At 72.5% G+C, this 56,215-nt stretch carries 47 protein-coding genes (1 of these 47 cut by a window edge); 20 read left to right on the top strand and 27 right to left on the bottom strand.

The genetic code is table 11. The annotated features are described in order from the left end of the window. Nucleotides 1–1,973: the 3' portion of an ABC transporter gene (locus ACIDOF_RS17435; RefSeq protein WP_409006805.1), read on the top strand. 427 nt of this gene lie to the left of the window's left edge; the window shows 1,973 of its 2,400 coding nt (coding positions 428–2,400); its start codon lies off the left edge, out of view; its stop codon occupies nucleotides 1,971–1,973. Here the strand turns inward: ACIDOF_RS17435 and ACIDOF_RS17430 are convergent. Further along, complete coding sequence (locus ACIDOF_RS17430) at nucleotides 1,925–2,563, bottom strand: YceI family protein (protein WP_409006804.1); 639 nt, start codon at nucleotides 2,561–2,563, stop codon at nucleotides 1,925–1,927. The two genes, ACIDOF_RS17435 and ACIDOF_RS17430, sit on opposite strands and share 49 nt — an antisense overlap. Nucleotides 2,564–2,694: 131 nt before the next feature. Between ACIDOF_RS17430 and ACIDOF_RS17425 the strand changes: the two genes are divergently transcribed. Continuing rightward, the gene (locus ACIDOF_RS17425; protein ID WP_409006803.1) at nucleotides 2,695–3,549 is read left to right on the top strand and encodes a helix-turn-helix domain-containing protein; all 855 of its coding nucleotides are present in this window, start codon (nucleotides 2,695–2,697) and stop codon (nucleotides 3,547–3,549) included. Between the two features lie 174 nt (nucleotides 3,550–3,723). Here ACIDOF_RS17425 and ACIDOF_RS17420 read toward each other — a convergent pair whose 3' ends face one another. The 3 genes from ACIDOF_RS17420 to ACIDOF_RS17410 are packed head-to-tail and all read right to left on the bottom strand — an operon-like array spanning nucleotide 3,724 to nucleotide 7,145. After that, the gene (locus ACIDOF_RS17420; RefSeq protein ID WP_409006802.1) at nucleotides 3,724–4,473 is read right to left on the bottom strand and encodes a succinate dehydrogenase/fumarate reductase iron-sulfur subunit; all 750 of its coding nucleotides are present in this window, start codon (nucleotides 4,471–4,473) and stop codon (nucleotides 3,724–3,726) included. After that, the gene (locus ACIDOF_RS17415) at nucleotides 4,473–6,431 is read right to left on the bottom strand and encodes a fumarate reductase/succinate dehydrogenase flavoprotein subunit (protein WP_409006801.1); all 1,959 of its coding nucleotides are present in this window, start codon (nucleotides 6,429–6,431) and stop codon (nucleotides 4,473–4,475) included. The genes ACIDOF_RS17420 and ACIDOF_RS17415 overlap by 1 nt, the downstream gene beginning before the upstream one ends. Further along, complete coding sequence (locus tag ACIDOF_RS17410) at nucleotides 6,432–7,145, bottom strand: succinate dehydrogenase (protein WP_409006800.1); 714 nt, start codon at nucleotides 7,143–7,145, stop codon at nucleotides 6,432–6,434. Nucleotides 7,146–7,241: 96 nt separating this feature from the next. Between ACIDOF_RS17410 and ACIDOF_RS17405 the strand changes: the two genes are divergently transcribed. Next, a complete protein-coding gene (locus tag ACIDOF_RS17405) occupies nucleotides 7,242–8,129 on the top strand; it encodes a LysR family transcriptional regulator (protein WP_409006799.1) in 888 nt (295 codons plus the stop codon). Nucleotides 8,130–8,561: 432 nt separating this feature from the next. Here ACIDOF_RS17405 and ACIDOF_RS17400 read toward each other — a convergent pair whose 3' ends face one another. The 3 genes from ACIDOF_RS17400 to ACIDOF_RS17390 form a co-directional block, all read right to left on the bottom strand. Continuing rightward, complete coding sequence (locus ACIDOF_RS17400) at nucleotides 8,562–10,718, bottom strand: putative bifunctional diguanylate cyclase/phosphodiesterase (protein WP_409006798.1); 2,157 nt, start codon at nucleotides 10,716–10,718, stop codon at nucleotides 8,562–8,564. Next, complete coding sequence (locus ACIDOF_RS17395) at nucleotides 10,715–11,524, bottom strand: SAM-dependent methyltransferase (protein ID WP_409006797.1); 810 nt, start codon at nucleotides 11,522–11,524, stop codon at nucleotides 10,715–10,717. Before ACIDOF_RS17395 ends, ACIDOF_RS17400 begins: the two co-directional genes overlap by 4 nt. A gap of 256 nt (nucleotides 11,525–11,780) precedes the next feature. After that, nucleotides 11,781–12,773: an SCO0930 family lipoprotein gene (locus ACIDOF_RS17390; protein WP_409006796.1), complete on the bottom strand. Its 993-nt coding sequence runs from the start codon at nucleotides 12,771–12,773 to the stop codon at nucleotides 11,781–11,783. A 303-nt stretch (nucleotides 12,774–13,076) separates the two neighbouring features. Here ACIDOF_RS17390 and ACIDOF_RS17385 point away from each other — a divergent pair, with 303 nt between their 5' ends. Beyond that, a complete protein-coding gene (locus ACIDOF_RS17385; protein WP_409006795.1) occupies nucleotides 13,077–13,310 on the top strand; it encodes a hypothetical protein in 234 nt (77 codons plus the stop codon). A gap of 192 nt (nucleotides 13,311–13,502) precedes the next feature. After that, nucleotides 13,503–14,057: a hypothetical protein gene (locus tag ACIDOF_RS17380; RefSeq protein ID WP_409006794.1), complete on the top strand. Its 555-nt coding sequence runs from the start codon at nucleotides 13,503–13,505 to the stop codon at nucleotides 14,055–14,057. A gap of 259 nt (nucleotides 14,058–14,316) precedes the next feature. On the opposite strand, the gene ACIDOF_RS17375 is transcribed toward ACIDOF_RS17380, so the two are convergent. Continuing rightward, nucleotides 14,317–14,808: a hypothetical protein gene (locus ACIDOF_RS17375; RefSeq protein ID WP_409006793.1), complete on the bottom strand. Its 492-nt coding sequence runs from the start codon at nucleotides 14,806–14,808 to the stop codon at nucleotides 14,317–14,319. 338 nt (nucleotides 14,809–15,146) lie between these two features. Here ACIDOF_RS17375 and ACIDOF_RS17370 point away from each other — a divergent pair, with 338 nt between their 5' ends. After that, nucleotides 15,147–15,809, top strand: coding sequence for a class F sortase (locus ACIDOF_RS17370; protein WP_409006792.1), 663 nt, complete (start codon nucleotides 15,147–15,149; stop codon nucleotides 15,807–15,809). Between the two features lie 85 nt (nucleotides 15,810–15,894). Here the strand turns inward: ACIDOF_RS17370 and ACIDOF_RS17365 are convergent, their stop codons facing one another. After that, nucleotides 15,895–16,740, bottom strand: a complete 846-nt coding sequence (locus tag ACIDOF_RS17365) for a polysaccharide deacetylase family protein (protein WP_409006791.1) — start codon at nucleotides 16,738–16,740, stop codon at nucleotides 15,895–15,897. Nucleotides 16,741–16,998: 258 nt separating this feature from the next. Between ACIDOF_RS17365 and ACIDOF_RS17360 the strand changes: the two genes are divergently transcribed. Next, the gene (locus ACIDOF_RS17360; protein WP_409006790.1) at nucleotides 16,999–17,421 is read left to right on the top strand and encodes a PPOX class F420-dependent oxidoreductase; all 423 of its coding nucleotides are present in this window, start codon (nucleotides 16,999–17,001) and stop codon (nucleotides 17,419–17,421) included. 18 nt (nucleotides 17,422–17,439) lie between these two features. Here ACIDOF_RS17360 and lysX read toward each other — a convergent pair whose 3' ends face one another. Then, a complete protein-coding gene (gene lysX, locus ACIDOF_RS17355; RefSeq protein ID WP_409006789.1) occupies nucleotides 17,440–20,757 on the bottom strand; it encodes a bifunctional lysylphosphatidylglycerol synthetase/lysine--tRNA ligase LysX in 3,318 nt (1,105 codons plus the stop codon). A 619-nt stretch (nucleotides 20,758–21,376) separates the two neighbouring features. On the opposite strand from lysX, the gene ACIDOF_RS17350 reads away from it, so the two are divergent. Further along, a complete protein-coding gene (locus tag ACIDOF_RS17350) occupies nucleotides 21,377–21,841 on the top strand; it encodes a universal stress protein (RefSeq protein WP_409006788.1) in 465 nt (154 codons plus the stop codon). Nucleotides 21,842–21,942: 101 nt separating this feature from the next. Continuing rightward, complete coding sequence (locus ACIDOF_RS17345; RefSeq protein WP_409006787.1) at nucleotides 21,943–23,379, top strand: amino acid permease; 1,437 nt, start codon at nucleotides 21,943–21,945, stop codon at nucleotides 23,377–23,379. Nucleotides 23,380–23,522: 143 nt separating this feature from the next. Here the strand turns inward: ACIDOF_RS17345 and ACIDOF_RS17340 are convergent, their stop codons facing one another. Further along, nucleotides 23,523–24,719 (bottom strand): CapA family protein, encoded by a 1,197-nt coding sequence (locus tag ACIDOF_RS17340; RefSeq protein ID WP_409006786.1) that lies wholly within the window; start codon nucleotides 24,717–24,719, stop codon nucleotides 23,523–23,525. A gap of 478 nt (nucleotides 24,720–25,197) precedes the next feature. Here ACIDOF_RS17340 and ACIDOF_RS17335 point away from each other — a divergent pair, with 478 nt between their 5' ends. Then, nucleotides 25,198–25,704, top strand: coding sequence for a hypothetical protein (locus ACIDOF_RS17335; protein ID WP_409006785.1), 507 nt, complete (start codon nucleotides 25,198–25,200; stop codon nucleotides 25,702–25,704). 49 nt (nucleotides 25,705–25,753) lie between these two features. Here the strand turns inward: ACIDOF_RS17335 and ACIDOF_RS17330 are convergent, their stop codons facing one another. From ACIDOF_RS17330 to ACIDOF_RS17320, 3 genes are all read right to left on the bottom strand, one after another. Next, nucleotides 25,754–26,617 (bottom strand): Fpg/Nei family DNA glycosylase, encoded by an 864-nt coding sequence (locus ACIDOF_RS17330; RefSeq protein WP_409006784.1) that lies wholly within the window; start codon nucleotides 26,615–26,617, stop codon nucleotides 25,754–25,756. 23 nt (nucleotides 26,618–26,640) lie between these two features. Beyond that, entirely contained in the window at nucleotides 26,641–28,740 is a 2,100-nt protein-coding gene (locus ACIDOF_RS17325; RefSeq protein WP_409006783.1) for a SpoIIE family protein phosphatase, read from the bottom strand. 416 nt (nucleotides 28,741–29,156) lie between these two features. Beyond that, on the bottom strand, nucleotides 29,157–30,164 hold the full coding sequence (locus tag ACIDOF_RS17320) for a DUF6777 domain-containing protein (RefSeq protein WP_409006782.1): 1,008 nt from the start codon (nucleotides 30,162–30,164) through the stop codon (nucleotides 29,157–29,159). Nucleotides 30,165–30,381: 217 nt separating this feature from the next. Here ACIDOF_RS17320 and ACIDOF_RS17315 point away from each other — a divergent pair, with 217 nt between their 5' ends. Continuing rightward, complete coding sequence (locus tag ACIDOF_RS17315) at nucleotides 30,382–31,818, top strand: lipase maturation factor family protein (protein WP_409006781.1); 1,437 nt, start codon at nucleotides 30,382–30,384, stop codon at nucleotides 31,816–31,818. Here the strand turns inward: ACIDOF_RS17315 and ACIDOF_RS17310 are convergent. The 8 genes from ACIDOF_RS17310 to ACIDOF_RS17275 form a co-directional block, all read right to left on the bottom strand. After that, nucleotides 31,806–32,669 carry an amidohydrolase family protein gene (locus ACIDOF_RS17310; protein WP_409006780.1) on the bottom strand — a complete coding sequence of 288 codons (864 nt, stop codon included), beginning with the start codon at nucleotides 32,667–32,669 and terminating at the stop codon, nucleotides 31,806–31,808. The genes ACIDOF_RS17315 and ACIDOF_RS17310 overlap by 13 nt on opposite strands. Further along, a complete protein-coding gene (locus ACIDOF_RS17305; protein WP_409006779.1) occupies nucleotides 32,654–32,968 on the bottom strand; it encodes an L-rhamnose mutarotase in 315 nt (104 codons plus the stop codon). Before ACIDOF_RS17305 ends, ACIDOF_RS17310 begins: the two co-directional genes overlap by 16 nt. Continuing rightward, nucleotides 32,965–33,963 carry an aldo/keto reductase gene (locus ACIDOF_RS17300; protein ID WP_409006778.1) on the bottom strand — a complete coding sequence of 333 codons (999 nt, stop codon included), beginning with the start codon at nucleotides 33,961–33,963 and terminating at the stop codon, nucleotides 32,965–32,967. The genes ACIDOF_RS17305 and ACIDOF_RS17300 overlap by 4 nt, the downstream gene beginning before the upstream one ends. Then, nucleotides 33,960–34,733 carry an SDR family NAD(P)-dependent oxidoreductase gene (locus tag ACIDOF_RS17295; protein WP_409006777.1) on the bottom strand — a complete coding sequence of 258 codons (774 nt, stop codon included), beginning with the start codon at nucleotides 34,731–34,733 and terminating at the stop codon, nucleotides 33,960–33,962. Before ACIDOF_RS17295 ends, ACIDOF_RS17300 begins: the two co-directional genes overlap by 4 nt. Next, nucleotides 34,730–36,082: an enolase C-terminal domain-like protein gene (locus tag ACIDOF_RS17290; protein WP_409006776.1), complete on the bottom strand. Its 1,353-nt coding sequence runs from the start codon at nucleotides 36,080–36,082 to the stop codon at nucleotides 34,730–34,732. Before ACIDOF_RS17290 ends, ACIDOF_RS17295 begins: the two co-directional genes overlap by 4 nt. A gap of 27 nt (nucleotides 36,083–36,109) precedes the next feature. Continuing rightward, nucleotides 36,110–37,069 (bottom strand): ABC transporter permease, encoded by a 960-nt coding sequence (locus tag ACIDOF_RS17285; protein ID WP_409007058.1) that lies wholly within the window; start codon nucleotides 37,067–37,069, stop codon nucleotides 36,110–36,112. 107 nt (nucleotides 37,070–37,176) lie between these two features. Further along, nucleotides 37,177–38,808, bottom strand: a complete 1,632-nt coding sequence (locus ACIDOF_RS17280; protein ID WP_409006775.1) for a sugar ABC transporter ATP-binding protein — start codon at nucleotides 38,806–38,808, stop codon at nucleotides 37,177–37,179. After that, a complete protein-coding gene (locus ACIDOF_RS17275; RefSeq protein ID WP_409006774.1) occupies nucleotides 38,805–39,851 on the bottom strand; it encodes a sugar ABC transporter substrate-binding protein in 1,047 nt (348 codons plus the stop codon). The genes ACIDOF_RS17280 and ACIDOF_RS17275 overlap by 4 nt, the downstream gene beginning before the upstream one ends. Nucleotides 39,852–40,049: 198 nt before the next feature. Here ACIDOF_RS17275 and ACIDOF_RS17270 point away from each other — a divergent pair, with 198 nt between their 5' ends. Further along, entirely contained in the window at nucleotides 40,050–40,757 is a 708-nt protein-coding gene (locus ACIDOF_RS17270; protein ID WP_409006773.1) for a FadR/GntR family transcriptional regulator, read from the top strand. Nucleotides 40,758–40,915: 158 nt separating this feature from the next. On the opposite strand, the gene ACIDOF_RS17265 is transcribed toward ACIDOF_RS17270, so the two are convergent. After that, nucleotides 40,916–41,614 (bottom strand): TetR/AcrR family transcriptional regulator, encoded by a 699-nt coding sequence (locus ACIDOF_RS17265; protein ID WP_409006772.1) that lies wholly within the window; start codon nucleotides 41,612–41,614, stop codon nucleotides 40,916–40,918. 191 nt (nucleotides 41,615–41,805) lie between these two features. Here ACIDOF_RS17265 and ACIDOF_RS17260 point away from each other — a divergent pair, with 191 nt between their 5' ends. After that, nucleotides 41,806–43,458 (top strand): amidohydrolase, encoded by a 1,653-nt coding sequence (locus tag ACIDOF_RS17260; protein ID WP_409006771.1) that lies wholly within the window; start codon nucleotides 41,806–41,808, stop codon nucleotides 43,456–43,458. Nucleotides 43,459–43,460: 2 nt separating this feature from the next. Here the strand turns inward: ACIDOF_RS17260 and ACIDOF_RS17255 are convergent, their stop codons facing one another. Then, on the bottom strand, nucleotides 43,461–45,032 hold the full coding sequence (locus tag ACIDOF_RS17255) for an alpha-L-fucosidase (RefSeq protein ID WP_409007057.1): 1,572 nt from the start codon (nucleotides 45,030–45,032) through the stop codon (nucleotides 43,461–43,463). Between the two features lie 224 nt (nucleotides 45,033–45,256). Between ACIDOF_RS17255 and ACIDOF_RS17250 the strand changes: the two genes are divergently transcribed. Next, nucleotides 45,257–46,600, top strand: coding sequence for an amidase (locus tag ACIDOF_RS17250; protein ID WP_409006770.1), 1,344 nt, complete (start codon nucleotides 45,257–45,259; stop codon nucleotides 46,598–46,600). A 95-nt stretch (nucleotides 46,601–46,695) separates the two neighbouring features. On the opposite strand, the gene ACIDOF_RS17245 is transcribed toward ACIDOF_RS17250, so the two are convergent. Together ACIDOF_RS17245 and ACIDOF_RS17240 are read right to left on the bottom strand one after the other, a co-directional pair. Next, nucleotides 46,696–46,866 (bottom strand): hypothetical protein, encoded by a 171-nt coding sequence (locus ACIDOF_RS17245; protein WP_409006769.1) that lies wholly within the window; start codon nucleotides 46,864–46,866, stop codon nucleotides 46,696–46,698. A 329-nt stretch (nucleotides 46,867–47,195) separates the two neighbouring features. Next, a complete protein-coding gene (locus tag ACIDOF_RS17240) occupies nucleotides 47,196–48,416 on the bottom strand; it encodes a hypothetical protein (RefSeq protein ID WP_409006768.1) in 1,221 nt (406 codons plus the stop codon). A 624-nt stretch (nucleotides 48,417–49,040) separates the two neighbouring features. Here ACIDOF_RS17240 and ACIDOF_RS17235 point away from each other — a divergent pair. Then, nucleotides 49,041–49,688 carry a metal-dependent phosphohydrolase gene (locus ACIDOF_RS17235; protein WP_409006767.1) on the top strand — a complete coding sequence of 216 codons (648 nt, stop codon included), beginning with the start codon at nucleotides 49,041–49,043 and terminating at the stop codon, nucleotides 49,686–49,688. A gap of 55 nt (nucleotides 49,689–49,743) precedes the next feature. On the opposite strand, the gene ACIDOF_RS17230 is transcribed toward ACIDOF_RS17235, so the two are convergent. Next, a complete protein-coding gene (locus ACIDOF_RS17230; protein ID WP_409006766.1) occupies nucleotides 49,744–51,228 on the bottom strand; it encodes an SDR family NAD(P)-dependent oxidoreductase in 1,485 nt (494 codons plus the stop codon). A gap of 399 nt (nucleotides 51,229–51,627) precedes the next feature. On the opposite strand from ACIDOF_RS17230, the gene ACIDOF_RS17225 reads away from it, so the two are divergent. The 5 genes from ACIDOF_RS17225 to ACIDOF_RS17205 all read left to right on the top strand — a co-directional run. Further along, nucleotides 51,628–51,738: a lasso RiPP family leader peptide-containing protein gene (locus ACIDOF_RS17225; RefSeq protein ID WP_409006765.1), complete on the top strand. Its 111-nt coding sequence runs from the start codon at nucleotides 51,628–51,630 to the stop codon at nucleotides 51,736–51,738. Nucleotides 51,739–52,085: 347 nt separating this feature from the next. After that, nucleotides 52,086–53,567 (top strand): asparagine synthase-related protein, encoded by a 1,482-nt coding sequence (locus ACIDOF_RS17220; protein WP_409006764.1) that lies wholly within the window; start codon nucleotides 52,086–52,088, stop codon nucleotides 53,565–53,567. A gap of 19 nt (nucleotides 53,568–53,586) precedes the next feature. Beyond that, nucleotides 53,587–53,874: a PqqD family protein gene (locus ACIDOF_RS17215; protein WP_409006763.1), complete on the top strand. Its 288-nt coding sequence runs from the start codon at nucleotides 53,587–53,589 to the stop codon at nucleotides 53,872–53,874. Continuing rightward, nucleotides 53,871–54,413, top strand: a complete 543-nt coding sequence (locus tag ACIDOF_RS17210; RefSeq protein WP_409006762.1) for a lasso peptide biosynthesis protein — start codon at nucleotides 53,871–53,873, stop codon at nucleotides 54,411–54,413. The genes ACIDOF_RS17215 and ACIDOF_RS17210 overlap by 4 nt, the downstream gene beginning before the upstream one ends. After that, nucleotides 54,410–56,215 (top strand): ABC transporter ATP-binding protein (locus ACIDOF_RS17205; protein WP_409006761.1); only part of this gene is annotated, 1,806 nt, incomplete at its 3' end. The genes ACIDOF_RS17210 and ACIDOF_RS17205, both read left to right, overlap by 4 nt.

Raw genomic sequence — 56,215 nt, 5'->3', positions numbered from 1 at the left:
CGTTCTCCCCGAACACCGCCGCGGGCGCCTGCCCGGACTGCCACGGCCTGGGCCTGGTGCACCGTACGACGGAGCAACTCCTCGTCCCCGACCCGGAGTTGTCGATCCGCGACGGGGCGATCGCCGCGTGGCCGGGCGCCTGGCAGGGCAAGAACCTGCGGGACGTCCTCGACGCGCTCGGGTACGACGTGGACCGCCCGTGGCGGGAACTGCCGCAGCGGGACCGGGACTGGATCCTGTTCACCGACGAGCAGCCGGTCGTCACCGTGCATCCGGTGCGCGACGCGGGCCGCATCCAACGCCCGTACCAGGGCACGTACATGAGCGCCCGGCGGTACGTGATGAAGACGTTCGCCGACTCCAAGAGCCAGACCCTGCGCGCCAAGGCCGAGCGGTTCCTGGAGAGCGCCCCCTGCCCGTCCTGCGAGGGGCGGCGGCTGCGGCCCGAGGCGCTCGCGGTGACGTTCGCGGGCCGCACCATCGCCGAGCTCGCCGCGCTGCCGCTGACCGCGCTGGCGGCGCTCCTTCGGGACGCGGGCGGCGACGAAACGGCCCGCGTCCTCACCGACGACCTGCTCGCCCGGATCGAGGTCATCACCGAACTCGGCCTGGGCTACCTGGGGTTGGACCGCACCACCCCCACCCTGTCGGCGGGCGAGCTGCAACGCCTGCGCCTGGCCACGCAGTTGAGGTCCGGGCTTTTCGGCGTGGTGTACGTCCTGGACGAGCCGTCGGCGGGCCTGCACCCGGCGGACACCCAGGCGCTGCTCACGGTCCTGGACCGGCTGAAGGCGGCGGGCAACTCGGTGTTCGTGGTCGAGCACCACCTGGACGTCGTCCGCCGGGCCGACTGGCTGGTCGACGTCGGCCCGCGCGCCGGCGAGCACGGCGGGCAGGTGCTGCACAGCGGACCGCCGGCGGCGCTCGCGGACGTGCCCGAGTCGGCGACCCGGCGCTTCCTGTTCGAGCCGCCGAAGGCAGGGGCGCGGACGGTGCGCGAGCCGGACGGCTGGCTGAAGCTGTCCGGGGTGACCCGGCACAACCTGCGCGACGTCGACGCCGAGTTCCCGCTCGGCACGTTCACCGCGGTCACCGGCGTGTCCGGCTCCGGCAAGTCGACCCTCGTGGGGCAGGAACTCCCCCTCGCAGCCGAGGAGTCGGCGGGGGTGCGCCGGGTGGTGCAGGTCGACCAGCGGCCCATCGGGCGTACGCCGCGCTCCAATCTGGCGACGTACACGGGCCTCTTCGACGTCGTACGGAAGGCGTTCGCGGACACGGACGAGGCGCGGGCGCGCGGGTACCGGGTCGGGCGGTTCTCGTTCAACGTGACCGGCGGGCGCTGCGAGACCTGCCAGGGCGAGGGCTTCGTCTCGGTGGAGCTGCTGTTCCTGCCCAGCACGTACGCGCCGTGCCCGGACTGCGGCGGGGCCCGCTACAACCCCGAGACACTTCAGGTCACGTACCGCGGGCGGACCATCGCCGAGGTGCTCGACCTGACGGTGGAGGCGGCGGCCGAGTTCTTCGCGGACGTGCCGGCGGCGGCGCGCAGCCTGGCCGCGCTGCTGGATGTGGGCCTCGGCTATCTGCGGCTCGGGCAGCCCGCGACGGAGCTGTCCGGCGGCGAGGCGCAGCGCATCAAGCTGGCCAGCGAGCTGCAGCGGGTGCAGCGCGGGCACACCCTGTACGTGCTCGACGAGCCGACGACGGGCCTGCACCCGGCCGACGCGGAGGTCCTGATGCGGCAGCTGCACGGCCTGGTGGACGCGGGCAACACGGTCGTGGTCGTCGAGCACGACATGGCGGTCGTGGCGGACGCGGACTGGGTGATCGACCTCGGCCCGGGCGGCGGCGACGAGGGCGGCCGGATCGTCGCCGCGGGGCCGCCCGCGCGGGTGGCACGGGCGGCCGGGAGCCGTACGGCGCCCTACTTGGCGGCGGCGCTGGCGGCGGGGTCGGAGGCGGGGTCGGCCTGAGCCTCGGCGGGCGACCGGGCGGCTGCGGGGGCGACGAACTGCACGTCGAGGACGATCTTCACGACCTCGCCGAGGAGTCCGGGCGCGAAGTCGAGACCGTACTCGCTGCGCCGCAGCTCGCCCGTGGCCTCGAACCCGGCGTGCGTGGCGCCGTCGACCGGGGACTCCACCAGGCCGCCGAACTCTACGGCGAAGCGGATGGGCCGGGTCACGTCGCCGATGGTGAGGTCGCCGGCGAGCGTCCAGTCCTCCCCGGCGCCCTCGATCCGGGTGGAGCGGAACGTCATGGTGGGCCGCTTGGCGACGTCGAGGAGGTCGGAGGCGCGGACGTGCGCGTCCCGGTCGGCGTTGCCGGTGTCGACCGAGTCGAGGGCGACGGTCGCGGAGACGGAGCTGCTCTCCAGGGTGTCGCCGACGACGAGGGAGGCGTCCAGCTGGTTGAAACGGCCGCGGACCTTGGCGATGCCGAGGTGCCGGATCGTGAAGCCGACGGCGGAGTGGAACGGGTCGAAGGCCCAGGTCCCGGCGGGCAGGGGCAGGGCCCGGTTCCGGGTCAGGTTCTGGGTCTGGGCGGTGGTGTGCGAAGTCATGTCCGTCAGCCTCGGCCGCGCCGGGCGCGGGAGGAAGGCCGGGCGCAGGCGGGCACCCGCCGGGCTGGTAGCGGCGAGGCTGGTAGCGGCAGGGCCACCCTTCGCGCGGGGCGCGACCGTACGATCGACAGGTGAGCGAGAACGAACTGGGAGCGTATCTGCGCGGCCTCCGCGAGTCCGTGACGCCCGCGGACGTGGGCCTGCCCGCGGGGCCCCGCCGCCGCACGCCCGGCCTGCGCCGCTCGGAGCTGGCGATGCTGGCCGGGATCAGCGTCGAGTACCTGGCCCGCCTGGAGCAGGGCCGCGACCGGCACCCGTCCGCGCAGGTCCTCGCCGCGCTCTGCGACGCGCTGCAGCTGCCCCTGGAGTCCCGTGCGCAGCTGCGCCACCTGCTGAAGGCCGAGGAGGGGCACTTCATGTGCGGGGCGGCGCCGATGCCGGCCCGCGAGGTCCGGCCCACGGTGCGCGCGCTCCTCGACCGCCTGGAGCCGACCCCGGCGGTCGTACGGAACCTCCTCGGCGAGGCCGTCGCGTACACGGAGGCGTACGCGCGCCTCATGGGCCCGGTCGGCGCGCTCGACGAGGACCCGCCGAGCCTCCTGCGGTACGTCTTCACGGACCCGCGGGCCCGGGACGCGTACCCGGACTGGGATCATGTCGCGGACGAGCAAGTGGCCCTGCTGCACTACGACTTGAGCCGTCGGGACCCGTATGTCGCCGAGCTGGTCAAGGAGTTGACGATCACGGCGGGCGCAGCGTTCACCGACCGCCTCGCGGCCCCGTCCCGGCTCCCCTCCCCCACGGGCGTCACCCGCTTCGTCCACCCACAGGTCGGCGAACTCCGCCTCGCCTACGAGACCCTGTCCCTCCCGGAGGCGGACGGCCAACACGTCCTGATCCACCTCCCGGCGGACGCGACGGCGGGCCGGGCGCTGGACCGCTTGCAGGGGTTGCGCCCGGGCGGGTTGCGGGCGGTGGGCGACTGACCTTCCCTCCGGGTTTCGCCCCGGACCCCGCTCCCAAGACGCCGGAGGTGCTGAATTTTCCCCGGCGCCGGAAGGGTGTTGCTTCTAGGGGCGCGGGGAACTGCGCGACCAGCCACGACGGCGCCGCAGACGAACGACGCAGCCGGGGTCGGGGCGCAGCCCCGGGGCGGGGGGCTAGCCCCGCGAGGCCTTCCTGTTGGCTCGGAGCCACTCCCTGTTCATCGCCGTGATCGAAGGCAGCGGAATGCCCTTCGGGCAGGCCGTCGCGCACTCACCGGTGAGGGTGCAGCCGCCGAAGCCTTCCTCGTCCATCTGGCCGACCATGTCCAGGACACGGGTCTCGCGCTCGGGAGCGCCCTGCGGGAGGACGTTCAGATGGTTGACCTTGGCCGACGTGAACAGCATCGCCGAGCCGTTCGGGCAGGCCGCGACGCACGCGCCGCAGCCGATGCACTCGGCGTGCTCGAAGGCGTAGTCGGCGTCCGGCTTCGGCACCGGGGTGGCGTGCGCCTCGGGGGCGGAGCCGGTGGGCGCGGAGACGTAGCCGCCGGCCTGGATGATGCGGTCGAAGGCGGAGCGGTCCACGACCAGGTCCTTGACGACCGGGAACGCCGCGGCCCGCCACGGCTCGATGTCGATCGTGTCGCCGTCCCGGAAGGACCGCATGTGGAGCTGGCAGGTGGTGGTGCGCTCGGGCCCGTGGGCGTCGCCGTTGATCACCAACGAGCAGGCGCCGCAGATGCCTTCGCGGCAGTCGTGGTCGAAGGCGACGGGGTCCTCACCGCGCAGGATGAGGTCCTCGTTGAGCGTGTCGAGCATTTCGAGGAACGACATGTCCTGCGAGATGCCGTCGACCTCGTACGTGGACATGGCGCCGTCGGCATCGGCGTTGCGCTGCCGCCAGACGCGCAGGGTCAGCTTCATCAGGCGTAGCTCCGTTGCGTGGGGTGGACGTACTCGAAGACCAGGTCTTCCTTGTGCAGAGTCGGGGCCGTGCCCGTGCCCGTGAACTCCCAGGCGGCGGCGTACGAGAACTCCTCGTCGCGGCGTTCGGCCTCGCCGTCCGGGGTCTGGGACTCCTCGCGGAAGTGGCCGCCGCAGGACTCGGCGCGGTGCAGGGCGTCGAGGCACATGAGCTCGGCGAGCTCCAGGTAGTCGACGATGCGGTTGGCCTTCTCCAGGGACTGGTTGAACTCCTCGCCGGTGCCGGGGACCTTGATGCGGCGCCAGAATTCGTCGCGGATCTGCGGGATGCGGTCGAGCGCCTTGCGCAGGCCCTCCTCGGTGCGGGCCATGCCGCAGAACTCCCACATGACCTCGCCGAGTTCACGGTGGAAGGAGTCCGGGGTGCGGTCGCCGTCGACCGCGAGGAGGCGGGCGAGCCGGTCCTCGGTCTCCGTCAACACCTCGCGTACGACGGGGTGTCGGGCGTCCACCTCGTCCTTGTGCGGGTTGCGCGCGAGGTAGTCGTTGATGGTGGAGGGGAGGACGAAGTATCCGTCGGCCAGGCCCTGCATCAACGCGCTGGCCCCCAGTCGGTTCGCGCCGTGGTCGGAGAAGTTGGCCTCGCCGATCGCGAACAGGCCGGGCACGGTGGTCTGCAGGTCGTAGTCGACCCACAGGCCGCCCATCGTGTAGTGCACGGCCGGGTAGATCCGCATCGGGACGGTGTACGGGTCCTCGTCGGTGATCCGGGCGTACATGTCGAAGAGGTTGCCGTACTTCGCCTCGACCGCCTTGCGGCCCATCCGCGCGATGGCGTCCGCGAAGTCCAGGTAGACGCCCTGGCCGCCGGGGCCCACTCCCCTGCCCTCGTCGCACACGTTCTTCGCGGCGCGGGACGCGATGTCGCGGGGGACGAGGTTGCCGAAGGACGGGTAGATGCGCTCCAGGTAGTAGTCGCGCTCGTCCTCGGGGATCTTGTTCGGCGGCCGGTCGTCGCCCTTGGCCTTGGGCACCCAGATACGGCCGTCGTTGCGCAGCGACTCGCTCATCAGTGTCAGCTTCGACTGGTGGTCGCCGGTGCGCGGGATGCACGTGGGGTGGATCTGCGTGAAGCAGGGGTTGGCGAAGTACGCGCCGCGCCGGTGCGCCCGCCACACGGCCGTGGCGTTGCTGTTCATGGCGTTGGTCGACAGATAGAAGACGTTGCCGTAGCCGCCGCTCGCGAGGACCACCGCGTCAGCGAAGTACGTGGAGATCTTCCCGGTGACCAGGTCCCGGGCGACGATGCCGCGGGCCCGCCCGTCGATCACGATGACGTCCAGCATCTCCGTACGCGGATGCAGCTCCACGTTGCCGGCGGCGATCTGCCGGGACAGCGCCTGGTACGCGCCGAGGAGCAGCTGCTGGCCGGTCTGGCCGCGGGCGTAGAACGTACGGGAGACCTGGACGCCGCCGAAGGAGCGGGTGTCGAGGAGGCCGCCGTACTCGCGGGCGAACGGCACGCCCTGGGCGACGCACTGGTCGATGATCTCGACGGAGATCTGCGCGAGCCGGTGCACGTTGGACTCGCGGGCGCGGAAGTCGCCGCCCTTCACGGTGTCGTAGAAGAGGCGGTGGATCGAGTCGCCGTCGTTGCGGTAGTTCTTCGCGGCGTTGATGCCGCCCTGCGCGGCGATGGAGTGGGCGCGGCGCGGGGAGTCCTGGTAGCAGAACTGGACGACGTGGTAGCCCTGTTCGGCGAGGGTCGCGCCCGCGGAGCCGCCCGCGAGGCCGGTGCCGACGACGATCACGGTGTGCTTGCGCCGGTTGGCGGGGTTGACCAGCTTCGCCTCGAAGCGGCGGGTGTCCCAGCGCTCCGCGATCGGCCCGGCGGGCGCCTTGGCGTCGACGACCGGCTCGCCGGTGGTGTAGTCGGCGTAGGAATTCGGGGTGCTCATTCAGCTCACCACTCCGGTCATGACGGCGACGGGTACGGAGACGAAGCCCACGGTCAGGAGCAGCGCGAGCCCGTTCGCGGCGGTCTTCAGGGCGCGGTCGCGGGCGGCGCTGCCGACGCCGAGGGTCTGGGCGGCGCTCCAGAACCCGTGCCGGACGTGGAAGCCGAGGGCGACCATGGCGACGATGTAGATGACGTTGCCGTACCAGGTGGAGAAGGTCGCGACGACGTTCTGGTAGGCCTCGCCGTGCACCGCGTGCTCGTTGACGGTGAGGGTGGTCAGGTCGAGCAGGTGCCAGACGATGAACAGGCCGAGGATGATGCCGCCCCAGCGCATGGTCCGGGTGGCGTAGCTCGCGCGCTTCCGCTTGTGCACGTACTTCGTGGGCCGCGCCCTGATGTCCCGCCGGCTCAGCTGGTACGCGGACACGGCGTGCGCCACGACCGCGACGACGAGGACGACGCGGACGAGCCACAGCGTCCACTCGTAGTGCATGAAGGGCTCGCCTACGGTGCGCAGCCAGTGCGCGTAGCCGTTGAACTCGTCCGTCCCGAAGAAGATCTTGAGGTTGCCCAGCATGTGGACGACCAGGTACAGGAGCATGACGAGGCCGCTCACGGCCATCACCGTCTTCTTGCCGACGGTCGAGTCCCAGAAGCCGGGTGTCTTCGACGGCCGTCGGTCCGTCCGCGTTGCCCGCGTTGCCAGAGCCATGACTCAAGACGCTAAAGGCCGAAGGTCCCAGAGGTCCAAGATCTGGTCCGGCTCATTTCCATAGCTGTTTCCTATCGTGCGTCTACGCTGGACCTCATGCAGTTGCAGCAGCTCCAATACTTCGTCGCGGTGGCCGAGACCCGGCACTTCACCCGCGCCGCCGAGCAGGTGCACGTGGCGCAGCCCTCGCTGTCGCAGCAGATCCGGGCCCTGGAACGGGAGTTGGGCGCGGAACTGTTCAGCCGGGCACGCGGCAACATCGCGCTCACGGACGCCGGGGAGACGCTCCTTCCGCTGGCCCGGCGGATCCTCGCGGACGCGGACACGGCCAGGCAGGAGGTGCAGGAGCTGGGCCGTCTGGAGCGCGGCCGGGTCCGGCTCGGCGCGACGCCGTCGCTGTGCACGGGGCTCCTTCCGGACGTGCTGCGCCAGTTCCACGACCGCTACCCCGGCATCCGGCTGCTGATCGAGGAGGGCGGCTCCCACGATCTCGTACGCGAACTCGCCCGCGGCGCGCTCGACCTGGCGCTCGTGGTGCTGCCGCTGCCCAGCCCCTCCCCCGCACTGACGACGGTGGAGCTGCTGCGCGAGGACCTGGTGGTGGTCTCCTCACCGGAGGCGAAGGCGCCGGGGGCGCGGGGGCGGTCGGTGCGGATCGCGGACCTGCAGCGGGAGCGGCTCGTGATGTTCCGGCACGGCTACGACCTGCGGGAACTCACGGTCGCCGCGTGCCGGGCAGAGGGGTTCGAGCCGGACTTCGCGGTGGAGGGCGGGGAGATGGACGCGGTGCTCGGGTTCGTGCGGGCGGGGCTGGGGGTTGCGGTGGTGCCGCGGATGGTCGCTACGCGGGCGGGGCGGGGTCTACGGGTCACCCCTCTGACCCGCCCCGGCCTGCACCGCACGATCGCCCTGGCCCACAGAAGCGACGTGGCTCCGCCGAGGGCGGCCCGAGAGCTGCAACGAATGCTGGTCGAGCCCCGCTAGGGGCGCGCCTCCAGGGGCGCGGGGAACTGCGCGACCAGCCACGACGCACGCGCGGTCGGCAGCGCAACAACACCCGGCAGACGGTGCCCCGACAGGGGCGCGGGGAACTGCGCGGCGAACCCCCACCGGCGTGCACCCGAATGCCCGACCGATTCGCACCCGGCACGTGGGGCTGTGCCCACCCGTTCCGCCCCTGGCGGACCAGCTGCCCACAGCGGGGCGGGGGGGGGAGAGACGAGGCGCAGCAGGGAGGCACCGGGAAGGGAGGGCCCCGCCTCGCGGTGCACCTGCCCGCAGCGGGGCGGGAGGAAGGGACGAGGCGCAGCAGGGAGGCACCCCGCCCTTCGGAGCGACTGCCCACAGCGAGGTGAGGGATGAGGGGGCGCGCCGGAAGGTGCGGGGGTGGCAGGGGGCTTCGCCCCTCCTGCACCGTTACCCCGTCGCGTCGACCATCGCCAGCGCATGCAACCGATCCGGCGGCCCGGGCCGGGCGTAGTACCAGCCCTGGGCCGTATCGCAGCCCAGCTCCCGCAGCTGCTCCGCCTGCGCCCCCGTCTCCACGCCTTCCACGGTGACCGCCAGGTCGAGGCTGTGGGCGAGGGAGACGACTCCCTCGACGATCTTCAGGTCCACGGGATCGACCGGATACCGCTGCATGCCCTGCGTGAAGGACCGGTCCAGCTTCAGCACGCTCACCGGCAGCCGCCGCAGATTCGCCAGGTTCGAGTACCCCGTACCGAAGTCGTCGAGCGCGATGTCGACGCCCATCTCGGCGAGCCGCCGCAGCGGTTTCAGCAGGTCGTCGTCGGCGCCGATCAGCGCGGACTCGGTGACCTCCAGGCACAGCGCCTCGGGTTCGAGCCCGACCCGCTCCAGGATCTCGACGGTGTCGGACACCAGGTGCGGATGGTGCAGCTGGACGGGCGACAGGTTGACGTTGATCCGCAGCGGCCCGGCGTCCGCGTGCCGCTGCTTCCAGTCGCGGGCCTGCCGTACGGCCTCCTCCAGGACCCACCGGCCGAGCGGCACGATGAGCCCGGTGTGCTCGGCGAGCGGGATGAACCGGTCCGGGCCGAGCACCCCGTGCTGCGGATGCGTCCACCGCACCAGCGCCTCGGCCCCGCTGACCGACCCGTCCGCGAGGTGCACGAGCGGCTGGTACTCGATGAAGAACTCGCCGCGCGCGAGGGCCGCCGGGAGGGCGGTGGTCAGGCCGTGCCGGGTGATCGTACGGGCGTCGACCTCCGGGTCGGCGAGCTCGAAGCGGTTGCCGCCCGCGGACTTGGCCCGGTACATGGTGATGTCGGCGCTGCGCAGCACCTCGGCGGGGCTGCGTTCCCCGGCCGGGCCCTCGACGATGCCGATGGAGCCGCGCACGGTGATCTCGCGGCCCTCGATCCGTACGGGAATGGCGAGCATCGACAGGATGCGCCCGGCCAGCTCGTCCACCTCCCGTTCGGTGTCGGGCCCGGTGGTGAGCGCCACGAACTCGTCGCCGCCGAGCCGCGCCACCATCTCGCCGGGCGCGGTCGCGCAGGACTGCAGCCGGTCGGCGACCTCGACGAGCAGCCGGTCGCCGGCGGCGTGCCCGAGGCTGTCGTTGATGGCCTTGAAGCCGTCGAGGTCGAGGTAGCAGAGGCCGAAGCGGTTGCCGTCGCCCGCGGCGAGCGCCTTCTCCAGGCGTTCGAAGAACAGCGTGCGGTTGGGCAGCCCGGTGAGCGCGTCGTGCGTCGCCTCGTATCGCAGGCGGAGGTTGAGGAGCCGCCGCTCGGTGGTGTCCTCCATCAGCGCCAGCTGGTACTGCGGCCGGCCCTCGGCGTCGCGGAGCAGGGAGACGGTGAGGTTGGTCCACAGGACGGTGCCGTCGTGCCGGTAGTACGGCTTCTCGACGCGGTACTCCTCGCGTTCGCCGCGGACCAGTTCCTCGTAGAGCCGCCAGACCTGCGGGGCGTCGTCGGGGTGGGTCCAGTCGCTGATGTTGCGGCCGCGGATCTGGTGTTCCAGGCCGCCGCCGAACATTCGCGTGAGGGTGTCGTTGACCTGGAGGACGGTGCCGTCGAGGTCGGCGATGCCGATGCCGATCGCGGCGCGCTCGAACACGGCGCGGAAGCGGGCCTCGCTCGCGTGCAGGGCCTCGGCGACCGCGTGCCGGGCGTCGAGCGCGGCCCGCGAGATGGCCTCCTGCTCGGCGAGGGTGCGCTCCCTGAGGGCCTGCGCGAAGCCCGCGGCGACGGCGTGCTGGAGCCGTGAACAGCGCGACCGCAGCTCGTCCTTGCCGCGCTCGTCGTCCTCGTCGGCGCAGTACAGGACGAGGTACGCGTCGATCACGTCGAGGGTGCGGCTCAGCGCCTCCGGGTCCGTGCAGTGCGTGCCGACGAGGGCCGCGCCGACCGCCTGCCCCTCGGCGGCGTCGAGGGCCCGCGCGGACAGGGCGTCCCGCAACCGGCGGGCGAGCGGCACGAGTTGCTGCTCCAGCTCGGCGCGGCTGAGCGACGTGGCCGTGGCGGGGAAGACCGCACGGCTCCAGATCGTGGCGAATCTGCGCAGTCTTCCCTCGGGGCCGTCCGGAGCCGCGCTGTTCTCGGTCACGCGGTGCGCCCCACGCCCGCGTACCCGGAGAACGTGATGGGGTCCTCCTGCTCCGGGGGCGTCTCGGGCCGCCAGTGCGGCATCTGCACGAGCCCTGGCTCGACCATCTCGTACCCCTCGAAGAAGCGCGCGATCTCGTCGCGCGTGCGCATGACCAGCGGATTGCGGGTCTTTTCGTAGACACCGACCGTGCCCGCGCCCTGCTCGGGCGCCGGCATCCCCTCGTACGAGGCGTGTGTGACGACGAGGAGGCTGCCGGGTGCGAGCGCGTCGCGGAGTTCGGCGACCGCGGCGTACGGCTCGTCCGCGTCCTGGACGAAGTGCAGGATCGCGACGAGGAGCAGGGCCACCGGCTGCTCCAGGTCCAACAGGCCCTTGACCTCGGGGCTGTTGAGGATCTCCTGCGGGTTGCGCAGATCGGCGGCGACGACCGTCGCCCCTTCGTTGCCGGCCAGCACGGCCCTGCTGTGCTCGACCGCGACCGGGTCGTGGTCCACGTATACGACCTTTGCCCGGGGATTTGCCGCCTGCACCACTTCGTGAACGTTTCCGAACGTGGGAATGCCGGAGCCGATATCGAGGAACTGCGTGATTCCCGATTCGGCCGCAAATCGCACCGCTCGCCGCATGAAGGCCCGATTCGCCTGCATGACCTTGGGAAGTCCCGGCATGAACTCCATGGCCTTGCGGGCCGCTTCGCGGTCCACCTCGAAATTGTGCGATCCGCCCAGGTAGAAGTCGTACATACGGGACACGCTGGGCTTCGAGATGTCGATGCCCGGCGGGGCCCAGGCGGGTCGATCCATCGTGTCTCCAAGGCGTAGGCGAGCCGGTGTTCGAGCCGAGGCTACTGATCGCTCGCCAACGGGTCGAGCAGAACCGGAAATTGCTCATCCGTTATCGGTCACAGCCTGCGGTGAGTGCATCTGCAGCTGCACGTGCACTTGGCCGATTGCAGTTGCACACGGCGTGAGCGACGACGAGGCCCCCGCTCCGCCGAACACGGAGCGGGGGCCTGCCGGCCGGGGCGCCCGGACGCCTGCCGTCGAGGCGGTCCGAGGGCTACTTCGGCGCCCCGACGAGCTTCCCCTCGGGTGAGACCACGTACCAAGTGCCGCCCACGCCCTGCCCGTTGACGTCGCCGGGCTTCTTGTCGCCGGAGAAGGTGTAGAGCGGCCAGCAGTCGATGGTCTGCTGGCGGATTCCGTCGGGCCGGTCGAAGACGGTGAAGCCCTTCTTGAGGACGCCCTCGGTGTCGTTCTTGTCGACCGGTTCCACGACGGGCCAGTTGTCCAGACACGCCCCGGTGCAGGCGGACTTCATGGGCCAGGCGGAGTCCTTCTTGAAGCGGTAGACGGTCATGCCGTTCTTGTCGACGACGATCTCGCCGAGCTCGGGGTCCTGGCGGGTGGACATCGCGGGGAGGTCCGCGCCCGCCCCTTCTGCGGCGTCCTCTGCGGCGCCTCCCTCGGCCTCCTCCGCGGCACTGCCCTCCTCGGGTTCGGCGGCCGTCGCCTTCGTGCCGTCGGGGGCCGCCGCGTGCCAGGTGCCGCCGACGCCCTGCCCCTTCGCGTCGCCGGGCTTGCGGTCGGCGGCGTAGCGGTACAGGGGCCGGCCCGCGACGGTCAGTTGCTCGGTGCCGCCCTCGCGGGTGACCGAGCCGAGCAGGGCCGGGTCGACGCCGGGTGCGGCCTTCGCGCCGTCGGCGGGGACCGCGGGCCAGGCGTCGGCGCACTCCCCCGCGCAGTTCGACTTCGGCGGGTCGGCGGTGTCCTTGTCGAAGCGGTAGAGCGTGAACCCGGCACTGTCGGTGAGGACTTGGCCGAGCTTCTTGCTCTTCCACACGGCGAGCTGCCCGGCCGGTTCCGCCTCGCTGCCGCCGCCCGAGCCGAGGCCCGCCCCGTAGCCGTCGCCGTAACTCCCCTTCGCGGGGGCCGCGTTGCCCACGGACTGCCCGTCGGCGTCCCCGCCCGCACGCTCCTGGCCGCACGCCGCCGTCAGCGCCAACAGCGCCGCGGCCGCCACGGCGGCCGACGCGCTCCGCCAGCTCTTCATTCGTGGTCAACTCCCGTACTAGTAGAGGCAGTTGCTACGCGTGCGGCACTTCGCACACGCCCCTGCATACGGAAACCCCGACCGTCCGCGTTCAACCCCCGGCAAGATTCTTTTCGCGTACGGTGATCTTCACGGCCACGCGGAAGCCGTTCCGGGACGCTTCACCCCGCCTTTCGCACCCACATTTCTCGGAATGGCCGATTCTCGCCCGTACATCTCGGGACAGAACCCAGCGAGCCGGGAATAGCGCCTCGCGGACGGTTCCGAGCTGCGCCCACCCTGCGCCTGGCGCACCCTGAGGACATGCCCTGGCAACCCCCGATCGTCGTGCATCCGTTCACCTCCGAGGGCGAACGGCCCATCAGCGTGCGCGGCTCCCACATCGGCCACGCACGCAGCGACCACGAGCTCCTGGAAGTCCTGCGCGCCGCGGGCCTCGACGAGGCGGACGCCGCGCTCGACGACCCGCACCTGGTGGAGTGGCGCGGCCCGGGCCCGCACGTCTGGACTCCGCCGGAGACGGACGGCGGGGCTTGAGCGGGTACGTACGGCGGCGGTTCCCAAACCCGCCCGGCCGGTGTTCCCCCGCGTGGCCCACGCCCGTGCCCCATTCGCCCGACACGGATCGCGACTCGCCGGGCGCATACCTAGCGTTTCGGGCATCGAGGTGCATCACGGCTGCAGCGGAACAGGTCCGCGCCCGCTCCTCGGGGAACCTAAGGAATGCTCATGCGCGCGATATCCCTCGCCTCTGCGACCGTCCTCGCGGCGGGCGCCCTCACCCTCACCGCCTGCGGCCACTCGGCGGCAGCCGGAGACAACAACATCACGTCGTTCGGGTTCAGCGTGAACCCGAAGACGGTCGCCGCGGGAGGCCAGGTCACCCTGAAGGTGGACGGCTGCAACGCGGACGCGCACGTCACTTCGGGCGTCTTCGACAAGGTCACGATCCCCAAGCACCGGGGCTCGGCCACCACCCACGTCGACTGGGACGCCAAGCCGGGGGCCATGTACACCGTCACCTTCGAGTGCAAGGGCGAGACGGGCACCACGGACCTGACCATCGCCACCGGCGGAGGACAGCACACCGGCGGCCAGCACACCGGCGGTCAGCACACCGGGGGCCAGCACCACAACATGCACCGCGGCGTGAAGGCCGGCATCGGCGGCACGCTCGCCGACCTGAACTTCGGCGAACTCGCCCTGGGCGCCGCCCTGATCGCGGGCGCGCTCGGCACCGCGTACCACTGGACGAGGCGCACCGCGGACGAGGACGGCGCCTGAGCCGCAGGGCACGGACCCGGCCATGCGCACCCGACTCCCGTACGCGGAGCACCCCGGCGGCCCGAGCCGAGAAGCATGCTCGGCCCGGCTCCGGTACGCGCCTCGTTCGGGGCAACTCCCGTACGTACCGCGCTCGGCGCAACTCCGCTGCGTACCGAGCTCGGTTCAACTCCCGCACGTACAACGGCACTTCGCCCCGGGATCCGCACCGGTCCCGGGACGAAGTGCCGCCTGGTGCGCCCGTGGGCGCGGGGGTGGATCAGGCGCGGCCGTGCTTGGCCTCGCCGCGGCGGCGCAGCCAGAAGACACCGCCGCCGGCGAGCGCGGCGGCCACGAGGGAACCGCCGATGGCGACGTCGGTCGGGGTCGCGCCGGTGCTGCTGCTGCCGCCGAGACCGCCGCGGACACCGCCGTGGATGACGGTGAGGGCGGCGTCCTTGGTCACGCTGCTGCCGCCGCAGGTGGCGGTGACGTTGTGGGAGCCGATGTGGGCGTTGTGGTTGATCTTCACGTTGGCGGTGGCGACGCCGCCGTTCCACCGGAGCGGGGTGTTCGGGAAGGCCGACGAGGAGACGTGACCGTTGGTGCGGCACTCGTGGGCGTTGACCATCACCGAGACCGAGCCGCCGCGGTGGGTGGTGGTCGGTGAGACGGTGATGGCGCTTCCGTCCCAGGCGCTCGCGGACGGTGCGGCGAGCCCGATGAACGCACCAGCGGCGACAGTGACCGCCAGGGCACGAGAAGTACGCATGAGAACCTCCGCGGGAGAGCGCCCCGAGGAACCGTCCCCGGGCAGGAATTGGCGAGATCGCCCTCCCAGAAAGACCCTCAGGTGCCGTGCGCAAGGCCGCATTTCGGGGCTGGTCCGTCCTGGTGAGGCGACACGCCGGGGCGGCGTCCCGCAAATCCGAGTACCCCCAGGTCACAGACCGTCAGAAAATTACTGGGGCAACAGACTCGGATGGCGCACGGACCGTTCGGCCGCCACCCGTTCGCCCTCCCGCTGTCGCCCCTTTTCCGTCCTGCGCTTAGCGTTCTGCTCATGCGCAACGGACGCGGCAGGGCTGTCGCGTTGAGAGGGGATAGAGAATGCCTTCGTCCCAGTCCGCCGCCGAGGAGGAGCCGCAGAAGAAGCGCGCCCCGTGGGGGGTGATAGCGCTTGTTCTGCTCACCGGGCTCGCCCTGATGAGAAATGGATCCGGCGAATTCGCCGTGGGGCCGCCGCAGCCGGCGTCGGCCGCGGCGGCCGACAGTCGTGTGCACGGCCAGACCCGCCTCGACGGGCCCGAGCCGCTGCCGTTCTCCCTCGCCGAGCGGGTCAGGATCCCGGCGATCCAGGTGGACGCCCCGATCCAGCCGGTCGGCCTGGACGCGGAGGGCTGGGTGGACGCGCCGCCGCCCGAGGACCCCAACCTGGCGGGCTGGTTCAACGGGGCCGTGTCGCCGGGCGAGAAGGGCACGTCCGTGGTCGTCGGCCATGTCGACAACAACGCGGGCCCCGCGGTCTTCTACGGCCTGGGTTCGCTCACCAAGGGAAATCACGTCGAGATCCAGCGCAAGGACGGCCGCACCGCCGTATTCGAGGTGTACGGGATCGAAGTGTTCGACAAGAACAACTTCCCCGGCACCAAGGTGTACGGCGACAACGGAAGCCCCGAACTGCGCGTCATCACCTGCGGCGGCGGATTCACGAAGGAGAACGGCTACGACGGAAACGTCGTGGCGTTCGCCCGCATGGTGAAGACGATCTGAGCAAACAGAGAGAGCAACGGAAACAACCGCCGGGCGGACTCGGGTGATTCGAGTCCGCCCGGCGGTTTTCTCCGGCTTCGATGTCTCACATCAGCATGCGCTGCGGCACCCCGATCCGGTATCCGTCGTCGAGGAGTTGCGGCAGATAGTTCCGCAGGGCCTTCACGGTCTGGGAGCGGTTGCCGCCCGCGTCGTGCGAGAGCACCACGACGCCGGGGCCCGCGCCTTGGAGGACGCGGCGGACGATGGTGCCGGAGCCGGGTTCGCGCCAGTCGAGGGTGTCGACGGTCCAGGCGAGGGGCTCCATGCCGAGCTCGGCGCCGATCTCGAACGCCGAGCGGTTCCACGCCCCGTACGGCGCACGGAACCAGAGGGGCGGGCGGCCCACCGCGTCGAGCACGGCGGCGGAGGTGCGCTCGATCTCGTCGCGGATGCCGGTGCGCCGCATCAGGGTCAACTGGGGGTGCGTGAAGGTGTGGTTGCCGATGGTGTGGCCCTCGTCGACCATCCGCCGCAGCAGGTCGGGGTTGGCCTCGGCCATCTCGCCGCAGACGAAGAACATCGCACGGACGTCGTGCTTGCGCAGGGTGTCCAGGATGTCCGGGGTGTAGAGCGGGTCGGGGCCGTCGTCGAAGGTGAGGACCATGCGACGGTCGCGGTCGGCCATGCGCAGAATCGGCTTGCTGCGCACGGGAGTTCGACCGACGGCGGCACGCTGCGGGCCGTAGCCGGTCATGGGCTGCAGCCGGTACGCGGAGGGCTTCTGGGGCCGGACCGCCTGGGCGCCGGCGGCGGGGCCGGGCGAGGCGGACGGGCGGGGTGCGGTGCCGGACCGCTCGGTGCCGGCACAGCCGGCGGTGGCCGCGAGGGCGAACAGGGCGGCGCCGCGCAGCAGCACACGACGCCCCGGAAGCGATTCATCCGTTTTCATGACTTATGCGTCGCACGCCCGCCCCCGCCCACCGCCCATCAACACGGCCCCCACCCGGAAAGCACCTGATGGGACCGGCCCGGGGTGCGCGAAGGCCGCCGCGGGGTTAGGGGGAAGGAGGTGGCGTACGGTCAAGTGCTGCCCGACAGCCCATAGTTCACCGCCCGCCGGGACCCCCGTTCCGGGCTGCCGCGCCTCGCCCCGTAACGTGATCGCGCGTACGACGAGCACCACCCAGCACGGGGAAAGAGGAGAGCAATGGCCCAGCTCACGCAGGATGTTCGGGAGCGGATCGCCGGGACCGGGATCTGGTTCGTGGCGTCGACCAATCCGGACGGCTCGCCGCACGTGAGCCCGATGTGGGTGGACCTGGACGGCGACCACCTCTGGTTCAACACCTCGATCGGGCGGGTCAAGGAGCGCAACCTCCGCAACGACCCGCGGATCTGCCTGTCCAACGCGGACACGGCCAACCCCTTCGACCGGGTGCAGCTGCACGGCCGCGTCGTCCGGTTCGTGGAGGGCGAGCAGGCCAAGGCCGACATGGACCGGCTCGCACACAAGTACCTGGGCACGCCCTACGAGTGGCTGCTCCCCGACGAGCAGCGGATCACGGTCGTCGTCGAGCTGGAGCGGGTGCGGCGCATCGTCGGCGTGGAGCCGTTCGGTCCGGCGAAGTAGCCCCGCCCCGAGAGCCCTTCAGCGGCGCCGTACCAGCGGGAACGGCAGGGTCTCGCGGATGGTGAGGCCGGTGAGGAACATGACGAGGCGGTCGACGCCGATGCCGAGGCCGCCGGTCGGGGGCATCGCGTACTCCAGGGCGTCCAGGAAGTCCTCGTCGAGCTCCATCGCCTCCGGGTCGCCGCCCGCCGCGAGCAGGGACTGCGCGGTGAGGCGGCGGCGCTGCTCGACGGGGTCGGTCAACTCCGAGTACGCGGTGCCGAGTTCGGTGCCGAACGCGACCAGGTCCCAGCGTTCCGCGAGCCGCGGGTCGGTGCGGTGGGGGCGGGTCAGCGGGGACACGTCGGTCGGGAAGTCCTTGTAGAACGTGGGGAGTTGGGTTCGCTCCTCCACCAGCCGCTCGTACATCTCCAGGACCACGTCGCCGCGCCCGTCGTCCGGGGTGTACGGGACGCCGGCGCGGTCGCAGAGCCGCCGCAGCGCGGGCAGTTCCGTGTCGGCGGTGACCTCTTCGCCGAGGGCCTCCGAGATCGCGCCGTACACCGTCTTCACCGGCCACTCCCCCGAGATGTCGTGCTCGGCCAACGTGCCGTCCGCGTTCGTCCGGTGGGCCACCTCGCGGCCGAAGGCGGCCCGGGCGGCGCTCTGGATCAGCTCGCGGGTCAGGTCGAGCATCACGTCGTAGTCGGCGAACGCCTGGTAGGCCTCCAGCATCGTGAACTCGGGGTTGTGCTTGTACGAGACGCCCTCGTTGCGGAACGTGCGGCCCAGCTCGAAGACCTTCTCCAGGCCGCCCACGCACAGCCGCTTCAGATACAGCTCGGGCGCGATCCGCAGATACAGGTCCAGGTCGTAGGCGTTGATGTGGGTGGTGAACGGGCGGGCGTTGGCGCCGCCGTGGATCTGCTGCAGCATCGGCGTCTCGACCTCGAGGTAGCCGCGCTCCAACAGGCCCTGGCGCAGCGCCTGTACGGCGGTGGAGCGGCGCCGTACGACATCCCGGGCGTCGGGGTCGGCGACGAGGTCCACGTACCGGCGGCGGACCTTCGCCTCCGGGTCGGCGAGGCCGCGGCGCTTGTCGGGCAGCGGGCGCAGGCACTTGCCGGTCAGCTGCCAGCCGGTGACGAACACCGACAGCTCGCCCTTGTCCGAGCTGCCGACCTCCCCGGTGGCCGTGATGTGGTCGCCGATGTCGATGCGGGTGGTGAACTCCCTGAGCGCCGTGGGATGTTCGCGGGTGAGGGCGAGCTGCAGATCGCCCGACCAGTCCCGCAGCACCGCGAAGACGACGCCTCCGAAGTCCCGTACGAGCATGACGCGGCCCGCGACCGTGACCTGCTCGCCCGTGCGCGTGCCCGGGGGCAGGCCGGCGTGGGCGGTGCGGATCTCGGCGAGGGTGTGGGTGCGCCGGGCGACGCCGACGGGGTACGGGTCGACGCCCTCGTCCTGGAGGCGGCGCAGCTTGCGGTGCCGGACGCGGACCTGTTCCGGGAGCCGTTCCGTCGGCGTCGACTCCCCTGCGGTCAGGCCGAGTTGGTCGATCGGCGGCAGGCCCTCCGTGGTGGCGGGCTGCACGAGCGCCGCCGGGCGGTGCCCCTTGCCCCACAGGGTGCGCAGGCTGGGCACGGAGACGAAGCCCTCGGCGATGCCGGAGGCCAGGGAGATCCGGGCGAGGGAGCCCGCGTCGCCGTAGCAGATGTAGCGCGGGTACCACTCGGGGTCGTACTTGGCGTTGGAGCGGTACAGGGCCTCCAGCTGCCACCACTTGGAGAAGAACAGCAGCAGCCGGCGCCACAGCCGGAGCACGGGCCCTGCGCCGATCCGCGCGCCCTCCTCGAAGACGGAACGGAACACGGCGAAGTTCAGCGAGACCCGGCGTACGCCCGACTTCCCCACGGTGGCGCAGAGTTCGGCGACCATGAACTCCATGACCCCGTTGGGCGCCGTGCGGTCGCGGCGCATCAGGTCGAGGGAGATGCCGTCCCTGCCCCACGGCACGAACGAGAGCAGGGCGAGCAGGCGGCCGTTCGCGTCGTGGCACTCGACGAGCAGGCAGTCGCCGTCCTGCGGGTCGCCGAGGCGGTCCAGGGCCATGGAGAAGCCGCGCTCGGTCTCGGTGTCGCGCCAGGCGTCGGCCTTGTCGACGATCTCCTCCATCTCCGCGTCGGACAGGGCGGAGTGGCGGCGGATACGGCAGGTCGCGCCGGTGCGCCGGACCCGGTTGACGGCCTGCCGGGTGACGCGCATGTCCCGCCCGTCGAGGTCGAACCGCGGCACGTGCAGGATCGCCTCGTCGCCGAGCTGCAGCGCGCCGAGGCCGTGCCGCGCGTAGGCCTTGGCGCCCTCCTCGGACGCGCCCATCACGGCGGGCGCCCACGCGTACCGGCGGGCGACGGCCAGCCACTGCTCGACGGCCTGGTCCCAGGCGCCGGTGTCCCCCACCGGGTCGCCGCTGGCCAGGCACACACCGGCCTCGACGCGGTAGGTGACGGCCGCCTTGCCGCTCGGCGAGAACACGACGGCCTTGTCGCGGCGGGTGGCGAAGTAACCGAGCGAGTCCTGTTCGCCGTACGCGCCGAGGAGGGCGCGGATGCGGGGCTCCTCGTCGCCGTGCAGGGCGGCGTCCATGCGCTGCGAGCGGAACAGCACGTACACCGCGTACAGCAGCGACAGGGCGCCGAACAGGCCGAGGAGGAAGTGGACGGGGCGCGGCGGGGTGCCGTCGAAGTGGCTGGCCTCGACGGTGCCGCCGCAGACCCGGGTCACCGCCCACAGCAGCCGCTGCCCCCGCTCCAGGCTGCCGGGGAACAGCTCGACCAGGCCCCAGCCGACGAGCGTGGAGACGGCGAGGCACACGACGAGCGCGCCGAGGGCCCGCAGGAACGCGCCGCGCCGGGCGTCGGCGTAGAACTCCCGGTGGGCGAGGACGAGGAGGAGCAGCGCGAGTCCGCACACGATCGCCGAGGGCAGCGCCGCCGCGACCTCGCCGAGGGCGATGGCGACGCCGTCCACGATGATCAGCAGCGAGAGGTACGCGACCACGAGCCGCCAGGCGATCGTCTTGCGGGACGCGCAGGCCGCGGCGAGCAGGAACAGGAACACCGCGTACGCGAGGTTCGCGCTGACCGGCACCGTCGCCGTGTCCAGGGCGCGGGACACCGGGCGGAGCAGCCGACGCAGCGGCGGGATCACGGCGATCAGCACGCAGTAGCCGCCGAGCAGTGCGAAGAACGCGGCGAACCCGTCGGGCACACGCCCCAGGAACCCCGCCCGCCGCGACACCGCCCCACCACTACCGGCTATCGCGGCCCCGGACTCCTCCACGCTGGCACTCATGCCCCGACTCTAAAAACGCCCCGGCCACCCTGCCCGTCGAGCTGATCTCTTGGGGGGCATGCCGGGGCGGGGCAGGCGGGCGCGGGGACGGGCCGGAGGAGGGCGTGGCGCGGCACCCGGGGGTGTGGGCGGCGCAGGCGGGCGGCGTCACCGGCCGGGGCTCGGGCGGGCGTCACCTGGACGGGGTCGGCGGCAGGCGCTGCCAGGCCGGGGCGCGCTCGGGCAGGCGGCTGGGTCGAGAGGTGGCCCGGCCGGAGCAGGCGGGCCGGGGCCGGTGGCGGCGGGCAGACGGCCGGGTTGCTGGGCCGGGCCGTGGGCTCGCGCGAGCCCGGCAGGCCCTGCCGGGGCCAGAGTTGACGCCTGCCGGGCCGGGCACGGGGCGCAGGGCCACCCGACGGGTCGCTCCTGCGGCTCCGCCCGGCGGGCGGACCTGCGGCCCGTGGAGGTCGGACAGCGCTTGCCCCCACGCCCTCGCCGAGGTCCGCACCGCCCAGCCCGGCCTGCCAGGCTGGGCCGGGTACGGGCCGGACGGGCCGCCGTGGAGACACACCGCAGGCCCGAGTCTCCGGGCAAGGGGACGGGGCAGTCGTCCGGGGAGGGCTGGGGCTAGCCTTTGGGGGTGACGGAACACCAGTCCCACCAGTTCGAGCGGGGCACCGACGGCCCCAAGGTGATCGTCGTCGGCTGCGACGGCTCCGACTCGTCGCTGCGTGCGGCCGCGTACGCCGCGGGGCTCGCTCGGCGGCAGCGGGCGCTGCTCGCGGTGGTCTACGTGCAGCCGGTGATGACGGCGGGCGCCGCGCTCGGCGCACCGGTCGCGGGCACCACGGACGAGGTCGCCGAGTCGCTGATCCGGGAGATCCGGGAGGCGGCCGAGCGGGTGCGGCACATATACGACAACGTCCGCTGGGAGTTCCACACCTTCCGCGGCGACCCGTACAACGGCCTGGTCGAGGCGGCCGACCAGCTCAAGGCCGACGCGGTCGTGGTCGGCGCGTCCGAGCAGGCCGGGCACCGGCTCGTCGGCTCGGTGGCGGTGCGTCTGGTCAAGGCGGGCCGCTGGCCCGTCACAGTGGTGCCGTGACTCCAACGCAGGCGTGAGGCGCTCCCCGTCTTCCGCAAAGGGCGCATCTCGGCCATCATGATCGCCCATCACCCACTGCCGTCCACGACGAGGTGAGGCACATGGCTGGGCTACGCACGGGACAGGGCATTCTGCGCCGCAAGCCGATCGAGCAGATCGAGGAGGGCGCGCCCACAGAGCAGCTGAGCAAGACGCTGGGCCTGTGGCAGCTCACCGCGATCGGCGTCGGCGGCATCATCGGCGCGGGCATCTTCAGCCTCGCCGGCGCCGTCGCCAACGGCACCGCCGGCCCCGCCGTCCTCGTCTCGTTCCTGATCGCCGGCATCGCAAGCGCCGCCGCGGCGTTCTCGTACGCCGAGTTCGCGGGCATGATCCCGAAGGCGGGCTCCGCCTACACGTACGGGTACGCGGTGCTCGGCGAGCTGGCCGGCTGGTTCATCGGCTGGGACCTGCTCCTGGAGTACACGGCGATCGTGGCGGTGGTCGCGATCGGCATCTCCGGCTACTTCGGCTTCCTCGTCGAGGCGTTGGGCGCCGAGCTGCCCGCCTGGATGCTGGGGGCGCCGGGGACGGGCGAGGGGCACAAGGTCGACCTGTTCGCGGTGGTGCTGTGCCTGTTCATCGCGTACCTGCTGACGCTCGGCATCAAGAACGCGGCGCGCTTCGAGACCGTCGTCGTGGTCCTGAAGGTGCTCGTGGTGCTCCTGGTGATCGCGGTCGGCGTCTTCCACATCGACACCGCCAACTACAACCCGTTCTTCCCGTACGGCATCGGCGGCGCGTTCACGGGTGCGGCGACGGTGTTCTTCGCGGTGTTCGGGTACGACGCGATGTCGACGGCGGCCGAGGAGTCCAAGGACTCGCAGAAGCACATGCCGAAGGCGATCGTCTACTCGCTGGCCATCTCGATGGTGCTGTACGTGCTCGCCTGCCTGGTCCTGACCGGCATGCAGAACTACAAGGAGGTCGACAAGGAGAGCGGCTTCTCCACGGCCTTCGAGTCGGTGGGCCTCGGCGGGCTCGCCAACGTGATCGCGATCGGCGCGATCATCGGCATCCTCACCGTGATGTTCACGTTCATGCTGGGCGTGACCCGCGTCTGGTTCTCGATGAGCCGGGACGGGCTGCTGCCGCACTGGTTCGCCAAGACCCACCCGACGCGGCACGTGCCGACCCGCGTCACCTGGATCGTCGGCGTGCTCTCGGCGGCGATCGCCGGGTTCATGCCGATCGGCGAGGCGGCCGAACTCACCAACATCGGGATCCTGTTGGCGTTCGTCGTGGTGTGCGTCGCGGTCATCGTGCTCCGCTACCGGCAGCCGGACCTGCCGCGCTCCTTCAAGTGCCCGGGGATGCCGGTGGTGCCCGCGATCGGCGTGATCTTCTCGCTCTGGCTGATCACGTTCCTGCAGTGGCAGACGTGGGCGCGGTTCGCGGTGTGGTTCGGGATCGGCCTGGTCGTGTACTTCGCGTACTCGTACCGGAAGTCGAACCTGGCGCGCGAGGGGTCCGGGGACCTCCCGGCGGACAAGGGCTGATCTCTCCCCTCTCCTCCCCTCTCCTCCCCTCCCCGCCCCTCCCCGACAGACCTGCGGCGCCGCGTTTCGTCTGCGGCGCCGCGCCGGCTTGTCGCGCCCCGCGGCGGAGCCGCTGATGTCACAGCCCCGCGCCCCTTCGGGGGCTACTCCGCCTCCCTCAAGCCCTGCTTGCCCGCGCCCCGGCTGAGGGCGACCCGCCGGATGCGGTCCCGCGTCTCCTCGTGCTCGTCGAGGTCCGCCCCGCGCGCCGTGTCCGGGTCGAAGTACTGCGGCACGAACTCGGCGCGCGCCACCTGCCACCGCCCGCCGGCCTTCTTCGGCGGCACGAAGGTGAAACGGCCGATCGTCGACTGGTTGCCGCGCGGGTCCCGCTCGCCCTCGTGGTTGACCATCTCCCCGGCGAGCTGGTCGCCCAGGCCGTACACCACCCAGGTCCCGTTGACCTTCTCGTACGCCTGCGGGACGTGCGCGTGGGTGCCGATGACGAGGTCGATGTCGGGGCGGCCCGCGGTGCGCGAGGCGGTCAACTCCCTTGCCAGGCGCAGCTGTCGGGCGTCCGGCGCGTCCTGCCACTCGGTGCCCCAGTGCGGGGAGAGCACGACGACGTCGGCGCCCGCCCTGCGCGCCGCGCGGGCCTTCGCGATCACCTTGTCGGTGTCGAGCAGGTCGACCGCCCACGGCCTGCCCGCGGGGAGCGGGTAGCCGTTGGTGCCGTAGGTGGCGGCGATGTGGGCGACCTTCGCGCCGCCCGCCCGCAGCATCACCGGCGTCCGCGCCTCCTTCGCCGTACGGGCCGAACCGGCGTGCTTCAGGCCCGCCTCGTCCATGGCGTCGAGGGTGCGCTCGATGCCGTCGGCGCCGTCGTCGAGGGTGTGGTTGGAGGCCGTGGAGCAGCCGTCGTAGCCGGTGTCGGCGAGGGCGCGGGCGACCTGGGGCGGGGACTTGAAGGCGGGGTAGCCGCTGTAGTCGCCCTTCTCGCCGTAGACGGTCTCCATGTGGCAGAGGGCCAGGTCGGCCTTGGAGATCACGGGGCGGGCCGCGGCGAACATCTTGCGGAAGTCGTAGCCGTCGCCGTCCGCGTCGGCGGCGGCCTGCCGGATGATCGAGTCGTGCGGGAGGACGTCGCCGCTCGCGGCGAGCGTGAAGCCGCGCGCTCGCGCCCCTCCCCCGGCGGGCCCGGACTTCGGGGTCACGGACGGGGTCGGCGTGCCGGTGGGCTTCCGGGTGCCGAGTGCGGTGGTCGGGTGCGGCTGCTCGGCGGTGCAGGCGGTGGCGGCGAGGAGGAGGGCGGCGAGGGCGGCGGCTCTTCTGCGGACGGGGTGGCGCATGGGGTGGTGCATGGGGTGGGCTCCCGGGTCGGTGGGGTGTGACCCTCCCGAATCCACATTCGACGCATATCGCAATTCAAGCCGCAATACCGGCGTACGCCCTGACGGCCCCTCAAGTCCCCTCAGCTGCGCGGCACCTGGCGGCGCGTCAGGCGCCGGTACGGGACGCACGGCCGGTGTCCACTCCGCACCGCGCGCCTGTCGTAGACGAAGCGGTCCGGGGGCGCCGGACCCGCGCGGGCCCGGTACCGTGTGGTGCCGTGCGCGCGGACCGGTGCGCGCACGGCAGCGAAGCGGGCACCGCGTGACCCTTTCGGGCGGCCCACGACCAGCGGCGAAACCGGCGGCCCGGTCAAGCCTCCGTAAAACCCCTTGCTCGCTGCCGCGTCGAGTAATCGGCTGTTCCCGTCCGTACAGCGGTGCAAGGGCGGGAGGTCTCGCCCGCGCACGGTCCGGAGACACCGGAGGAGACCTGAGGAAGGCGATCAGGATGCCGCACAGAAGCACCAACGGCGCCGACGGCCAGGGCGAGTTGACCGTGCCGATGGCCTGGCTCTACGCCGAGTACATCGCCGACGAACTGCTGCGCACCGGCGACCTGATGCCGCCCACGTCCTTCGAGTACCGGGCGGGCCGGGACGCCCTCGCACTGACGATCTTCCTCTCGGACGTGGACCGCGAGCTGTCCCGCATCCGGGTCGTCTCCCAGCTGGAGAACTGGCTCTCCCTCACCGCGTACGACCGGGCCTGGGAGGAGTGGGTGCGGGCGCGCATGGCCGCGCTCCGGGCCGAGGCGCGCGCGTCCGGCGGCGCGGACGCCGACCTGGACCTGGCGCGGGCGGCCTGGCGCTGGCTGGAGGAGACCGAGCTGCTCGCGCCCGACCTGGACGCGGCGCTCCTGGAGGGCGGCGGGCGCGAGGAGGAGGGCCCGCAGGTGTGGACCCCGGCCTGGCAACTCGGCTTACCCCTCGGCCACTTGGCGATCCACCTGTTCTGACGGGCGGGCCACCGGGCGCCGCCGGGCGTCGCCGGGCATCGCCGGGTGCTCACTTCAGGAGGCGGGACATCCGGCGGTCCGCGAGCGGCTTGCCACCCGTCTGGCAGGTCGGGCAGTACTGCAGCGACGAGTCGCTGAACGACACCTCGCGGATCGTGTCCCCGCACACCGGGCACGGCTCGCCGGTCCGGCCGTGCACGCGCAGGCCGCTCTTCTTCTCCGCCTTGAGCCGCCCGGCCGCCACCCCGTGCGAGCGCTCCACGGCCTCGGTCAGGGTGGCGCGCAGCGCCTCGTACAGGCCGGTCAGCTCCGCCTCGCTCAGGCTCCCGGCCGGTTTGTACGGGGACATCTTCGCGGCGTGCAGGATCTCGTCGCTGTACGCGTTGCCGATGCCGGCGATCAGGCTCTGGTCGCGCAACGCGCCCTTGATCCTTCGGCGTTCACCGTCGAGCAGGGCCGCGAGCGCCGCCCGGTCGAAGTCGGGGGCGAGCGGGTCGGGGCCGAGGCGGGCGACGCCGGGGACGTCGTCCGGGTCGCCGACGACGTACACGGCGAGGCGTTTCTGCGTGCCCGCCTCCGTCAGGTCGAAGCCCGAGCCGTCCTCCAGGGCGACGCGCAGCGCGAGCGGGCCCTTGCCGGGGCGGGGCGGGCCGTCGGGGAGCCGGTCCTTCCACTGCAGCCAGCCCGCGCGGGCCAGATGCGTGACCAGGTACGGGCCGCCGTCGGTGGCCACGGCGAGGAACTTGCCGTACCGGGCGACCGCGGTGACCTCCTTGCCCTCCAGCGCGGTCAGCGGCGGCTCGTACGTCTTGAGGACGCTGACCGCGACGGGCAGGACGCGCACGATCGCGCGGCCCACCAGGTGCTCGTCGAGGAAGTCCCGCAGGGCCTCCACCTCGGGCAGTTCCGGCATGACCGTCCACCTCCGCGGCAGTGTCAGTCCCGCTCGGGGACGATGAACTCGCACCAGACGCACTTGCCGCTGCCCCGCGGCTCCACGCCCCACACGTCGGCGAGCCGGTCCACGAGCAGCAGTCCGCGCCCGGACACCCCGGAGTCCCCGGCCTCGCGGCGGCGCGGCAGGGCGCTGGAGGTGTCCTCGACCTCGACGCGCAGCCGCCGGTCGGCCGCGGACAGCACGCGGAGCGTGACGACGGCGGCTCCGTCGGTGTGCATCAGGGCGTTGGTGATCAGCTCGTCGGCGACCAGCTCGATCTCGTCGGCCCGCTCCCCCGCACCCCAGGCGCGGACGGCGGCACGGATCATGTGGCGGGCGCCGGCGAGGGCGTCCGGGTCGTTCGGGGCGACGTGCTCCTTGAGGCGGCCGCCGGAGCGGGGCGCGTCGCTGAGGCGGCGGCGGAGCAGCAGCAGCGCCACGTCGTCGACGCCCTCCCGGTCCTCGACGGCCTCGCACAGCCGGTCCGCCAGGTCGCCCAGGTCGAGGGGGCCCGCCCAGATCTGCCGGGACAGGCGCCGCATGCCGTCGTCCAGGTCGGCGCCGGGCTCCTCGACCAGGCCGTCGGTGCACATCAACAGCGTGTAGCCGGCGTCGAGTTCGACGGTCGTGACCGGGTACTCCATCCGCCCGAACTCGGCGGACAGACCGAGCGGCAGACCGCCCTCGACGGGGACACGGCGTGCGGTGCCGTCGATGCGCCGGATCAGCGGGTCGATGTGCCCGGCCCGGACGAACTGCACGACTCCGGTCGTCGGGTCGACCTGCGCGTACAGGCAGGTCGCGAAGCGGTCGGTGTCCAGCTCGTGCAGGAACACCGAGGCGCGGGCCATCACCGTCGCGGGCGTGTGCCCCTCGGCGGCGTACGCGCGCAGCACGATCCGCAGCTGGCCCATGACGGACGCGGCGTGCGTGTCGTGCCCCTGCACGTCGCCGATGACCGCGCCGATCAGGCCGCCGGGCAGCTGGATCAGGTCGTACCAGTCGCCGCCGATGTCCCGGCCGCGCTTCGCCGAGCGGTAGCGCACCGCGGTGTCCATGCCGGGCACGGCGGGGATGGAGCGCGGCAGCATCGCCTGCTGGAGACCCTGGGCGAGGTCCTTGTCCTGCTCGTACAGCATCGCGCGGGCCAGGTTCTGGGCGATGCCGCTGGCCAGGGCGACGAGCAGATTGCGGTCCTCGGCGGTGAAGCCGATCTTGTCGCGGTAGAGCAGCCCGAGCGCGCCGATCGGGCGGGCCTGCGCGATCAGCGGCAGATAGACCGCCGAGGTGACCTGCAGATGCCGGATGTGCGGCCACAGGATCGGGTACGACTCGGCGAACTCGTCGCGGGTCTCGATGAACAGCGGGCTGAGCGTGCGCACGACCTCGCTCATCGGGTACGGCTCGTCGATGCGGGTGAAGCGGGTGCCGGGCACGTACGCGCCGGGGGCGCCCTCCGCGACCAGGTGGATCCGGCCGCCCTCGACCAGGCCCATGACGAGGCTGGCGGCGCCGAGGCGGGTGAGGCCCTCGTTGTCCTTCAGGACGTCGATGACGTCGTCGACGGTACGGGCGTACGAGAGCGCCGCCGTCGCGCCCTCCACGACGCTGGTCAGCCGCCGCGTCTCCGCGTCCCGCAGCATCCGTACGCGGGTGTCGCTGAGCTCCTGCGTGGCGTCCCGGACGACGCCGATGATGCGGCGCGGGCGGCCCGTCTCGTCGCGGCGGATGTAGCCCTGGGTGTGCGTCCACAGCAGGCTGCCGTCGCGGCGGCGGACCCGGAAGTACGTGCCGTAGTTCTCGCTGCCGTCCTTCAGGGCCTGCGCGACGATCGCGTCAAGGCGCTGCCCCTCGGCGGACGGGACGCGGCTCGCGAGGGTCTCGGGGTGGTCGTCGTACTCGTCCTGCCCGATGTCGAAGACCTCGTGCGCCCTCGCGTCCATGTGCATCAGGCCGGTGTCCAGGTCCCAGTCGAAGGTGCCGAGCTGGTTGAGGGCGAGGATCGGGTCGGGGCGGGCAGGCCAGTCCGCGGGCGGCGACAGGGCAGTGCGGTCGGCCTGCCGGTCGCCTCCGGCGTGGGCGGCACCCTGATCGACCATGGGCCCACTTTGTCATTAGTCGGGGGTTTTCTCATGTCTCGGGGGTGTTCCTCCCGGAGAGGGTGGGGCTTGGGGCGCGGGGCTCGTCTCGCCCTTCGAGCTCGGTCGAGTCCCCTCCCCGCCCCTGCCCGAAAGCCTCCGGCGGTGTACGACCGGCTGCTGCGCCGCCGGCCTCCGGCGGGGGGGGTCGTTCGTCTGCGGCGCCGTCGTGGTTGCGCGCGCAGTTCCCCGCGCCCCTTTCAGGGCACGCTGCCCCGCTGTGGGCAGGGGCGGAGCCCCTGATCAGGGGCGCGGGGAACTGCGCGAGCGACGAGCGACCACGACGGCGGGAAAGCCGGACGACGGCCCCCGGGAGCCGCTCCGGCGACTGAGGAGCCGGGGGTCCCGGGGGCGGAGCCCCCGCGGGGGTCAGCCGGTCAGCCGTTGACGGCCTGGTCCGGAGCGTCCTGCTGCTCCTGGTCCGGCATCTGCTCCGGCGTCGACTCCCCCGGCACGGACTCCGTCGGCCCCTCCGGGCTCGGCTCCTGAGGGCTCGGCTCCGCCGGACTGCTCTCGGGCGGCGCCGGGCACCCCGGCGGGACGTCCGCGTCGGGCGCCGGGTCCGTCGGGCACGACTCGCTCGGGCTGGGCGAGGGCGAGGTCGGAGACGGGGACGTCGGCGACGGGGACGTGGGGGACGGCGAGGTCGGCGACGGGGACGTGGGGGAGGGCGACGTCGGACTGGGCTTCGGACGCGGCACGACCTTGTCCTTGCCGTCGTGCCCGGTGGGCCGCTCGATCCACGTGTTGTTGGTGATGTTGATGATCGTGATGTTGGTGATCACCGTCGGCGCGGGCTTGACCACGACGACCTTCGTGGGCTGGTAGCCGGGCCACGGCTTCCCGCGCTGCTTGGCGTTCGACTTGAGCGCCGCCGGCGGGGTCAGCGGGTTGCCGCAGGAGCAACGCACCCTCGGCACACCCCTGTTGTCGACCATGACGGCCGTACCGGCCTGCAGCACCGACTGGTACGCGTTGGCGCGCCCGTCCTTGAAGCCGTGGTTGGTGACGCGGGTGTCGGCGCGCAGCTGTACGGCGGTGAGCCCGCGCAGATAGCGGGGCACGCCGTCCGGGGCGACGCCCACGGTGTCGGCGAACGCCCGCTCCTTGTCGCGGTTGGCCGTGAGGAAGTCGATCTGCTTCTCGACGTCGCAGCTGGCCGCGTCCTTCGTACCGCCGTACAGGCCCGGCGTGCCGCCGGAGACCGTGCGGGCGCCGTCCTGTTCGTCGTCCTGGCCGCCGGTCGGCACCGGTTCCGGCGAACGGGTGACGGGCGGCGGGGTCTCGGTCGCCTTCGAGGTGGACTCGGTGAAGGGGTCGGGGCCCTCCGCGGCGACGGGCTGGAGGAAGACCTCCTCCTCGGGTTCGGCCGCCGTGGTTCTCATCTCGCCGCTGCTGGAACAGCCTGCGACCAGGAGGGCCGCGGATATCGCGAAGGCCGTTGCATAGCGCCTGGTCGTTCGGTACACGCCAGTTACTCCCGCCTGTTTCCGGGCATTTCGTCCCTCATTGTCTGCGGGCGGCGGCAAGTCCCCGCAAGCCGAGCACCGGCCTCAGGCGCCGGCCGAGCCGTACGCGGCGGTACGGGGCCACAATGGGGGCGTGGAATGGTTCACGGAGCCCGGCTACTGGCTCGCCCGCCTGGTGTTCCAGCGGGCCCTGGCCGCCGTGTACCTGGTCGCGTTCCTCACGGCGGCGCTGCAGTTCCGGGCGCTGATCGGGGAGCGCGGCATGCTGCCGGTGCCGCGGTTCGTGGCGCGGGTGCCGTGGAAGCGGGCGCCGAGCCTGTTCCAACTGCGGTACTCCGACCGCCTGTTCGCGCTCACCGCGTGGACCGGTGTGCTCTGGTCGGCGGCGCTGCTCGCGGGCGCGGACGGGCTGCTGCCGCTGTGGGCGGCGATGGCGGCGTGGCTGGTGCCGTGGGCGCTGTATCTGTCGATCGTGAACGTCGGGCAGACCTGGTACGGCTTCGGCTGGGAGTCGCTGCTCCTGGAGGTCGGCTTCCTCGCGGTGTTCCTCGGCAACGACGAGGTGGGCCCGCCGGTGCTGGTGCTGTTCCTGCTGCGCTGGGTGCTGTTCCGGGTGGAGTTCGGGGCCGGGCTCATCAAGATGCGCGGCGACCGCTGCTGGCGCGATCTGACCTGCCTCTACTACCACCACGAGACGCAGCCGATGCCGGGCCCGCTGAGCTGGTTCTTCCACCACCTGCCGCGGCCGCTGCACCGGGTGGAGGTGGCGGCCAACCATGTCACCCAACTCGTCGTCCCGTTCCTGCTGTTCACGCCGCAGCCGGTGGCGGGCGTCGGCGCGGGGCTGATGGTGCTGACGCAGTTGTGGCTGATTCTGTCGGGCAACTTCTCGTGGCTGAACTGGCTGACGGTGACGCTCGCCCTGTCCGCGATCGACTGGGCGGCGCTGTCCGACGGCCCGCCGCCCGCGTTCCCGGACACCCCGCTCTGGTACGTGGTCGTGGTCGTCGCGGTGACGTGTCTGGTGGCCGCGCTCAGCTACCACCCGGTGCGCAACCTGCTGTCCCGAGGGCAGGTCATGAACACCTCGTTCGACCCGCTGCACCTGGTCAATACGTACGGCGCCTTCGGCAGCATCGGCCGGGTGCGGACCGAGGTGGTCGTCGAGGGGACGACGGAGCGGGTGCCGTCGGTGGACGGCTCGGCCTGGCGGGAGTACGGCTTCAAGGGCAAGCCGGGTGAACTGCGGCGGCTGCCACGGCAGTTCGCGCCGTACCATCTGCGGCTCGACTGGCTGATGTGGTTCGCCGGGCTCTCCCCCGCGTACGCCCGCTCGTGGTTCGGGCCGTTCCTGGAGCGGCTGCTCGTCAACGACCCGGACACGCTGCGGCTGCTGCGCCACAACCCGTTCCCGGACGAGCCGCCGACGTACGTCCGGGCCCGGCTGTACCGCTACCGCTACACCACGTGGCGCGAGCTGCGCGAGACCGGGGCGTGGTGGCACCGGACATATGTGCGCGAGTTCTGGCCGCCGACCCGGCTCGACACGCCCGCCGATCAGAGCCGGTAGACACGGGCGGCGGTGCCGGAGAAGATCCGGGTTTGCTCGTCACCGCTCAGCTCGGCGGTCAACTCCCGTGCCATGTCGACGACTTGACCGTACGTGGCGGCCAGCGTGCACACCGGCCAGTCCGAGCCGAACATCAGCCGGTGCGGGCCGAAGGCGGTGAGCGCGGCGTCGGTGTACGGGCGCAGCGCCTGCGGGGTCCAGTCCGTCCAGTCGGCCTCGGTGACCAGTCCGGACAGCTTCGCCACGGTGTTGGGCAGCGCGGCGAGCGCGGCGAACCGCACGGCCCACGGCTCGTACCCGCCGGAGGCGATCGGGGGCTTGCCCAAGTGGTCGAGCACGAAGGTGAGTCGGGGGTGCGCGGCGGCGGCGCGTACGCAGGCGTCGAGCTGGTGCGGCAGGACGACGAGGTCGTACGCGAGGCCCGCCGCGGCCACCGCTTCGAGGCCGCGGTGGACATCGGGCCGCAGCAGCCACTCCGGGTCGGGTTCGCCCTGCACCTGGTGGCGGATGCCCACGAGCCGCTGCCCGCCGGGGAGTTGGCGCAGCCGGGCCAGCTCGTCGACGACGTCGGGGGCCGTCAGGTCGGTCCAGCCGACGACGCCCGCGACCAGCTCGGAGCGGTCGGCCAGGGCGAGGAGTTCCGGGGTCTCCTCGGCGACGGTGACGGTCTGCACGACCACGGTCGACGCCACCCCGGCCGCGCGGGCCTCGGGCGCGAGGTCGTCGAGCGTGAAGTCTCTTCGTATGGGGGCGAGTTCGGGGCCAGTGATCCAGTCCTGGTCGCGGACTGCGAGGTCCCAGACGTGGTGGTGGGCGTCGATCGCACCGGGCGCGCTCACGGCAGCTCCCATACGACGGGGAGGCCGGCCGCGGCGCCCTCGGCGGAGTAGTCGTGGGTGACGTCGAGGAGTTCGGCCATGCGGGCCTGCCAGGCCATGTTGACGGGGAGGGTTTCGAGCTCGGCGAGCAGGCGGGCGTAGTCCTCGCAGTCGATCAGGTGGAAGAGGTCGGTGCCGCTGCGCCAGATCGTCCACTGTCGCGCCCCGGCGGCGCGAATGGCGCGGACGAGTTCGGGCGGCACCTCGCGGTGTGCGGCGTCGTACTCCGCGACGCGGTCGGCGCGGACCTTGGTGTGCAGGGCGACTCTCATGACGGCTCCCCTGTGGGTACGGGCACGCCCTCCGGGAGCAGGCCCTCGGCGCGTGCCTCCTTCCAGTAGTCGTCGGGTACGCGGCTGCTCGCCTGCGCCACCGCGTCCCGGACCTCCTCGGGTGTGCGGGCGCCGACTAGCACGGTCGTCACGGCCGGGTGGGCGCGCGGGAAGGCGAGCGCGGCGGCCCGAAGCGTGAGCCCGTACCGCCCGGCCAGTTCACTCAACTTCCGTGCCCTGGCGAGGAGTTCGGGCGGCGCCTGCGCGTAGTCGTACGTGGCGTCCGGGCCGGGGTCGGCGAGCAGGCCGGAGTTGAAGACGCCGCCGAGGACGACGGACGTGCCGCGGGCGTGGGCGGCGGGCAGGAGGTCGGCGGCGGCGCTCTGGTCGAGGAGGGTGTAGCGGCCCGCGCACAGCACCTCGTCGACGTCGGTGTCCCGGACGAACCGGGCGAGCATCGCGGACTGGTTCATGCCCGCGCCGATCCGCGCCACCGTGCCCTCGGCGCGCAGCCGTTCGAGCGCCGGGTAGCCCTCGCGGAAGGCCTGTTCGGCGTGGTCGTCGGGGTCGTGCAGGTAGACGGTGTCGACGCGGTCGAGGCCGAGGCGCTCCAGGCTCTCCTCCAGGGAGCGGCGGACGCCGTCGGCACTGAAGTCCCAGACCCGGCGATGGGTGGCGGGCACGGCGAACCCGTCCGCGAGGTCGTCCCCGGGACGCGGGTCGGGGAGCAGCAGCCGGCCGACCTTGGTGGACAGGGTGTACGCGGCGCGGGGCCGGTCCCGGAGGGCGGCCCCCAGCCGACGCTCGGACAGACCGAGCCCGTAGTGCGGCGCGGTGTCGAACCTGCGGACACCGAGCCCCCAGGCCGCGTCGACGGTCGCGCGGGCGACCTCGTCGGAGGCGCCCCGGAAGAGATTCCCGAGCGCGGCACCACCCAGAGCGAGCCGGTCCAGCCCGGAGACGGGGCCGGGGGCGTCGAGTTCCCGGCCGGTCACCGCTTCTGCTCCGGGCGTAGGCGTAGGCCCTGCATGCCGCCGTCCACGGCCAGTGCCGTGCCTGTGGTGGCTCCTGCGGCCGGGCCGGCCAAGTAGCAGATGGCGGTGGCCACTTCGTCGGCCGTGACCAGTCTGCCGGTGGGCTGGCGGGCCTCCAGGGCGGCGCGTTCCGCCGCCGGGTCGGGGGCCGCGTCGAGGAGGCGGCCGATCCAGGGGGTGTCGACGGTGCCGGGGTTGACGCAGTTGACCCGTACCCCTTCCCGTACGTGATCGGCGGCCATCGCGAGGGTGAGGGAGAGCACCGCGCCCTTGGACGCGCTGTACAGGGCGCGCTGCGGCAGGCCCGCGGTGGCGGCGATGGAGCAGGTGTTGACGATCGCCCCGCCACGGGAGCGCCGCAGATGGGGCAGGGCGGCGCGGCTGGTGCGGACGATGCCGAGGACGTTGACGTCGAGGACGCGCTGCCACTGGGCGTCGTCGTGGTCCTCGACGGTGCCCTGTGCGCCGATGCCCGCGTTGTTGACCAGGACGTCGAGCCCGCCCATCTCCTCCACGGCGGCGGCCACGGCGGCCCGTACGGACGTGTCGTCGGTGACGTCGGCGCGTACGGCGTGCAGCTTGCCCGTGACGCTCGAAGGGTCGAGGTCGAGGACCGTGACGCGGGCGCCGCGCGCGGCGAGGAGTTCGGCGGTGGCCCGGCCGATGCCGGAGGCGCCGCCGGTGACGAGGGCCTTGCGGCCCGCGAAGTCGGCGAGAGTCGGGTGGGTCATGCGGCTGCTCCCTTCTCGTGCGGGTCGGGTGCCGACGGCGCGTCGGACCAGTAACTGCCGTCGGGATAGCGGTACTTGGCGAGGGACTCGGGGCGGATGGCGGCCGAGAAGCCGGGTTCGGCGGGCGCGGCGTAGTGGCCGTCGCGGACGGTGACGGGGGTGACGAAGTGTTCGTGGAGGTGGTCGACGTACTCGATGACGCGGTTCTCGGTGGTGCCGGTGAGGGCCACGTAGTCGAACATCGAGAGGTGCTGGACGAGTTCGCAGAGGCCGACGCCGCCGGCGTGCGGGCAGACCGGCACGTCGAAGTGGGCGGCGAGCAGCAGGATCGCGAGGTTCTCGTTGACGCCGCCGACGCGCGCGGCGTCGATCTGCAGCACGTCGACCGCCCCGGCCTGCAGGAGCTGCTTGAACACGATGCGGTTCTGCACATGTTCGCCGGTGGCGACGCGTACGGGGGCGACGCGCTCGCGGATCGCGGCGTGCCCGAGGACGTCGTCGGGGCTGGTGGGCTCCTCGATCCAGTACGGGTCGAAGGGTGCGAGGGCGCGGGTCCAGGCGACGGCCTCGTCGACGTTCCAGCGTTGGTTGGCGTCGACGGCGATGCGGATGCCGGGGCCGACGGCGGCGCGGGCGGCGCGAAGGCGGCGCAGGTCGTCGTCCAGGTCGGCGCCGACCTTGAGTTTGATCTGCGTGAACCCGTCGGCGACGGCCTGGCGGGCGAGCCGGGTCAGCTTGGCGTCGTCGTAGCCGAGCCAGCCGGGCGAGGTGGTGTAGCCGGGGTAGCCGCGTGCGCGCAGGCGGGCCGCGCGTTCCGGTGCGCCCGCGCGGCCGTCCCGGAGCAGGGCGAGGGCGCGTTCGGGGGTGAGGGCGTCGGCGATGTAGCGGAAGTCGACCTGGGAGACGAGCCATTCCGGGTCGGCGTCGGCGAGGTGCTGCCAGAGGGGTTTGCGGGCGCGTTTGGCGGCGAGGTCCCAGACGGCGTTGACGACGGCGCCGATCGCCATGTGCATCACGCCCTTCTCCGGCCCCAGCCAGCGGAGTTGGCTGTCCCCGACGAGGTCGCGGTTGAGGGTGCCGGGGTCGGCGCAGAGCGCGTCGACGGGGCGGCCGACGACGTACGGCCGCAGCGCGGCGATCGCGGCGACCTGCACGTCGTTGCCGCGGCCGATGGTGAACGTGAAGCCGTGCCCCTCGTGCCCGTCGTCGGCGTCGGTGCGCAGCACCAGGTACGCGGCCGAGTAGTCCGGGTCGGGGTTCATGGCGTCGGATCCGTCGAGCTCGCGGGAGGTGGGGAAGCGGATGTCGTACGTGTCAACCGCCGTGATACGAGGCGCAGTTGCTGCCACAGGGTGCCTCTCGGAGTGGGGCGCAGGTCAGTCCTGCGCACGGCCGGTGGTGACGCGGGCGATCATCAGGGCGACGAGGATGATGCCGCCGTAGATCGCCTGGATCCAGAACGACGGCACCTGCGCGAGCGTGAGCAGGTTCTGCACGACGCCGAGGAGCAGGACGCCGGTGAGCGCGCCGAACATGGTGCCCTTGCCGCCGTCGAGGCTGATGCCGCCGATGACCGCCGCAGCGAACACCGTGAAGATCATGTTCTGGCCCTGGTTGGCGTTGATGGCGCCGACGTACCCGGTCTGCATGAGCCCGCCGAGCGCCGCGAGCACCCCGGCGACGACGAACACGCCGAGCATGACGCGTTCGACCCGGATCCCGGCCGCCCTGGCCGCCTCGGGGTTGCCGCCGATCGCGTACAGGGCGCGGCCCCAGCGGTGGTGCCGGAGGACGAGTCCGGCGAGCCCGAACGCGCCCGCGGCGACCCACACCGACAGCGGGATGCCGAGGAACGTGCTGGTGGCGAGGGTGTGGAAGGACTCGGGCAGGCCGAAGAGGGTCTTGCCCTCGGTGGCGCCGACGAGCAGTCCGCGCAGCACGATCAGCATGGCCAGGGTCACGATGAACGCGTTGAGCCGGAACTTCACGACGAGCACCCCGTTGAACGCGCCGAGCACCGCGCCCGCCCCGAGGACGGCGAGCAGGGCGAGCGCGGCGGGCCACTCGGTGCCGAACCCGGCCTGCGCGACGGGCAGCACGAGCAGCGCGCCGAACGCGGGCGCGATGCCGACGACCGACTCCAGGGACAGGTCGAACTTCCCGGTGATCAGGACGAGGGACTCGGCGAGCACCACCATCGCGAGCGCGGCGGACGCACCGAGCACGGAGATCAGGTTGCGCTCGGTGAGGAACGAGTCGTTGACGACCGCGCCGAGCAGCAGAAGCAGCAACAGGGCCGGTACGAGGGCGAGTTCGCGGGCGCGCCGCCACAGCACGCCGTGCGCGGCCGAGCGGCGGCCGGGGGTGTGGGGTGGGCTCTTCGCGCCGTCGGCGGGGGTGGTGGTCGTGGCGGCGGATGCGGCCTTGGTCAGGGGTGTGTCGGTCACGGGCGGGCCACTCCTTCGATGGCGGCGATCAGCTCGTGGTCGTGCCAGCCCGCCGGGTGCTCGGCGACGACCCGGCCGTGGTACAGGACCAGGACGCGGTCGCAGCGCCGCAGGTCGTCCAGCTCGTCGGAGACGACGAGGACCGCGGTGCCGTCGTCGCGGGCGGTGTCGACGCGGGCGAGCAGCGACTCCTTGGACTTCACGTCGACGCCCGCGGTCGGGTTGACGAGCACGAGCAGCCGCGGCTCCGAGGCGAGCGCGCGGGCCATGACGACCTTCTGCGCGTTGCCCCCGGACAGCTCGGAGACCGGCTGCCCGGTGCCCTCGGCGTGGATGTCGAGGCGGCGTACGAGGTCGGCGGCGAAGGTCCGGCGGCGCTCGGCGGAGACGAAGCCGAGGCGGCGTGCGAGGGGACTGCCGGCGAGCCGGTCGAGCACGCCGAGGGTGGCGTTGTCGCCGATGGACAGGGCGGGCACGAGTCCCTGGTCGTGGCGGTCGCGCGGCACCCAGCCGACTCCGGCCCGCAGGGTCGCGGTGACGTCCCCGAACGGCAGCGCTGCGCCTGCGAGTCGGGCGGTTCCGGAGTGCGGCCGGTGCATTCCGGCGAGGGTCTCGGCGAGCTGGATCTTGCCGCTGCCGCCGGCCCCGGCGAGCCCTACGACCTCGCCCTCGCGGACGGCCAGGTCCACGTTCTCGTACGCGTCGCCGGTGAGGGCGCGTACGTCGAGGAGGACGGGGGCGTCGTCGGGGACGGGCGTGCGGGGCGTGTCGGCGCGGTGGGCGACGGACTCGCCCGCCATGGCCTCGACGAGGGCGGTACGCGGCAGTTCGGCGACCGGGGCGGTGGTGATCCAGCGGGCGTCGCGCAGCACGGTCACGGTCTGGCACACCTCGTACACCTCCTGGAGGTGGTGGGAGATGAACAGGAAGGTGACGCCGGACTCCTGCAGGGCCCGCATGCGGGTGAAGAGCCGCTCGATCTCGCGGTTGTCGAGCTGCGCGGTCGGCTCGTCGAGGATGATGAAACGCGCGCCGAAGCTCAACGCCCTTGCGATCTCGACCATTTGGCGGTCTTCGACGGTCAGGTCGGCGGTGCGGGCGTCCGGGTCGACGTGCACGTCCCAGGTGTCGAGCAGCTCGGCGGCCTCGCGGCGCAGCCGCCGCCAGTCGATGAGCCCACCGCGCCCGTTCGGCTGACGGTTGATGCTGCTTGCTCCCGGGGGACAACCCCGGGACCCCCGGCCGGAGGTCGTCCGAAGCGGCCTGGACCGACCGGCGCCGTGGATCGCCGGCAGGAACAGGTTCTCGGCGACGGTGAGTTGGGGGACGACGGTCGGCTTCTGGTACACGCAGGCGACCTTCGCGCGCCAGGCGTCGCGGTCGCCGAGTGCGGGGGCGGGCGCGCCGTCGAAGCGGACGGTGCCGGAGTCCGGGGCCTGGAGGCCGGTGAGGATCTGGACGAGGGTGGACTTGCCGGCGCCGTTGCGGCCGACGAGGGCGTGCGACTCGCCCTGGTGGACGGCGAGTCGGCCGTCGAGGAGGGCGGTGGTGGGCCCGTACCGCTTGGTGACGGCGCGGGCCTCGACGAGGGGCGGGCGCTGCTGATGTTTCGTCAAAGGGGCGCTCATTCGACCGTGTTGCCCCACAGCTCGGGGTCGTCGACGTTCTCCTTGGTGACCAGCGGCGCGGGCAGCTGGTCCTCCAGGTTGCCGCTCGGCAGCTTCACGATGGTCGAGCCGTGGTCGGTGGGGCCCGGCTCGAAGGTCTTCCCGGCCATCGCGGCCTTGATGTAGTACATGCCGTACTTGGCGTAGGCGTCGGCGGGCTGCGAGACCGTCGCGTCGATGTGGCCCTTGCGGATCGCGTCGAACTCCTGCGGGATGCCGTCGTTCGACACGATCGCGATGTGGTCCTCGTGCCCCGCCTTCTTCAACAGGCCCTTCGACTTGAGGGTCTGCAGGGTCGGCGCGAGATACACGCCGCCCGCCTGCAGGTAGATGCCCTTCACGTCCGGGTTGGCGTTCAGCAGCGTGTCCAGCTTGGACGCCGCCGCGTCCGACTCCCACTTCGCGGGGATCTCCAGGACCTTCAGCTTCGGGAACCTCTTCTTCACGCAGGACCGGAACGCCGCGGAGCGCTCCCGCCCGTTCACCGACGCCAGGTCGCCCATGATCTGCACGACCTTGCCGCGGTCCACCCGCTTCCCGAGGTACGCGCAGGCCTTCTCCCCGTACGCGACGTTGTCCGCGCGCACCACCATCGCGACCTTGCCCTTCGTGGGGGCCACGTCGACGGCGACGACCGGGACGCCCTTGCGCTCCGCCTGGTCGAGCCCCGCGGAGACGGCGGCGCTGTCGAGCGGGGCGACGACCAGGCCGCCGACACCCTGGTTCAGCTGGTTGTTGATGTCGGTGATCTGCTGCGCCGGGTCACTGTTGGAGTTGACGGTCTTGCGCGCGTCCACCCCTTCGGCCTTCGCCATCTTCGGCACGTAGTCGTTGTACGACTGCCAGAACGGCGAGGTGAGCAGCGGCACGATCACACCGACCTCGGCGGCCCCTCCCCCGGCCGCCGCGCCGCCGGTGTCCTTGGTGCTGCCGCAGGCGGCGAGCAGCAGCGCCGCACAACTCGCCACGACCATGCGCTTCGTACGTGTGGGGCTTGGGCTCATCCGACGGCTCCTCAAGGGGGAAGCGTGTCTGCGAGGTCGGCGAATATTTATCAGACCACTTCGGCTCGTCGACACCCTTGTGCCGCAACTTTTCCGGGAGTTGGGGCAGGTTCCGGCCGTAGTGGTCTGACCACTCGGCTGGTTAGACTGCGCGGCACCCGGCTCCGGCGAGAGGGCGGGCGAGCGGGAGGGGTGTCCGTGGAGCAGCAGGTGTCCGCGCAGAAGAGCACGGTGACGCAGCGCGCCATCGAGCAGATCAAGGCGATGATCGCCGAAGGTCTCCTGGAGCCGGGCGGCCGGCTGCCGACCGAACGCGACCTGGCCGCGCAGCTCGGCATCTCCCGCAGCTCCATGCGGGAGGCGATCCGCGCGCTCACCGTCCTCGGCGTCCTGGAGGCCCGGCACGGCTCGGGCATCTACGTGACGCAACTGGAGGCGGGCGACCTCCTGGAGACGTTCGGGGTGGTCGCGGACCTGTCGCGCGGCCCGCGGCTGCTCGAACTCCTGGAGGTGCGGCGGGTGTTGGAGTCCACGGCGACGGCGCTGGCGGCGGCCCGCATCACGGACGAGCAACTCGCCGTGGTCGAGGGGCACTTGCGGGCGATGGAGGCCACGGACGACCCGGAGGAGATCCTCCTCCACGACCTGGCGTTCCACCGGGAGATCGCGGCGGCCGCGGGCAACGGGACGATGGCGGCGATCCTGGAGGGGCTGTCCTCGCGGACGTTCCGGGCGCGGGTGTGGCGCGGGTACGAGCAGGAGGACGCGTTCGCGCGCACGCGGCGGGAACACGCACGCATTCACCGGGCGTTGGCCGCCCGGGACCCCGAGGCGGCGCGGTGCGCTGCGGCGGCGCACGTGGGCGAGGTCGAGCAGTGGTTGCGGGGGCAGGTGGAGGGGCCGTGAGTCCGCCGTACCCCGCCTGCATCGCCCTGCGGGCTCGCGTCCTCAATCGCCGGACGGGCTCGATTCCTTCGCCACCCCGCCCCTTCCCGAAAGCCTGCGGCACTGTCGTGGCCGGTCGCGCCCCGCGGCGAAGCCGCTGATGTCACAGCCCCGCGCCCCTATCGGGGCACGTCGACCCGCCCCGCCAACCCCTCCAGCAGCAGCTCCACCGCCTCCGCGAACGCGCCCTCCGCCATTCGGCCCAACTCTCCGCTCGCCCAGGCGAGTTGGGGGTACTCCGCCTCCGGGACCGACTGGTACACCGACGTCCACGCCTCCTCGTCCCCCTCCCTCCGCTCCCGCGGAAGCGCCGCCTGCGCCGCGTCCAGGGCCGCATGCCCGAGGACCGTGTCGACGAACGCCGCGTAGTGCCGTACCGCCGCCGCCTCGTCGAAGCCCGCGCGGCGCAGCAGCCCGATGCCGGTGTCCACGGCGCGGAACTCGTGCGGGCGCCGGGTCACCCGGTACGCGGCGAGCGCCGCGACGCGCGGATGGGCGCGGTAGCTGCCGTGGATGCGGTGGGCCATCTCGCGCAGGCCCGCCACCCAGTCGTCCCCGGGCTCGAACCCGTCGAGGGCTTCCCCGATGAGCCGGTCGGCGATCGCGAGCAGCAGGTCGTCCGTGTTGTGGAAGTACCGGTAGAGCGCGCTCGGGTCGCAGCCGAGGGCCGCCCCGAGCCGGCGCACGCTCAGCGCCTCCGGCCCCTGCTGCGCGACCAGCGTGAGCGCCCGGTCGACGATCAGCTCCTGCGACAGCACCACCCCTGACCTGGCCGGTCTGCGCCGCCGCCGCTCGGCCGGGACGCGCCCTTCAGCCATGACAGCCCTCCCTCTCCCGGGCCCGCCCGTACGCCGCGGCGCCTTATGTCAACACCATTGACGCAACGTGGCAAGGCCGCTTGGATCGAGGATCACGGATCAAGGGACCAAGGGATCAAGAGACCCGGAGATCCGCGGATTCCCGGCATCCAAGGGATCAGCGATCCAGAGACAGGGACAAGGAGCCCCACGTGTCCGACAGCACCCCCGCCGACCTCGTCCTCACCGACGGCCCCGTGCACACCCTCTCCCCCGCCCGCGCGCGGGCCAGCTCGCTGGCCGTGCGCGGGGAGCGCATCGTCGCCGTCGGGCACGACGAGGTACGGGAGCTGATCGGCCCGCGCACCGAAGTCGTCGACCTGCGCGGCAAGTTGCTGATCCCGGGGTTCCAGGACGCGCACGTGCATCCGGTCGGCGGCGGCATGGAGATGGGTCAGTGCGACCTGAGCGGGGCGACCACGCTCACCGCGTACCGGGAGATGATCTCGGCGTACGCGCGGTCCCACCCGGACGCCGAGTGGATCACCGGTGGCGGCTGGGCGATGGAGGCGTTTCCCGGCGGGCTGCCCACGGCCGCCGAGCTGGACGCCCTCGTGCCGGACCGGCCGGTGTACCTGGTGAACCGGGACCACCACGGCGCGTGGGTCAACTCCCGGGCTCTGGAATGCGCCGGCATCGACGCCCGCACCCCCGACCCGGCCGACGGCCGCATCGAGCGGGACGCGGACGGCACGCCGACCGGCATGCTGCAGGAGGGCGCCGCCAACCTGATCGGGCGGCTGCTGCCGGAGCCGACGCTGGAGGAGAAGGTCGCCGGGCTGCTCCGCGCCCAGGAGTTGCTGCACTCCCTCGGCATCACCGCCTGGCAGGACGCCCTCCTCGGCGAGCACGCGAACCTCACCGACCCGACGGACGCGTACCTCACGACGGCGGAGGACGGGCGGCTGACCGCGCGCGTGGTCGGCGCCCTGTGGTGGGACCGGGCGCGCGGCACCGAGCAGATCGACGAGCTGGTCGCGCGCCGCGAGGCCGGCACGCGCGGGCGGCTGCGCTGCACGAGCGTGAAGATCATGCAGGACGGCGTGGCCGAGAACGGCACGGCGGCGCTGCTCGGCCCGTACCTCGACGGCTGCGGCTGCACGTCGGACAACAGCGGCATCAGCTTCGTACCGCCGAAGGAACTCCGGTCGTACGTCACCGAGTTGGACGCGCGCGGCTTCCAGGTGCACTTCCACGCGCTCGGCGACCGGGCCGTGCGGGAGGCGCTCGACGCGGTCGAGGCGGCGCGGGCGGCGAACGGGTTCACCGACACGCGCCCGCACCTCGCGCATCTGCAGGTCGTGCACCCCGACGACATCGGCCGGTTCGCGCGGCTCGGCGCGAGCGCCAACCTGCAGCCGCTGTGGGCGGTGCACGAGCCGGAGATGGACGAGCTGACGATCCCGTTCCTCGGGCCCGAGCGCAGCGCGCACCAGTACCCGTTCGGCGCGCTCCTGCGCTCTGGGGCGACGCTCGCGGCGGGCAGCGACTGGCCGGTGTCCAGCCCCGACCCGCTGCAGGGCATCCATGTCGCGGTCAACCGCGTCCTGCCCGAAACCCCTTACGGGTCAAGGGTGTTCCTGCCCGAGCAGCGCATCGACCTGGGCTCCGCACTCGCCGCGTACACGGCGGGCAGCGCGTACGTGAACCACCTGGACGACGTGACGGGCACCCTCGCGCCCGGGTTCTACGCCGACTTCGCCGTCCTCGACCGGGACCCGTTCGCCGGCCCGGCCGAGGAGATCGGGGCGACCCGCGTCGAGCAGACCTTCGTGGGCGGGCGCCGGGTGTACGCGGCGAGCTGAGCCTAGGTCCGCGAGCGGTAGAGGCGGAGCGCGGCGATGTGCGGGCGGGTCCGGGAGGCGGTGACGCGGACCCGCCAGCGACGCGCGGTGACCGGCGCGGGCAGCGGCAGCACCCGGCTCGCGCCGACCGTCCCGCCGCTCACGACGGCCGTCCAGACCCCGTCGACCTCGGCCTCCACCGCGTACCCCTCGATCTGCTGGCCGTGCCGCACGTCCTCGGCGATCCGCACGCGGTCGACCTCGACGGGGGCGCCCAGGTCGAGGGTGCGCACGCCGGGCCCCTCGGTGACGCGGGCGTCTGCGGCCAGGTCCTCGGGCAGCTCGGCCTCGATCCGCTCGCGGAACTCCCGCAGCCGGGCCACGTCCGCGTCGGGCAGCAGGCCGCGCCGGTCCGGCGGGACGTTCAGCAGGAGCACGGAGTTGCGGCCCACCGAGCGGAACCAGATGTCCGTCAACTGCTCGACGGACTTGGGCTGTTGGTCCTCGTGCCAGAACCAGCCGGGCCTGATCGACACGTCGCACTCGGCGGGCCACCACTGCAGGTACTGGGCGACCTCGCGGGCCTCCAGGAGGGCGTCGCGGCTGCCCTGGTCGGGGGCGTCGTACGGGAGGGCGTAGTCGGTGCGGCCGTAGTCCTTCTCCTTGACGGGGACGACGCTCCACTCGTCCTCACGGGCGAGCCCGCCCTCGTTGCCGACCCAGCGGACGTCGGGCCCGGACACGGCGATCGTCGCGTCCGGGGCGAGCGCCCGCACCAGCGCGTACCAGCTGTCCCAGTCGTACTTCTCCACCTTGTCGGGCGGGATGTGGCCCTGCGCGCCGTCGAACCAGACCTCGTCGACGGGGCCGTACTCGGTGAGGACCTCGTACAGCTGGTTCAGCATGTGCGCGCCGTAGTCCGTGGCGGGCAGCTCGAACGTCGGCAGGTCCTTGCCGGTGCGGTCGTCGCCGTCGACGAGGGCGGGGACGGTGTGCGGCGCGCGCGGGCTGCCGTTGGCGTAGACGCCGTGCAGGTACTGGTTCTCGTCGGCCGGGGAGACGTACACGCCGACCTTGATGCCGTGCCGCCGCATCGAGTCGGCGAAGCTGCGCAGCACGTCGCCGCGCCCGCCCGCCCAACTGCTCGACGCGACGCTGTGGTCGGTGTAGCGGGTGGGGTAGAGGACGAAGCCGTCGTGGTGCTTGACGGTGAGGATGGCGAGCTTGAAACCGCCGTCGCGCAGCGCCCGCGCCCACTGGTCGGTGTCGAGCGCGCCCGGCTGGAACAGTTCGGGGTCCTCGTCGCCGGTGCCCCATTCGAGCCCGGTGAAGGTGTTCACGCCGAAGTGCAGAAAGGCGGTCTTCTCCAGTGCCTGCCAGGCGAGTTGACGCTCCGTCGGGCGTACGAGCGAGGCCTTGCGGACGAGTTCCTCGGCACTGTCGCCGGGCCCGATCGGAATGCGGTACGCGGGCTCGGCGGGCGCCTGCGCGGAGGGTGCGGCGTGGGCCGGGGTGAGGGCGGCGCCGGACGTGGCGAGTGCGGTCGCCGTGGTCGCCGTGGTCGCGGTGAGGAAGAGGCGTCGGCTGACGGCCATGGTGCGGACCTCCGGAAGGTCGGTTGGCATCCGCTATTCATCGGAGGTCTGATGATTGAGGCAGCACCCTCGGGTGTCAATGGGCCCTGCAGCGGGGCGAGTTGGGGCAGTCATCGGATGACCGGGCGGTGGATGCGGGGGCCGCTGTCGCAGCTCGGCGCGGGCCGCGTACCGTTCCCCTCCCCGTGACCGCACGCACCGCACACAAGCCGCAGGGAGGCGCCGTGACCAGCTGGGCCGGCCGTACCGCCGCCGAGATCGCCGCAGCCGTACGCGAGGGGAAGGTGTCACCGCGCGAGGTGGTGGCCGACCACCTCGCGCGCATCGACCTCGTGGACGGGCGGGTGGGCGCTTTCCGCACGGTCCGGTCGGCGGCCGCGCTCGCCGAGGCCGACGAGGTCGCCGCCCGGTCCGACCTCGCCCGACTCCCCCTCGCGGGCGTGCCGTTGGCGGTCAAGGACAACCTGCCGGTGCGCGGCGAGTCCTGCCGCAACGGCTCGGCGGCCACCTCGGCGGAGCCCGCCGCGCACGACCATGTGACGGTCGCCCGGCTGCGGGCCGCGGGCGCGGTGGTCGTGGGCCTGACGAACGTGCCGGAGCTGTGCGTCTTCGGCACCACGGACGGCGTGCACGGCACGGCCCGTAACCCGTGGGACCCGGCGCGGACCGCGGGCGGCTCGTCCGGGGGCAGCGCGGCCGCGGTCGCCGCGGGCATGGCGGCGCTGGGGCTCGGCAACGACGGCATGGGCTCGCTGCGCATCCCGGCCGCGCACTGCGGGCTCGTCGGGCTGAAGCCGGGCGACGGCACGGTGCCGAGGGAGCTGGGCGGCGGCTGGTTCGGAATGTCCGAGAACGGCCCCCTGGCGACGACCGTCGAGGACGCCCGCCTGATGCTGTCCGTCCTGGCGGACCGGCCCGCGCCCGTCGGGGAGCCGGGGGCGCGGCTGCGCCTGGCGGTGTCGACCACGAGTCCGCTGGTCGGGGCGCCGGTCACGTCCGCGTACGCGACGGCCGCCCGGGAGGCCGGCAAGATTCTCGCCGGATTGGGCCATTCGGTGGACGCGGCCGATCCGGCGTACCCGCTGTGGCTGGGGACGACGGCGCTCGCGCACTGGTCGGCCGGTACGCATGTCGACACCCAGGGCCTCGACCAGGCCAGGCTCGCGCGGCGCACGCGGGTGCACGCGGCGATCGGCGCGCGCTGTCTGGCGGGCGTGGAGCGCGGCGGACGCAGGGCGCAGCTGCGGGAGCGCTTCGACTCGTTCTTCGAGCGGTACGACGTGCTGGTCACGCCGGCGCTGGCCCGGCGCGGGCCGCGCGCGGACGCCTGGCACAAGCGGGGCTGGCTGCACAACGTGCTGACGAACTCCCGCTGCTCGCCGTTCACGCCTGCCTGGAACCTGACGGGCCGGCCCGCGATGACGTTGCCGTTCGGGTATCTGTCGTCGGGGGCGCCGTGCTCGGTGCAGCTGGTCGGGACGCCGGGCCGGGAGGAACAACTCCTTGACGTGGCGGCCGCGTTGGAGGCGGAGCGGCCGTGGCAGCGGACGGCGGAGGTGCGGCCGTAGCGTCCCGCAGGTTGGGCGCAGGCATGCGTCGGGCCCCGCGCGGACTGCTGTCCGCGCGGGGCCCGGTGCGATCCGGCTCGATTCCCCCGAAGGGACTAGTCGACGCCCTGCAGGATGTGCGGCTCGGCGAGGTCTTCCTCGTACCCGGCGAGCCTGATCGGGGCGGAACGGGCCCACACGTCGAGACTGCCCAGCTCCTTGGGTCCGCTCTTGCGCTCCCTGCGTTCCTTGGGGCGTTGATCGCTCTTGGTCTTCTCTGGTGTCACCGCGCACTCCTTATGTGTCGGGTAACCCCCGGTCGCTCCGGCGCGTCCCGATGACCGGGCGCCGGCGACCGAGAGGGTTCGATCTGGGCAGTTCGGACGCGGTGGCGCCGGTACTCGCACGGGGCTCCCCGGGTGACCGGCTTGCCCCTGGACGGGCCATGGGTGTTGGTGGGACCCCTTTTGGCTGTCCGTTCCGTACAGGGTAACCAAATGAGCGGCCCACTGCTCGATGGGGCCAAAACTCGTCCGCTTTATCACGATTCGTCACATCGATTCAGCCAAGATCCACCTCGAACTCCCCCACCGAGCCCGCAGCGGACGTCCGGCGTTCACGCCTTCTTCAGCTTCTCGCCGACCTGCAGCTCCTGCAGCCGCGCGAGCACCGCCGGGTCCTGGGCGTCCAGCCAGTCCACGAACTGCCGGAAGGAGACGAGGCGTACGTCCTTCTCCCCGGCGATCATCCGGATCGTCTCCTCGACCGCGTCCATGTAGATCCCGCCGTTCCACTCCTCGAAGTGGTTCCCGATGAAGAGGGGCGCACGGTTGGTCTCGTACGCGCGCCGGAACCCCGCGAGATACGACTCGGTCGCCTGCTGCCGCCACGCCGGATAGTTGTACGAGGGTGCGCGGGTGGAGTTCTTCGACTGGTTGGCGAGGATGTTGTAGTCCATCGACAGGACCTCGAAGGTGTGCCCGGGGAACGGCAGCGCCTGCAGCGGCAGGTCCCAGACGCCCTGCTTCTTCCGCGGCCAGCGCTGCACACCGCCCGGCGAGGACGCGTCGTAGCGCCAGCCGAGCTCGCGGGCGACGGGCAGCAGGTTCTCCTGACCGAGGAGGCAGGGCGTGCGGCCGCCGATCAGCTCCTTGTCGTAGTCGAAGGGCAGCGAGGGCAGTTGCGACCAGCCGGTGTGGGTGCGCCAGCGCTGCACGAAGCCCTTGGCCTGCTGGATCTCCTCGCGCCAGTGCGCACTGTTCCAGCGGGCGACGGAGCCGCTGCCGCCGCAGAAGTGCCCGTTGAAGTGCGTGCCGATCTCGTGCCCGTCGAGCCAGGCCTGCCGGACGTGGGTCAGCGTCTCCTTGAGGTGCTCGTTGCTGAGGTAGCCGATGTCGGAGGCGCCGGCGGGGTTGTTCGGCGGAAGGTAGACGCGCTTCTTCTCCTCCGGCAGCAGATAGAGGCCGGAGAGGAAGAACGTCATGTGGGCGTCGTGCTCCTTGGCCAGCTCCAGGAAGCGCGGGAACAGCCCGTTGCCGACCTCGCCCGCGCCGTCCCAGGAGAAGACGACGAACTGCGGCGGCGTCTCCCCCGGTTCCAGCGGTACGGGCTCGTCGGGCTGGTGGGGCTGCAGGCCGGTGTAGGCGGTGGAGCCGTCGCCGATCAGCCGGGGTGCGCGCGGGGCCTTCGCGCCTCCGCCGGGGGCGGGCCTGCCGTGCCGGCCGGCGCCGGTGTGCGGCCCGGGCGCTTCGTCGGCGCCGCAGCCCGCGAGGCCGACTCCCGCCGCAGCCACCCCAAGTCCCAGGCCCATCAGCTCTCTTCGGCCCACCGCGCCCATGCGTCACTCCGTTCGCTCGCCGTTCATGCCCTTCGGTCGCCCCATCTGTTGACCGGACAAAGATGTACCAATCACATAAAAGGGACGGGTTACCTTGAACGGCCCAGTGCCGGACGGCTCGATGACGGATCGACAGGGGCGGGTGACCGCGCGGCGGTCACGGAGCGGAACACGAACGCGCGAGGGCCGGTGCCGCATCTGCTGCGGCACCGGCCCTCGCGCGTTCGTGTTCCGTCTTCAGCTCTCGTGGACGCCCCGGCGGCGTACCCGAGGGGCCGCGGCTTCCACGACTCCCTGCACCTCGGCGACCGGCCCGAACGCCGTCGCCGCACGCGCCGAGGCCCGTGCTATCGCTTGCATCAACAACTCCCTGTTCCCTCCGCGCAGATGACCGTTTCTGACGTCCCGACAGAAACCGTCCGACGCCGGGAAACGCTAGGCGCGCCCCGGGCGGGTCGCGCGGCGGAGAGGGCCAGAAGGGGTGCCGAGCGGCGTGTCGCGTACCCCACATGGTGTACGGGCCCGGGGCGGGGCCCGGCGTGCGGGGTTAACGCCGCGTTGGTCGGGCCGTCAGGCGGGCATGGTGTGCTGCGACACCGGCACCGAGCCCGGAGGGAGCCGCGCATGGAGCCATGGAGGGCGCCGCAGAGGGCGCCGCGGACCGTCGACGAGCTGATGCAACTCCTGTACTCCGGCCGGGGCGCGTACGGCGCACCCGACCGCAGCGACACACCGGTGGACCTGCTCGACCACGCCCTGCGGACCGCGGCCCTGCTGCGCCGCTCCCGGCCCAGCGACAAGGAGTTGCAGGTCGCGGGCCTGATCCAGGACATCGAACTGCTGCTGCACCCGGGCACATCGGGCGCCCACCCCGCACACCCCGCCGACCTCGCGGACGCGGCGGCCGACGCGGTGCACGCCCTGCTCGGCGGCCGGGTCGCGCGGCTCGTACGACTGCATGTGCACGCCGAGCGCTACCTGGCCGCGGTCGAGCCGGGCCGGCCCCAGTCGCCGTGGAGTGCGCGCCGGGTCGCGGAGCGCGGCGGGGCCATGTCGGCGCCGGAGGCGGACGCGTTCGTACGGGATCCGCTGGCCGAGGAGGCGGTGGCGCTGCGGCAGGCGGCGGAGGCCGCGCAGGTCGTGGACCTGGACGCGGGGGTCCTGGAGGACTGGCGGCCGGTGCTCGAACTCATCGCGGCGGGCCACGCGTTGCCCCCGCCGGGGACGGGGGTGCGGTCGTCGTACCGGGTGCCGGGGGTCGTCCACCACTGAGGCGGACGGCGCGACCGCTACGGGTGCGTGCGCGCCGTCGACTCGGCGCGTACGCCTACCACTTGGAGACCGCGTAGTCCTTCAGGAAGACGCCGTACAGGTCCTCGCCGGCCTCGCCGCGGACCACCGGGTCGTAGACGCGGGCCGCGCCGTCGACCAGGTCGAGGGGGGCGTGGAAGCCCTCCTCGGCGAGGCGGAGCTTGTCGTAGTGCGGGCGCTCATCGGTGATCCAGCCGGTGTCGACCGAGGTCATCAGGATGTGGTCGGTCTGGAACATCTCCTGGCCGCTGGTCCGCGTCACCATGTTCATCGCGGCCTTCGCGGCGTTGGTGTTGGGGTGTCCCGCACCCTTGTAGCCGCGGCTGAACACGCCCTCCATCGCGGAGACGTTGACGACGTAAGCACGGCCGCTCGCCGCCTTCTTCGCGGCCTCGGCCATCGCCGGGCGGAGCTTGCTGATGAGGATGAACGGGGCGGTGTAGTTGCAGAGTTGGGTCTCGAGCAGCTCCACCGGGGAGATCTGCTCGATGGTCTGCACCCACGTGTTGGTGTCGACGACGTCGGGGACGAGGCCGCCCGCGTCGATCGCCGTGCCCGCGACGTGCCGCTCCAGGCTGGCGTTGCCCGCGACCAGCGCGAGGTCGGCGACCGCTTGCGCGTCCATGCCGCTGATCCCGGCGGGCAGCGACTGGAGGCCGTCGACCGCGCCCGAGCCGAAGGCTCCGATGACGTGGTGGGCGGGCAGCTCACCGGCGGGCAGCGGCGCGCTCTCGCCCTCGACCAGCGCGGCGTACGCGGAGGGCAGCCGGCGCACGGTCTGGGTGGCGTTGTTGATCAGGATGTCGAGGGGGCCCTGCTCGGCGGTCTGTTCGGCGAGGGCGACGGCCTGGGCCGGGTCGCGCAGGTCGATGCCGACGACCTCCAGGCGGTGCATCCAGTCCGCGGAGTCGTCCATCGCCTTGAAGCGGCGGATGGCGTCCTTCGGGAAGCGTGTGGTGATCGTGGTGTGCGCGCCGTCGCGCAGCAGGCGCAGCGCGATGTACATGCCGATCTTGGCGCGGCCGCCGGTGAGCAGGGCGCGCTTGCCGCTGAGGTCGGCGCGGGCGTCGCGCTTGGCGCGGTTCTCGGCGGCGCACTTCTGGCACAGCTGGTGGTAGAACGCGTCGACCTCGACGTACCGCGTCTTGCAGATGTAGCAGGAGCGCGGGCGCTGGAGTATCCCGGCGATCTCGCCGACGGTCGAGGAGGAGGGCAGCAGGCCCTGCGTCTCGTCGTCGATGCGCTCGGCGGAGCCGGTGGCGGTGGCCTCGGTGACGGCGCGGTCGTGGGCGGTCTTGGCGGCCCGGCGCTCCTGGCGGCGGCGCTGCTTCACGGTGCGGTAGATGCCGGCGGTGGCGCGGCGCACGGTGATCGCGTCGGGGTGGTCGACCTCCAGCTTGTCGAGCTCCTCGAGCACGCTGAGGCAGACGGCCAGGCGCTCGGGGTCGATCCCCGGGCCGTACGTCTGGCTGTCGTCCGCCGCCTCGTGGGCAACCGTCATCGCCGTTTCCTCGTGCTCGCTCGGGCCCCGCGCGCGCGTGCGGCGGGGTCTCGGGAAGTTCTCAAAGAGAGAACTTTACGTAGCGGCGGGACGGTTGGACAAACCTGCGCGGGGGCGGGCGTACGGGGTTGAGCGCCCCGTAGCCGGGCCGTCGCTGTGGGTCTCCGGCCGCGGCCCGCCCTTTCGCGGTCGATTTCGGCCCACGACGACCGGTGCACGGTTTTTTTCAGTGGCGGCCACTTTCTTCAGAGGTCTGGTCCAAAAACACCCCTCGGGCAGGGCGCCGAATTTCCGGGCCCGTCGCGCATTCCCGCCCATTCTCCCCGTTCCGTCGAATTCACGAGAAGACATTCCGAAGAGATCGGCATAGATTGTCCCCAAGGGGAAGAAGGTGAGAACATGCTGAGGTACACAGCCCCGACCCTGACCCGCCTCGGGCGGATCGAGGAACTGACCGGACAATTGCGTCGCGGCGTTCCTGACCTCCTCGGCCACGGCAACATCCTGTGAAGAGCCGACCGCCGGGCCCCTCACCCGCTGCCCCGACGGGCAGTCGGGGAGGGGTTGTTGGAGCAGGCCGAGGAGCCGTCCTCGACCTGGTGGGATGCTCGGGGCAGCTCACTCCCGACGCGGTCCGGCAAGGCCGTGTCCGGCACGGAAGCGTGGGGATCGACGCCAGGCGGCCGGGCCCGCCGGAATTCTTTCGCCATTCAATTGACCGATCAGAAATTTCCGCCGGGGAATGTTTCTCACTTCAATGGTTGAGTCCCGGAGTCACCGAGAGCCCGCTGCAACCGGGCGCCGACGCACACCTGCTCCTTTCCGGCCCGCTGCCTTCCCGCCCGCCCCCAGAATTCGTGCGGCGCATTTCCGCCGCAGTGGCCGGGGCGCATTTCCGGGAAGTCGCCGACCTGCTCACGACGCTGCCCGCGGAGCTCGCCGGGTGCGTCGTCACACCCGAGCGGGTCGTCCTGTTCCGCGGCCTCTCCAGCCCCGACCAGATCTTCCACCGGACCACCGGCAGCGGCGTCTCCTGGTCGTCCGACCCGCGGGACCTCTTCCGCGGCCGCCTCCCGGACTTCGACCGCGAGAGCCTCTGGCGGAGCTGCCGCGGCGAGGACGTCCTCATCTACCCGCACCTCGGGCAACTGCGCTCCGGCCAGTACACGGTCCTCGGCACCGGCCCTCCCCGCACCGAGACCTACGAGACCGCCACCCCCCTCGACCTGCCGCGCCGCACCCCGCTGCGCACCTACGCCCGCCTCGCGTACGAGCTGCTCCTCGACGAGACCCGCCGCTGCACGGCCGACGGCACCGGCCGCGTCGGCATCCTGCTCTCCGGCGGTGTCGACTCGGCCCTCGTGCTGGCCGCCCTCACCGACCAGGGCGCCGACGTCACGGCGTACCACATGGGCACCGACGACCCGGCCGCCGACGAGAGCGCCTACGCACGGCAGGTGTGCCGGCACCTCTCCGTCCCCCTGGTGACCGTCCCGCGCGTCACGGACGACGACTACTTCGCCACCACCTGCGACCTCCCCCACCCCTTCAACCACGTCTGGCTGCGTTCCCTCGAGCGCGTCGCCGACCGGGTCGCCGCCGACGGCGTCCGGGTCCTGCTCACCGGCCTCGAAGGCGACACCCTCTTCGGCCCGCTGCGGTACGGGCTGCACAGCATCCTCGGCGGTGACGTGCCCGCCCACGAGAAGTGGCACATGCTGCGCGGGCTGCTCGGCACCCGCTGGGAGCTGAGCCGCATCCTGCGCAGCGCCAGGCCCGCGTACTCCCTCTACGCCGACCCGGAGGGGCTCGCCGAGGTGGAACTGGGCTGCGACTTCCTCGTGCCGATGCCGGACGCCGGCCCCGAGGAGTACGACCTCGACTTCGCGCCGCAGGAGCACACGATGAACCTCGCGCTGTGGCGGCCCCGCGGCATCCACCTGGCCAAGCCGCTGGGCGGCCGGCTGCTGCGCCGCCTCGCCGCGTCGCTGCCCGACGCCTACCGCCTGATCCCGCACGCCGGGCGCACCATCGACAAGCCCGTGCTCCGCATGGCCGCCGCCCACCGGCTGCCGCCCGAGGTCCGCCGACACTACGGGCGGACCTGGCTCGGCTCGCCGGACGAGACCTGGTGCCTGCACCATCCCGAGGCGCTCGCCCGGATCCTCGGCGCCCCCGACGCCCGGCTGCGCGCCCTCGGCGTCGTCGACCCGCGCCGCCTCGACGAGGTGCTCGCGGACCCCCGGGCGCTGCGCCGCAACGCCGAGAACCTGCTCTGCTCCGCCATGGTCGAACTCTTCCTGCGCGACCTCGAGACCACGCTCCGCCCCTGCCCGTGACCGCACCGAGGTGACCGACATGCCGCTGCTCAGGCTCACCGCACAGACCGTCTTCGACCCCGCCGACGGCGCGGGCCTCCTGCTCGACGGAGCAGGCGGCGCGTACTACGAACTGAACCCCGTCGCCACCCTGATGCTCCAGGCCGCGCTCCACCACGACACCGCCGACGACGCGGTACGTGACCTCGCGCGGCGCATCGACGCCACCGAGGACGTGCTGCGCGAGGGCCTCACCGCACTCACCGCCCGGCTCACCGAGAACAAGCTGGCCGAGCCGGGCACCGCCAAGGTCACCGAGGCGTCATGAACGGCCTCCGCCGCGCCGGTCCGGTCGCCGAGTGGGAGTCCCTGCTCTGGGACCCCGGGCCCGCGGTCCCCCGACCGCCCCGCCAGGTGCGGCTGCTCGCCGCCGGGCACACCCTCCGGGCCGCTCGGCTGCTGCGGCGGCGCGGCTGGCCCGACGCCCAGCGGCACCTGCGCGCCCAACGGCCGGTGGTCCGGGACACGGGCCCGCAGGAGCGCGCGGCCGCGATCCGGCTGGCCCGCCGCGAAGTGCTGCCCTGCCTCACGGCGCTGCGCCTCGCCGACCCCGAAGCGCTCTGCCTGGCCCGCTCGTACGCCCTCGTCACCTACCTCACCGCGCTCGGACTGCCCGCCGAGGTCGTGGTGGCCCGGCAGCGCTCCTCGATCGGGGGACGCTTCGCCTTCCACGCGTGGGCCGAGCTGTACGAGGAGGTCCTCGGCGACATCCCCGGGGTCAGGACCGGCCACACCGTGCTGCAGCGCGTCGGCTCCGAGCGGGTGCAGAGGGCGGCGGACGCGGCGGGTTCCGGCAGCGCCGCATGAGGAACCGAAAGGCGGCCCCGGCGAGCGGAGGGCGACGCACCGGCCTGCAGGAGATCCGGCGCGTCCTGCGGGGACACGGCCGGCGCATCCTGCCGGCCGCGGCCCTCGCCCTGGCCGGATCGGCGCTCGCCCTGGCGCAGCCCCTGGTCGTCAGGAGGGTCATCGAGGCGGCGGGGGCGGGCACCGCGATCGCCGGCGCCGTCGGGCTGCTCGTCGCGCTCTTCCTCGCGCAGGCCGTCGTCCAGGCCGTGGCGCGCTACGTGCTCGCCCGCACCGGCGAGGGCGTCGTCCTCGGCCTGCGCCTCGACCTCGTCGCCCGCCTGCTGCGGCTGCCGATGCGGGCGTACGACCGGCACCGCACGGGTGACCTGATCGCCAGGACGAGCGCCGACAGCACCGCACTGCGGCAGCTCGTCTCCGAGGGCTTCACGGACGCCGTCACGGGCAGCATCGGTCTCCTCGGCGTCGTCGTCCTGATGGTGTGGCTCGACTGGGTCCTGTTCCTGCTGGTCCTCGCAGTGATCGCGCTCGGCTCGGTGGTCGTGGCATCGGTGCTGCGCGGCATCGAGCGGGCGTCCCTCGCCGCGCAACAGGCCACCGGGGCGATGACCGCGGAGCTGGAGCGCGCGCTGGGCGCCATCCGCACGGTGCGCGCCAGCCGTGCCGAGGAGCGCGAGGCGCTGCGGATCGGGGAGCAGGCCAGGTCGGCGTACACGCAGAGCGTGCGGGTCGGCGCCCTGGACGCGGTGGTGGCACCGGCGATCATGCTCACCATCAACGGCTCGTTCCTGCTGGTGCTGCTGATCGGCGGCATCCGGGTCGCCGGCGACCCGGGGGCGGTGGCCGACCTGGCCGCGTTCCTGCTGTACATGCTGTACCTGATGTCCCCGGTGGCCGCCGTCTTCCAGGCCTTGAGCGCCATGCGCCAGGGCCTCGGCGCGCTGCGCCGCATCAGCGAGATCCTCGACCTGCCCCCGGAGACCGCGGCCGACGCACCACACCCGACCGGCCGCGTACGGGACCGCCCCGTGGAACCCGTACCGCACGGCGCCGCGCCTGACGTCCCCGTACTGGAGTTCCGGAACGTGTACTTCGGCTACGAGCCGGACCGTCCGGTGCTGCGCGAGGTCTCCTTCACGGTGCCGCGACGCGGCCACGTCGCCCTGATCGGCAGCTCCGGCGCCGGCAAGTCCACCGTCTTCGCGCTGGCGGAGCGCTTCTACGAACCGGACGCGGGGCGCATCCTCCTCGACGGCCAGGACATCCGCGCCGCCGACCGGTCCGAACACCGCGCCCGCATCGGCCTGGTGGAGCAGCACGCCCCGGTCCTCTACGGCACGCTGCGGGAGAACCTGCTGTACGCGGCGCCCGACGCGGACCCGGACGCGCTGGACCGGGTCATCGACCTCGCCCAACTGCGGGAGGTGATCGCGCGGCTTCCGCAGGGCCTCGACACGGCGGCCGGTGAGCGGGGCACGGCCCTGTCGGGCGGGGAGCGCCAGCGGATCGCGCTCGCCCGCGCCCTGCTCACCCGGCCCGCCCTGCTGCTGCTCGACGAGCCCACGGCCCACCTGGACGCCGCCAACGAGGCCGCCCTGCGCCGCTCGGTCCGCCACATCACCCAGGAGTGCGCCCTGTTGGTCATCGCCCACCGGTACTCGACGATCCGGGCGGCCGACCTCGTCGTGGTCCTGGACGACGGCCGGATCGTGGCAGCCGGCACCCACGACGAGCTCCTCGACACCAGCGCGCACTACCGCCACCTGACCTGCGGCGAGACGAGGGGCGGCGTCCTGCCCGGC

Source organism: Streptomyces sp. Da 82-17, assembly GCF_046098215.1.
GTDB lineage: Bacteria > Actinomycetota > Actinomycetes > Streptomycetales > Streptomycetaceae > Streptomyces.
Note: the sequence above shows the minus strand (reverse complement) of the source record. Positions and strands in the feature narration are given on the sequence as shown.

Bases quoted from the DNA above. Each gene is read 5' to 3' on its own strand.
- ACIDOF_RS17390 (WP_409006796.1), bottom strand. From the start codon at position 12,773: ATGAAGAGCTGGCGGAGCGCGTCGGCCGCCGTGGCGGCCGCGGCGCTG.
- ACIDOF_RS17275 (WP_409006774.1), bottom strand. From the start codon at position 39,851: ATGAGCCCAAGCCCCACACGTACGAAGCGCATGGTCGTGGCGAGTTGT.
- lysX (WP_409006789.1), bottom strand. From the start codon at position 20,757: ATGAGTGCCAGCGTGGAGGAGTCCGGGGCCGCGATAGCCGGTAGTGGT.
- ACIDOF_RS17385 (WP_409006795.1), top strand. From the start codon at position 13,077: ATGCCCTGGCAACCCCCGATCGTCGTGCATCCGTTCACCTCCGAGGGC.
- ACIDOF_RS17395 (WP_409006797.1), bottom strand. From the start codon at position 11,524: ATGGATCGACCCGCCTGGGCCCCGCCGGGCATCGACATCTCGAAGCCC.
- ACIDOF_RS17280 (WP_409006775.1), bottom strand. From the start codon at position 38,808: ATGAGCGCCCCTTTGACGAAACATCAGCAGCGCCCGCCCCTCGTCGAG.
- ACIDOF_RS17405 (WP_409006799.1), top strand. From the start codon at position 7,242: ATGCAGTTGCAGCAGCTCCAATACTTCGTCGCGGTGGCCGAGACCCGG.
- ACIDOF_RS17430 (WP_409006804.1), bottom strand. From the start codon at position 2,563: ATGACTTCGCACACCACCGCCCAGACCCAGAACCTGACCCGGAACCGG.
- ACIDOF_RS17345 (WP_409006787.1), top strand. From the start codon at position 21,943: ATGGCTGGGCTACGCACGGGACAGGGCATTCTGCGCCGCAAGCCGATC.
- ACIDOF_RS17415 (WP_409006801.1), bottom strand. From the start codon at position 6,431: ATGAGCACCCCGAATTCCTACGCCGACTACACCACCGGCGAGCCGGTC.
- ACIDOF_RS17325 (WP_409006783.1), bottom strand. From the start codon at position 28,740: ATGGTCGATCAGGGTGCCGCCCACGCCGGAGGCGACCGGCAGGCCGAC.
- ACIDOF_RS17410 (WP_409006800.1), bottom strand. From the start codon at position 7,145: ATGGCTCTGGCAACGCGGGCAACGCGGACGGACCGACGGCCGTCGAAG.
- ACIDOF_RS17225 (WP_409006765.1), top strand. From the start codon at position 51,628: ATGCTGAGGTACACAGCCCCGACCCTGACCCGCCTCGGGCGGATCGAG.
- ACIDOF_RS17230 (WP_409006766.1), bottom strand. From the start codon at position 51,228: ATGACGGTTGCCCACGAGGCGGCGGACGACAGCCAGACGTACGGCCCG.
- ACIDOF_RS17215 (WP_409006763.1), top strand. From the start codon at position 53,587: ATGCCGCTGCTCAGGCTCACCGCACAGACCGTCTTCGACCCCGCCGAC.
- ACIDOF_RS17330 (WP_409006784.1), bottom strand. From the start codon at position 26,617: ATGCCGGAACTGCCCGAGGTGGAGGCCCTGCGGGACTTCCTCGACGAG.
- ACIDOF_RS17305 (WP_409006779.1), bottom strand. From the start codon at position 32,968: ATGAGAGTCGCCCTGCACACCAAGGTCCGCGCCGACCGCGTCGCGGAG.
- ACIDOF_RS17335 (WP_409006785.1), top strand. From the start codon at position 25,198: ATGCCGCACAGAAGCACCAACGGCGCCGACGGCCAGGGCGAGTTGACC.
- ACIDOF_RS17235 (WP_409006767.1), top strand. From the start codon at position 49,041: ATGGAGCCATGGAGGGCGCCGCAGAGGGCGCCGCGGACCGTCGACGAG.
- ACIDOF_RS17320 (WP_409006782.1), bottom strand. From the start codon at position 30,164: ATGAGAACCACGGCGGCCGAACCCGAGGAGGAGGTCTTCCTCCAGCCC.
- ACIDOF_RS17370 (WP_409006792.1), top strand. From the start codon at position 15,147: ATGCCTTCGTCCCAGTCCGCCGCCGAGGAGGAGCCGCAGAAGAAGCGC.
- ACIDOF_RS17340 (WP_409006786.1), bottom strand. From the start codon at position 24,719: ATGCACCACCCCATGCGCCACCCCGTCCGCAGAAGAGCCGCCGCCCTC.
- ACIDOF_RS17265 (WP_409006772.1), bottom strand. From the start codon at position 41,614: ATGGCTGAAGGGCGCGTCCCGGCCGAGCGGCGGCGGCGCAGACCGGCC.
- ACIDOF_RS17375 (WP_409006793.1), bottom strand. From the start codon at position 14,808: ATGCGTACTTCTCGTGCCCTGGCGGTCACTGTCGCCGCTGGTGCGTTC.
- ACIDOF_RS17295 (WP_409006777.1), bottom strand. From the start codon at position 34,733: ATGACCCACCCGACTCTCGCCGACTTCGCGGGCCGCAAGGCCCTCGTC.
- ACIDOF_RS17310 (WP_409006780.1), bottom strand. From the start codon at position 32,669: ATGGGAGCTGCCGTGAGCGCGCCCGGTGCGATCGACGCCCACCACCAC.
- ACIDOF_RS17380 (WP_409006794.1), top strand. From the start codon at position 13,503: ATGCGCGCGATATCCCTCGCCTCTGCGACCGTCCTCGCGGCGGGCGCC.
- ACIDOF_RS17365 (WP_409006791.1), bottom strand. From the start codon at position 16,740: ATGAAAACGGATGAATCGCTTCCGGGGCGTCGTGTGCTGCTGCGCGGC.
- ACIDOF_RS17255 (WP_409007057.1), bottom strand. From the start codon at position 45,032: ATGGCCGTCAGCCGACGCCTCTTCCTCACCGCGACCACGGCGACCACG.
- ACIDOF_RS17240 (WP_409006768.1), bottom strand. From the start codon at position 48,416: ATGGGCGCGGTGGGCCGAAGAGAGCTGATGGGCCTGGGACTTGGGGTG.
- ACIDOF_RS17420 (WP_409006802.1), bottom strand. From the start codon at position 4,473: ATGAAGCTGACCCTGCGCGTCTGGCGGCAGCGCAACGCCGATGCCGAC.
- ACIDOF_RS17210 (WP_409006762.1), top strand. From the start codon at position 53,871: ATGAACGGCCTCCGCCGCGCCGGTCCGGTCGCCGAGTGGGAGTCCCTG.
- ACIDOF_RS17360 (WP_409006790.1), top strand. From the start codon at position 16,999: ATGGCCCAGCTCACGCAGGATGTTCGGGAGCGGATCGCCGGGACCGGG.